The sequence below is a fragment of the Micromonospora sp. NPDC005215 genome, assembly GCF_040607915.1.
GTDB lineage: Bacteria > Actinomycetota > Actinomycetes > Mycobacteriales > Micromonosporaceae > Micromonospora.
The window spans coordinates 109,801-154,841 of record NZ_JBEXHQ010000008.1 but is presented as its reverse complement, the minus strand read 5'-3'; the positions used below and the strand labels follow the sequence as shown (position 1 = coordinate 154,841).

At 72.0% G+C, this 45,041-nt stretch carries 40 protein-coding genes (1 of these 40 running past the window's edge); 19 read left to right on the top strand and 21 right to left on the bottom strand.

The window, feature by feature from the left end:
- Nucleotides 1-354 precede the first annotated feature (354 nt).
- A complete protein-coding gene (locus tag ABZU25_RS09665; RefSeq protein WP_355028899.1) occupies nt 355-2,832 on the bottom strand; it encodes a Tex family protein in 2,478 nt (825 codons plus the stop codon).
- 108 nt (nt 2,833-2,940) lie between these two features.
- Here ABZU25_RS09665 and dgt point away from each other — a divergent pair, with 108 nt between their 5' ends.
- Nucleotides 2,941-4,452: a dGTP triphosphohydrolase gene (dgt, locus tag ABZU25_RS09660; protein WP_355028898.1), complete on the top strand. Its 1,512-nt coding sequence runs from the start codon at nt 2,941-2,943 to the stop codon at nt 4,450-4,452.
- A 12-nt stretch (nt 4,453-4,464) separates the two neighbouring features.
- Here dgt and ABZU25_RS09655 read toward each other — a convergent pair whose 3' ends face one another.
- The 7 genes from ABZU25_RS09655 to ABZU25_RS09625 all read right to left on the bottom strand — a co-directional run bounded on the left by ABZU25_RS09655 (nt 4,465) and on the right by ABZU25_RS09625 (nt 12,650).
- Nucleotides 4,465-5,559 carry an MBL fold metallo-hydrolase gene (locus tag ABZU25_RS09655; RefSeq protein ID WP_355028906.1) on the bottom strand — a complete coding sequence of 365 codons (1,095 nt, stop codon included), beginning with the start codon at nt 5,557-5,559 and terminating at the stop codon, nt 4,465-4,467.
- A 161-nt stretch (nt 5,560-5,720) separates the two neighbouring features.
- Nucleotides 5,721-6,725: a serine hydrolase gene (locus tag ABZU25_RS09650; protein WP_355028905.1), complete on the bottom strand. Its 1,005-nt coding sequence runs from the start codon at nt 6,723-6,725 to the stop codon at nt 5,721-5,723.
- Nucleotides 6,726-6,828: 103 nt separating this feature from the next.
- The gene (locus tag ABZU25_RS09645; RefSeq protein WP_355028897.1) at nt 6,829-7,758 is read right to left on the bottom strand and encodes an SDR family NAD(P)-dependent oxidoreductase; all 930 of its coding nucleotides are present in this window, start codon (nt 7,756-7,758) and stop codon (nt 6,829-6,831) included.
- The gene (locus ABZU25_RS09640; protein WP_355028896.1) at nt 7,755-8,939 is read right to left on the bottom strand and encodes a zinc-dependent alcohol dehydrogenase; all 1,185 of its coding nucleotides are present in this window, start codon (nt 8,937-8,939) and stop codon (nt 7,755-7,757) included. Before ABZU25_RS09640 ends, ABZU25_RS09645 begins: the two co-directional genes overlap by 4 nt.
- Before the next feature lie 327 nt (nt 8,940-9,266).
- On the bottom strand, nt 9,267-10,031 hold the full coding sequence (locus ABZU25_RS09635) for a succinate dehydrogenase/fumarate reductase iron-sulfur subunit (RefSeq protein WP_355028895.1): 765 nt from the start codon (nt 10,029-10,031) through the stop codon (nt 9,267-9,269).
- A complete protein-coding gene (locus ABZU25_RS09630; protein WP_355028894.1) occupies nt 10,028-11,965 on the bottom strand; it encodes a fumarate reductase/succinate dehydrogenase flavoprotein subunit in 1,938 nt (645 codons plus the stop codon). Before ABZU25_RS09630 ends, ABZU25_RS09635 begins: the two co-directional genes overlap by 4 nt.
- Nucleotide 11,966: 1 nt before the next feature.
- Nucleotides 11,967-12,650, bottom strand: coding sequence for a succinate dehydrogenase cytochrome b subunit (locus ABZU25_RS09625; RefSeq protein WP_355028893.1), 684 nt, complete (start codon nt 12,648-12,650; stop codon nt 11,967-11,969).
- A gap of 83 nt (nt 12,651-12,733) precedes the next feature.
- Between ABZU25_RS09625 and ABZU25_RS09620 the strand changes: the two genes are divergently transcribed.
- On the top strand, nt 12,734-13,666 hold the full coding sequence (locus tag ABZU25_RS09620; RefSeq protein WP_355028892.1) for a LysR family transcriptional regulator: 933 nt from the start codon (nt 12,734-12,736) through the stop codon (nt 13,664-13,666).
- Between the two features lie 91 nt (nt 13,667-13,757).
- Here the strand turns inward: ABZU25_RS09620 and hrpA are convergent, their stop codons facing one another.
- On the bottom strand, nt 13,758-17,828 hold the full coding sequence (hrpA, locus tag ABZU25_RS09615; protein ID WP_355028891.1) for an ATP-dependent RNA helicase HrpA: 4,071 nt from the start codon (nt 17,826-17,828) through the stop codon (nt 13,758-13,760).
- A 126-nt stretch (nt 17,829-17,954) separates the two neighbouring features.
- Between hrpA and ABZU25_RS09610 the strand changes: the two genes are divergently transcribed.
- The gene (locus ABZU25_RS09610) at nt 17,955-18,317 is read left to right on the top strand and encodes a cytidine deaminase (RefSeq protein WP_355028890.1); all 363 of its coding nucleotides are present in this window, start codon (nt 17,955-17,957) and stop codon (nt 18,315-18,317) included.
- 1 nt (nt 18,318) lies between these two features.
- Here the strand turns inward: ABZU25_RS09610 and ABZU25_RS09605 are convergent, their stop codons facing one another.
- The gene (locus tag ABZU25_RS09605) at nt 18,319-18,678 is read right to left on the bottom strand and encodes a YciI family protein (protein ID WP_355028889.1); all 360 of its coding nucleotides are present in this window, start codon (nt 18,676-18,678) and stop codon (nt 18,319-18,321) included.
- Between the two features lie 129 nt (nt 18,679-18,807).
- Here ABZU25_RS09605 and ABZU25_RS09600 point away from each other — a divergent pair, with 129 nt between their 5' ends.
- The 5 genes from ABZU25_RS09600 to ABZU25_RS09580 all read left to right on the top strand — a co-directional run bounded on the left by ABZU25_RS09600 (nt 18,808) and on the right by ABZU25_RS09580 (nt 25,090).
- Complete coding sequence (locus ABZU25_RS09600) at nt 18,808-20,793, top strand: multicopper oxidase domain-containing protein (RefSeq protein ID WP_355028888.1); 1,986 nt, start codon at nt 18,808-18,810, stop codon at nt 20,791-20,793.
- Nucleotides 20,794-20,854: 61 nt separating this feature from the next.
- A complete protein-coding gene (locus ABZU25_RS09595) occupies nt 20,855-21,901 on the top strand; it encodes an iron ABC transporter permease (RefSeq protein WP_355028887.1) in 1,047 nt (348 codons plus the stop codon).
- Nucleotides 21,898-23,112, top strand: coding sequence for an iron chelate uptake ABC transporter family permease subunit (locus ABZU25_RS09590; protein WP_355028886.1), 1,215 nt, complete (start codon nt 21,898-21,900; stop codon nt 23,110-23,112). The genes ABZU25_RS09595 and ABZU25_RS09590 overlap by 4 nt, the downstream gene beginning before the upstream one ends.
- 20 nt (nt 23,113-23,132) lie before the next feature.
- The gene (locus ABZU25_RS09585; protein WP_355028885.1) at nt 23,133-24,080 is read left to right on the top strand and encodes an ABC transporter ATP-binding protein; all 948 of its coding nucleotides are present in this window, start codon (nt 23,133-23,135) and stop codon (nt 24,078-24,080) included.
- A 62-nt stretch (nt 24,081-24,142) separates the two neighbouring features.
- On the top strand, nt 24,143-25,090 hold the full coding sequence (locus ABZU25_RS09580) for an iron-siderophore ABC transporter substrate-binding protein (protein ID WP_355028884.1): 948 nt from the start codon (nt 24,143-24,145) through the stop codon (nt 25,088-25,090).
- A 171-nt stretch (nt 25,091-25,261) separates the two neighbouring features.
- On the opposite strand, the gene ABZU25_RS09575 is transcribed toward ABZU25_RS09580, so the two are convergent.
- The 3 genes from ABZU25_RS09575 to ABZU25_RS09565 all read right to left on the bottom strand — a co-directional run bounded on the left by ABZU25_RS09575 (nt 25,262) and on the right by ABZU25_RS09565 (nt 28,041).
- Entirely contained in the window at nt 25,262-26,155 is an 894-nt protein-coding gene (locus ABZU25_RS09575) for a hypothetical protein (protein ID WP_355028883.1), read from the bottom strand.
- Between the two features lie 184 nt (nt 26,156-26,339).
- Nucleotides 26,340-26,984 carry a hypothetical protein gene (locus ABZU25_RS09570; protein ID WP_355028882.1) on the bottom strand — a complete coding sequence of 215 codons (645 nt, stop codon included), beginning with the start codon at nt 26,982-26,984 and terminating at the stop codon, nt 26,340-26,342.
- A gap of 154 nt (nt 26,985-27,138) precedes the next feature.
- Nucleotides 27,139-28,041 carry an NAD-dependent epimerase/dehydratase family protein gene (locus tag ABZU25_RS09565; RefSeq protein WP_355028881.1) on the bottom strand — a complete coding sequence of 301 codons (903 nt, stop codon included), beginning with the start codon at nt 28,039-28,041 and terminating at the stop codon, nt 27,139-27,141.
- On the opposite strand from ABZU25_RS09565, the gene ABZU25_RS09560 reads away from it, so the two are divergent.
- Nucleotides 28,040-28,969 (top strand): phosphotransferase, encoded by a 930-nt coding sequence (locus ABZU25_RS09560; protein ID WP_355028880.1) that lies wholly within the window; start codon nt 28,040-28,042, stop codon nt 28,967-28,969. The two genes, ABZU25_RS09565 and ABZU25_RS09560, sit on opposite strands and share 2 nt — an antisense overlap.
- A gap of 81 nt (nt 28,970-29,050) precedes the next feature.
- On the opposite strand, the gene ABZU25_RS09555 is transcribed toward ABZU25_RS09560, so the two are convergent.
- Both ABZU25_RS09555 and trmB read right to left on the bottom strand, forming a co-directional pair.
- Entirely contained in the window at nt 29,051-31,564 is a 2,514-nt protein-coding gene (locus ABZU25_RS09555; RefSeq protein ID WP_355028879.1) for a DUF3516 domain-containing protein, read from the bottom strand.
- 103 nt (nt 31,565-31,667) lie between these two features.
- Nucleotides 31,668-32,381: a tRNA (guanosine(46)-N7)-methyltransferase TrmB gene (gene trmB / locus ABZU25_RS09550; RefSeq protein ID WP_355028878.1), complete on the bottom strand. Its 714-nt coding sequence runs from the start codon at nt 32,379-32,381 to the stop codon at nt 31,668-31,670.
- 124 nt (nt 32,382-32,505) lie between these two features.
- Between trmB and ABZU25_RS09545 the strand changes: the two genes are divergently transcribed.
- Nucleotides 32,506-33,120 carry a hypothetical protein gene (locus tag ABZU25_RS09545; protein ID WP_355028904.1) on the top strand — a complete coding sequence of 205 codons (615 nt, stop codon included), beginning with the start codon at nt 32,506-32,508 and terminating at the stop codon, nt 33,118-33,120.
- A gap of 184 nt (nt 33,121-33,304) precedes the next feature.
- A complete protein-coding gene (locus ABZU25_RS09540; RefSeq protein WP_355028877.1) occupies nt 33,305-33,946 on the top strand; it encodes a class F sortase in 642 nt (213 codons plus the stop codon).
- 100 nt (nt 33,947-34,046) lie between these two features.
- Here the strand turns inward: ABZU25_RS09540 and ABZU25_RS09535 are convergent, their stop codons facing one another.
- Genes ABZU25_RS09535 through ABZU25_RS09525 form a run of 3 tightly spaced genes read right to left on the bottom strand, consistent with a single transcriptional unit; the run spans nt 34,047 to nt 36,137 of the window.
- Nucleotides 34,047-34,364: an antibiotic biosynthesis monooxygenase gene (locus ABZU25_RS09535; protein ID WP_355028876.1), complete on the bottom strand. Its 318-nt coding sequence runs from the start codon at nt 34,362-34,364 to the stop codon at nt 34,047-34,049.
- A 17-nt stretch (nt 34,365-34,381) separates the two neighbouring features.
- A complete protein-coding gene (locus ABZU25_RS09530) occupies nt 34,382-35,179 on the bottom strand; it encodes an exodeoxyribonuclease III (protein ID WP_355028875.1) in 798 nt (265 codons plus the stop codon).
- A gap of 37 nt (nt 35,180-35,216) precedes the next feature.
- Nucleotides 35,217-36,137: a PAC2 family protein gene (locus tag ABZU25_RS09525; RefSeq protein WP_355028874.1), complete on the bottom strand. Its 921-nt coding sequence runs from the start codon at nt 36,135-36,137 to the stop codon at nt 35,217-35,219.
- Between the two features lie 420 nt (nt 36,138-36,557).
- On the opposite strand from ABZU25_RS09525, the gene ABZU25_RS09520 reads away from it, so the two are divergent.
- From ABZU25_RS09520 to ABZU25_RS09510, 3 genes are all read left to right on the top strand, one after another.
- Nucleotides 36,558-37,406 carry a peptidase M23 gene (locus ABZU25_RS09520; protein ID WP_355028873.1) on the top strand — a complete coding sequence of 283 codons (849 nt, stop codon included), beginning with the start codon at nt 36,558-36,560 and terminating at the stop codon, nt 37,404-37,406.
- Nucleotides 37,407-37,513: 107 nt separating this feature from the next.
- A complete protein-coding gene (locus ABZU25_RS09515) occupies nt 37,514-37,660 on the top strand; it encodes a hypothetical protein (protein WP_355028872.1) in 147 nt (48 codons plus the stop codon).
- 49 nt (nt 37,661-37,709) lie between these two features.
- Entirely contained in the window at nt 37,710-38,465 is a 756-nt protein-coding gene (locus ABZU25_RS09510; RefSeq protein ID WP_355028871.1) for an EcsC family protein, read from the top strand.
- A 17-nt stretch (nt 38,466-38,482) separates the two neighbouring features.
- Here the strand turns inward: ABZU25_RS09510 and ABZU25_RS09505 are convergent, their stop codons facing one another.
- Together ABZU25_RS09505 and ABZU25_RS09500 are read right to left on the bottom strand one after the other, a co-directional pair.
- Nucleotides 38,483-39,334 carry a GDSL-type esterase/lipase family protein gene (locus ABZU25_RS09505; RefSeq protein ID WP_355028870.1) on the bottom strand — a complete coding sequence of 284 codons (852 nt, stop codon included), beginning with the start codon at nt 39,332-39,334 and terminating at the stop codon, nt 38,483-38,485.
- A gap of 121 nt (nt 39,335-39,455) precedes the next feature.
- Nucleotides 39,456-40,046: an antibiotic biosynthesis monooxygenase gene (locus ABZU25_RS09500; RefSeq protein WP_355028869.1), complete on the bottom strand. Its 591-nt coding sequence runs from the start codon at nt 40,044-40,046 to the stop codon at nt 39,456-39,458.
- A gap of 122 nt (nt 40,047-40,168) precedes the next feature.
- Between ABZU25_RS09500 and ABZU25_RS09495 the strand changes: the two genes are divergently transcribed.
- From ABZU25_RS09495 to ABZU25_RS09475, 5 genes are read left to right on the top strand one after another with little or no spacing between them, the layout of a single operon-like run.
- Nucleotides 40,169-40,432 carry a DUF6343 family protein gene (locus ABZU25_RS09495; RefSeq protein ID WP_355028868.1) on the top strand — a complete coding sequence of 88 codons (264 nt, stop codon included), beginning with the start codon at nt 40,169-40,171 and terminating at the stop codon, nt 40,430-40,432.
- A gap of 12 nt (nt 40,433-40,444) precedes the next feature.
- Nucleotides 40,445-41,860 (top strand): NADP-dependent succinic semialdehyde dehydrogenase, encoded by a 1,416-nt coding sequence (locus ABZU25_RS09490; protein WP_355028867.1) that lies wholly within the window; start codon nt 40,445-40,447, stop codon nt 41,858-41,860.
- A 52-nt stretch (nt 41,861-41,912) separates the two neighbouring features.
- Complete coding sequence (locus ABZU25_RS09485) at nt 41,913-42,878, top strand: TIGR03885 family FMN-dependent LLM class oxidoreductase (RefSeq protein WP_355028866.1); 966 nt, start codon at nt 41,913-41,915, stop codon at nt 42,876-42,878.
- 38 nt (nt 42,879-42,916) lie between these two features.
- A complete protein-coding gene (locus ABZU25_RS09480; RefSeq protein ID WP_355028865.1) occupies nt 42,917-44,488 on the top strand; it encodes a Na+/H+ antiporter in 1,572 nt (523 codons plus the stop codon).
- Complete coding sequence (locus tag ABZU25_RS09475) at nt 44,485-44,742, top strand: UBP-type zinc finger domain-containing protein (RefSeq protein ID WP_355028864.1); 258 nt, start codon at nt 44,485-44,487, stop codon at nt 44,740-44,742. Before ABZU25_RS09480 ends, ABZU25_RS09475 begins: the two co-directional genes overlap by 4 nt.
- On the opposite strand, the gene ABZU25_RS09470 is transcribed toward ABZU25_RS09475, so the two are convergent.
- A protein-coding gene (locus ABZU25_RS09470; protein WP_355028863.1) for an MFS transporter crosses the window boundary here: on the bottom strand, nt 44,718-45,041 show its 3' portion. 951 nt of this gene lie beyond the right edge of the window; the window shows 324 of its 1,275 coding nt (coding positions 952-1,275); its start codon lies off the right edge, out of view; the stop codon is at nt 44,718-44,720. The genes ABZU25_RS09475 and ABZU25_RS09470 overlap by 25 nt on opposite strands.

Here is a 45,041-nt window from a genome sequence, read left to right as displayed (position 1 = left end):
ACTCAACGCAAGACCCCGCAAGACCCTCAACATCGACACCCCAGCTGAAAGAATGGCCCAACTCCTCGGCGTTGCAACCACCGACTGAGACCGCCCGCCGAACGGAAAGTGTCCAAGATCTGCGCCGAACCGGGGCGTTGCGGGCGCGTGGCCGGGCCGTGGGTGGGCGGGCGGCGGTTAAGCCGTGTCGGCGGCCGGCCCCGCCCCGCCCCACGGGTGGGGCAGCTCGACAGTGCCCGTCGAGGGCCCGTCGAGGTCCCGCGAGTCGGTCGCTGCGGGTCCGGGACCCGGGAGGCGCCGAGGATGGTAGCCCCTGCGGGGCGTTCCGGGCGCGTCTTCACGCCGGCTAACGGATCAAGCTAATCCAGCGCGACGCAGAGCCTCCGCCATCGCGTCGTTGGCCGGCGCCGGTGCGCCCTGCCGCTGCTGCCCGCCCCGTGCGCCCTGGCCGCCGCGACCGCCGGACCCGCCCTGACCGCCGCGACCGTCGGAGCCGCCGCGACCGGACCCGCCCTGACCGCCGGACCCGCCCTGACCACCAGACCCGCCGCGACCGTCCTGCCCGCCGCGTCCACCCTGCGGTCCGCGCTGCGCCGGGCCGCCGCGCCCCTCCTGACTCGTCCGACCACCACTGCCGGCGGCGGCGGGCTCGTCCTCCAGGCGCAGGGTCAACGAGATCCGCTTACGGGGTACGTCCACGTCGAGCACCCTGACCTTGACCACGTCGCCGGACTTGACCACCTCGCGGGGATCCTTCACGAAGGTCCGGGACATCGCCGACACGTGCACCAGACCGTCCTGGTGCACCCCGACGTCCACGAAGGCGCCGAACGCGGCCACGTTGGTGACCACACCCTCCAGCACCATGCCTGACGTCAGGTCACTGATCTTCTCCACCCCCTCGACGAAGGTGGCGGTGCGGAACTCCGGGCGGGGATCGCGGCCCGGCTTCTCCAACTCGGCGAGGATGTCGGTGACGGTGGGCAGGCCGAACCGGTCGTCGACGAAGTCGGTCGCCCGCAGCCCGCGCAGGATCGCGCTCCTACCGATCACCGAGCGCAGGTCCTGACCGGTGCTGGCGAGGATCCGGCGCACCACCGGGTACGCCTCGGGGTGCACGCTGGAGGAGTCCAACGGGTCGTCGCCGTCGGGGATGCGCAGGAAGCCGGCGCACTGCTCGAACGCCTTCGGCCCGAGCCGTGCCACCTTCTTCAACTCGGTACGCGACCGGAACGGCCCGTTGGCGTCCCGGTGCAGCACGATGTTCTCGGCCAAACCGGCGCCGATCCCGGAGACCCGGGTCAGCAGCGGCGCGGAGGCGGTGTTGACGTCCACCCCGACCGCGTTGACGCAGTCCTCCACCACCGCGTCCAGCGACCGGGACAGCTTCACCTCGGACAGGTCGTGCTGGTACTGGCCGACCCCGATCGACCGTGGGTCGATCTTGACCAGCTCGGCGAGCGGATCCTGGAGCCGGCGGGCGATGGACACCGCCCCGCGCAGCGACACGTCCATCCCCGGCAGCTCCTGCGAGGCGTACGCGGAGGCGGAGTAGACCGACGCGCCAGCCTCGGAGACCATCACCTTGGTGAGGTTGAGGTGCGGGTACCGCGTGATCAGGTCACCGGCCAGCTTGTCGGTCTCCCGCGAGGCGGTGCCGTTGCCGATCGCGATCAGCTCCACCCCGTGCGCGCCGGCCAGCCGGGCGAGGGTCTCGACCGACGCGTCCCACTGCCGGCGCGGCTCGTGCGGGTAGATGGTGTCGGTGGCGAGCACCTTGCCGGTGGCGTCCACCACTGCCACCTTCACACCGGTCCGCAGACCCGGGTCCAGACCCATCGTCGGGCGGGTGCCGGCCGGGGCGGCCAGCAGCAGGTCACGAAGGTTGGTGGCGAAGACGCGTACCGCCTCCTCCTCGGCCGCCTGCCACAGCCGCATCCGCAGGTCCGCGCCGAGGTGGATGAGGATCCGGGTACGCCACGCCCAGCGGACCGTGTCGGCCAGCCAGCGGTCGGCGGGGCGGCCCGCGTCGGACACCCCGAACCGGCCGGCGATGGCCGCCTCGTACCGGCTCGGGCCGGTCGGCGCCGCGTCCGCCGCGCCGGCCTCCTCCGGCTCCATGGTCAGGTCGAGCATGCCCTCCTTCTCGCCCCGGAGCATGGCCAGGATCCGGTGCGAGGGCAGCTTCGGGTACGGCTCGGAGAAGTCGAAGTAGTCGGCGAACTTGGCGCCGGCAGCCTCCTGTCCCTCGCGTACCCGGGACACCAGACGGCCCCGCGACCACATCTGCTCGCGCAGCGTGCCGATCAGGTCGGCGTCCTCGGCGAACGTCTCGATCAGGATGGCGCGGGCGCCCTCCAGAGCGGCGGCGGCGTCAGCGACGCCCTTCTCCGGGTCCACGAAGGCGGCGGCGGTGGCCCGCGGGTCCTGGGTGGGGTCGGCCAGCAGCGACTCGGCCAGCGGCGCGAGCCCGGCCTCCCGGGCGATCTGCGCCCGGGTCCGGCGCTTCGGCTTGTACGGCAGGTAGATGTCCTCCAGCCGGGACTTCGAGTCGGCCGCCATGATCTGCGCTTCCAGCGCCTCGTCCAGCTTGCCCTGGCCGCGGATCGACTCCAGCACCGCCGCCCGCCGCTCGTCCAGCTCGCGCAGATAGCGCAGCCGCTCCTCCAGGGTGCGCAGCTGGGTGTCGTCGAGCAGGCCGGTGGCCTCCTTGCGGTAACGGGCGATGAACGGCACTGTGGCGCCGCCGTCGAGCAGCTCCACGGCCGCCCGCACCTGACGCTCGGCCACGCCGAGCTCGTCGGCGATCCGCTGATGAACAGACTGGGTCACGATCTCGATCCGCCTTCGACTCGATCCGCCTTCAAGAGCGGGTACCGCCCTGCATTGTGCCGGGCGACCCCCGGACGGCCCCGCCGGGCCTGCGCTAGCGTGGCGATCATGGAAACACCTGCGGAGCCGCGCGCCCGTCGACTCTTCGGCGGCAGCGCCCGCGCGCTGGGCGACCTCGCCGCCAACCCGTTCCGCGCCGACCGGGACCGGATCGTGGGCTCACCGTTCTTTGCCCGCCTCGGTGGCGTCACCCAGGTCATCAGCCCGGTCGGCTCCGGCCTGCTGGTGCACAACCGGCTCACCCACAGCCTGAAGGTCGCCCAGGTGGGCCGGTCGATCGCCGAGCGGCTGACGACCGACGAGCGCTCGCGTGACCTGCTGGACAAGCTTGGCGGCTGCGACCCCGACGTGGTGGAGGCCGCCGCGCTCGCCCACGACCTCGGCCACCCACCGTTCGGGCACCTGGGGGAGCGGGTGCTGGACCGGCTGGCCCGTCAGCGCCTCGGCCTCCCCGACGGATTCGAGGGCAACGCCCAGTCGTACCGGATCGTCACCAGCACCGAGATCCGGGGCGCCGCCACCACCGGGTTGGACCTGACCGCCGCGGTCCGCGCCGCGATGCTGAAGTACCCGTGGACCCGGTTGGACCACCCCGATCCGCACCCACGCACGATGGACCCGCCGCCGCGCGGAGCCACCCCGCCGCCGGACGACCCGGAGAGCGGCTCGTCGAAGTTCGGCGCGTACCGCACCGAACTCGACGACCTGCGGCAGGCGCGGGAGCCGTTCGCCGGTCGCATCCCGGACTGGCAGCAGACAGTGGAGGCGTCCGTGATGGACACCGCCGACGACATCGCGTACGCCATCCACGACGTGGAGGACTTCTACCGGGTCGGCGTGCTCCAGCAGGGGTCGGTCTCCGCCGAGTTGATGGCCTGGCAGCGCGAGAGCGGGCAACTGCGGGCGATCACCGACGCGGCGCTGGCCACCGCGGCGCGACGGCCCGGTGCCGCGATCGAGCGGCTACGTCGGCAGTTGCACCGCAAGGACGCCTGGATCGCCGACGACGACGCCTTCGCCGCCGCCGTCGAGCACGTCCGCGAGGAGTTGGTCGACGGGCTGCTGGCGATGCCGTTCGACGGCTCGATCGAGGCCGAGCAGTACGTGGCGCGGTTCTCCGCCCGCTGGTCCACCCGCTTCGTCGAGGCGATCACGGTGACCGAGCAGCCGTCGGTGCGCTCCGGGCACGTGCTGCTGGGTTGCGCGCAGTGGCACGAGGTCCAGGTGCTCAAGTTCGTCCACCACCGCTTCGTGCTGGCCCGCCCGGATCTCGCCCTGCACCAGCGCGGCCAGGCCCGACTGCTGGGCACCCTGGTCGAGGCGCTCTGGGAGTGGCTGCTCGACCCGGAGGAGGAGTCGCGGTTGCCCCGCCGGCTGCACGACCTGGTCGAGCTGGCCGAGGCGGAGCTGCACCCGCGTACCCCGGACCGGATCGGTCGGGCCCGGGGCCGGGCCATCGTGGATTTCGTCGCGCAGCTCACCGACGGTCAGGCGGTGGCCATGCTGGACGCGCTCTCCGGCCGGTCCGGTGCGCTCTGGACCGACGCGTTCGTGCTCTGAGCGGCCTGCCTCTCAGGCGACGGCCTGCCACCAGCCGTCCACGGCGGGCGGCTCGTCGACCACCACCCGTTCACCCGGGCGGGGCACGGCGAGCCGGACGTCGCGGGCCTTCGCCTCGGCCCACAGCCGGTTGACCGGCTCGGACCAGTCGTGCAGGGCCAGGTTGAACGTCGCCCAGTGCACCGGGACGAACAGGCCGCCGCGCAGGTCGAGGTGGGCGGTGACGGCCTCCTCGGGGAACATGTGGATCGTCGGCCAGGCGCGGTCGTACGCGCCGATCTGCATCAGCGTCACGTCGAACGGTCCGTGTTCGGCGCCGATCTCCGCGTACCCGTCGAAGTAGCCGGAGTCGCCGGTGTAGAAGACCTTGCGGCGCGCTCCGGCCACCACCCAGGAGCTCCAGAGCGTGCCGTCGCGGCGCAGCCCGCGACCGGAGAAGTGCTGGGCGGCGGTGGCGGTGATCTCCAGCCCGGCGACCTGGTGCGACTCGGACCAGTCCAGCTCGATGATCCGCTCGGCGGGTACGCCCCAGCGGTCCAGGTGCGCGCCCACGCCGAGCGGCACCAGGAACGGCGCGGACTGCCCGGCCAGCAGCGCTCGCACGGTGGCCATGTCGAGGTGGTCGTAGTGGTCGTGCGAGATGAGGATGGCGTCCAGTGGGGGCAGCTCGTCGAGGCGTACCGGTGGCTCGTGCAGCCGGCGCGGGCCGACCAGGCCGGACGGCGAGCAGCGGTCGCTCCAGACTGGATCGAGCAGCACCCGCCGGCCCTCGATCTCGATCAGCGTCGAGGCGTGGCCGTACCAGACGATGTTGAGCTCGTCGGCGGTGTCGGCGGCCTCCGGCGCGCTGGGCCGCAGCAGCGGCACGGGCGCGGTGGGACGCCGCTTCTGCTTGCCGAAGATCAGCTCGCGGAGCAGGTTGCGCCCCGGCTCGCCGACCATGGTGCGGGTGCCGGCCCGGTTGTGGAAGGTGCCCTCGCGGAACTGGGGCGAGTGGGCTGCCCGTTCGGCCCGCGCCCCGCTGAGCCGGCCACCGAGGGCCGCCGGCACATCCCGGGCGACCCAGGCCAGGCCGGCCAGCGCGGCCAGGCCGGTCGCTCCCCGCATCCGCCGCCCGAGCGACCGTTCGACGTCCGTGCTCCGCGCTCGTGCCATTGGCGTCCCTCCGACGTGTCCGCCCTACACGGTAGTCACCCGCGCCGAACCGTGCCTCGGCGGTCGGCACGCCGGGTCGGCCGCCGGCAGCGGCGACCGGCCCGGGACGGTGCCTAGCCGCCGTTGCTGGGACGGCGGGCGGTGATCCGGAACGTGGTGCCCGTGCCCGCGATCCGATCCACCGCGGCCAGGAACTTGGGGCCCATGGCGGCGCGGGCCCGCAGCGCCGGGTGGGTGGCGCCGAAGTTGTCCGGGTCGGCCTGCCCGTCGGCGAAGAGCGCGTAGGTGAGCACCGCCGCGCCGGAGCGGTCGAAGATCACGCCGGCCTCGTGCCGGGCGTCGGCGTACCAGCCGGCCTTGGTGGCGATGCGCGCCCGTTCGTCGGAGGACATGGTGCGCCGGATGCCGTCGGTGAACGCCACCGGGGAGCGCAGGATGCCCAGCAGGTACGTCGTCGAGGCGGGGGAGAGCAGCGTGCCGCCGACCAGGGCGCGCAGCAGGTCGTGGGTCTCCCGGGGGGTGCTGGTGCCGAGGAAGAACCGGTTCGGGTTGGCCACCGGCTCGACCTGGGTGTTCGGGAAACCCTTGGCGACCAGGATGGAATTGATCTCGGCCGCCGGGGCGACCAGCCCGCACAGCCGCACCGCTGTGTCGTCCGAGACGGTCAGCAGGTTGGCCAGCACGTGCCCGAGGGTCACTCGGCTGGGGTACGCGCCGTCCAGGCTGAAGATGCCGTCACCGCCCGGCACGACGATCGCCGCGCTCACCTCGACCTGCTGGTCCAGGGTGAGCAGCCCCCGGTCGACCTTGTCGAGCACCGCGGTGGCAACCGCGATCTTGTTGACGCTGTACGCCTCGATCCGCCGGTCGGCGTCGGCCGCCACCGCGACCACCGGCGCACCGGCCGGTCCGGCCATGCCGATGTACGCCTGCCAGTTGCCACCGGCCTCGGTGCTGTGCTTGGTGAACACGGATGCGACCCGCCGGGCGGCCGGGGCGGGCGTGGTCGGTGTGGCCTCGGTGCTCGGGGCGGCGCTCGCCGGGGCGGCGACGCCCAGCACCGTCCCGGCGGTGGCGACCGTGCCCAACCCAAGTGCCGTTCTGCGGTTCAGTCGCATGGTCAAGCGTCTCCCCCATCGTGGTGCGCCGGAGCGCGTGTCAGCCCACCACACTAGGCGAGTTGATCGATCCACAATGTCCTCCCGAACAGTCGCGAACAGTTCAGCCGAGCCGTCGGCGCAGTGCGGCACCGACCGCGCCGGCCGGCCCGGACACGAGTTGCCGCAGGTCGGGCAGGTGGCCGCCACGGACCGCCTCGCCGGCCGGGTTCGGGGCGAAAACACTGCCGTTGTTCGCGGCGACCGATCGTCCACTCAGGCCGACCCGCCGCATCAGCGGCCCGACCAGGACGTCGTAGACGCCCGGCAGCACTGTGAAGCCGGCTCGTAGCAGCACGTTGAGCCGGCCCACGGAGACCTCGCGTCGGGGCCGGTCCGCACAGTCCACGATGGCGCGGGCCACCCGTTGCGGGCTGGCGATCGGCGGTGGGGGTCGGCCGATCCGACCCAGATAGTTGGCCGCCTGCTGGTACACGGGGGTGTCCACGCTGCCCGGGTTGACCAGGCACAGTCGGATCCGCGGGGTGTCGCGCAGCTCCTGCTGCACCGTGCGGATCAGGCCCTGCACGCCCCATTTGCTGGCCACGTACGCGCTCATGTACGGCGCGGTGATGTGCCCGAGCACCGAACCGGTGAGGATGACAGTGCCGGCCCCGGCGGCCCGGAAGTGCCGCAGCGCCACCCGTACCGAGCCGGCGGTGCCGAGCAGATCGGTCCGTACCACCTGGTCGAAGACCCGTTCGGGTAGCTCGTCGAAGCGCCCGTAGGCCATCACGGCCGCCGTGTGCACCCAGACGTCGATCCGGCCGAACCGATCGATCGCCGCGTCCGCGAGCGCCTCCAACGCGCCCGGCTCCGTGACGTCGGTCGGCACGGTCAGCACGTCGACGTCGGCGCACTCCGCGCGTACCTCGGCCAGGGTGGTGGTGGCACGGGCGGCGAGGACGAGGCGGTCGCCGCGCTCGGCGAACGTCCGGGCTGTGGCCCGGCCGATCCCGCTGCTCGCGCCGACGACCACCACCACCCGACTCACGGTTCGAGCACGACCTTGATGCAGCCGTCCTCCTTCTTCTGGAACATCTCGTACGCCTGTGGAGCGCGGGCCAGCGGCACCCGGTGGGTACGCAGGTCCTCCACACCCAGCGGGTCGTCGTCACCGGCGAGCAGCGGCAGGATCTCGTCGGTCCACCGGCGCACGTGGCACTGCCCCATCCGCAGTTGGATGCCCCGATCGAACATCTCCATCAGCGGCATCGGGTCCGCCTCGCCGCCGTACACGCCGGAGACCGACACGGTGCCGCCACGGCGCACCGCCTTGACCGCGGCGTGCAGGACGGACAGCCGGTCCATGCCGACCCGGTCGGTCATCGTCTGAGCCAGCTTGTCCGGCAGCAGCCCGACGGCGGCGTGGGCCAGCTTGCCCCCCGGGGAACCGTGCGCCTCCATCCCGACCGCGTCGATCACCGCGTCCGGGCCGCGCCCGTCGACCAGGTCGATCAGCGCGCCCGGCACGTCGGACAGTTCACGGACGTCGAGCACCTCGATGCCGTGCCGGCGGGCCAGTTCCAGCCGCTCGGGCACCAGATCCAGCCCGATCACCCGGCCGGCTCCGAGGTGGCGGCCGATCCGGGCGCAGAACTGCCCGACCGGGCCCAGCCCGAAGACGGCCAGGGTGCCACCGGGCGGGGTGTCCGCGTACTTCACGGCCTGCCAGGCGGTGGGCAGAACGTCGGACAGGTAGAGGTACCGCTCGTCGGCGCCGGTCTGCGGGACGACGATCGGGCCGAAGTGGGCCTGCGGGACGCGCAGGTACTCGGCCTGTCCCCCGGGCACCGAACCGTAGAGCGAGGTGTAACCGAACAGCGCGGCGCCCTTGCCCTCGCTGGTGACCTGGGTGGTCTCGCACTGGGCGTAGAGCTGGCGTTGGCACATCCAGCAACTCCCGCAGGAGATGTTGAACGGCACCACCACCCGGTCGCCCGGCTTGAGCCCGGTCACCTCCGACCCGACCTCCTGGACGATGCCCATCGGTTCGTGGCCCAGGACGTCACCGGGCTTCAGGTACGGCCCGAGCACCTCGTACAGGTGCAGGTCGGAACCGCAGATCGCGGTCGAAGTGATCTTCACGATCGCATCGGTCGGCTCCTCGATCCGAGGGTCCGGCACCTCCTCGACCCGTACGTCCCGCTTGCCCTGCCAGGTCAGTGCCTTCATGTCCCTCGTCCCCTCTCAACGCTGCCTGAAGGGACTGCTACCCGGCGTCGGGCACTTGAACCGGCCACGCTCCCTCGGCTCGTCGTCCGCCTCGTCTGACGCCCCGCGCCCCGCACCCCCTGCAAGATCCGCGCAACATCACCGAAAGTGCTGCCTCCGAACGCCCGGAGGCAGCACTTTCCCCGTTGTTGCGCGGATCTTGCGGGTGGCCCGTGGCGGCCCATTCGGCAGGTTCGGGGATCGGGTCGCAACACCCCGAGGCCGAACAGCGGACCGCCGTACCCCGGGAACGAGTCCGGGATACGGCGGTCTGGCGTGGAGCGGGCCTCAGGAGCCGGGGGTGTTGCCGGCGCCCTTCGCGGTGGCCGCGAGGTAGTCGCGGTTGAGGCGGCCGATGGTGTTCAGCGGGATGCCCTTCGGGCAGGCCGGGGTGCATTCGCCGGCGTTGGTGCAGCCGCCGAAGCCGGCCTCGTCGTGCGCGTCGACCATGCCGATGACCCGGGTGTAGCGCTCCGGCTGGCCCTGGGGCAGCAGGGAGAGTTGGGTGAGCTTCGCGGCGGTGAAGAGCATGCCGGAGCCGTTGGGGCAGGCTGCCACGCACGCGCCGCAGCCGATGCAGGCCGCCGACTCGAAGGCGGCGTCGGCGTTGGCCTTGGCGACCGCTGTGGAGTGTGCCTCGGGTGCGCTGCCGGTTGGGGCGGTGATGTAACCACCCGCAGCGATGATCTTGTCGAAGGCGCCCCGGTTGACCACCAGGTCCTTGATGACCGGGAAGGCGCTGGCCCGCCACGGCTCGATGTCGATCGTCTCGCCGTCGGTGAACTGTCGCATGTGCAGCTGGCAGGCGGTGGTGCCGCGCTGCGGCCCGTGCGCGTCGCCATTGATCATCAGGCCGCACATGCCGCAGATGCCCTCACGGCAGTCGTGGTCGAATGCGACCGGGTCCTCGCCGGCGAGGATGAGCCGCTCGTTGAGCACGTCGAGCATCTCCAGGAACGACATGTCCGGGGACACGTCGTCGACCGGGTAGGTCACCATCCGACCCTTGTCCTCAGGGCCCGTCTGGCGCCAGATGCGCAGGGTCAGGTTCACTTGTAGCTCCGCTGCGTGGGGTGGACGTATTCGAACTTCAGGTCTTCCTTGTGCAGCACCGAGGGCTCACCGGTGGCGGTGAACTCCCAGGCCGCCACGTACGCGAACCGGTCGTCGTCGCGCTGCGCCTCACCGTCGGGGGTCTGGTACTCGGCCCGGAAGTGGCCGCCGCAGGACTCCTCGCGGTGCAGGGCGTCGATGCACATCAGCTCGGCCAGTTCGAAGAAGTCGGCCACCCGGCCGGCCTTCTCCAGTGACTGGTTGAGTTCCTCGCCGGTGCCGGACACCTTGACCCGCTGCCAGAACTGCTCGCGCAGGGCGCGGATCTCGTCGATCGCCTTGCGCAGCCCGGCCTCGCTGCGCTCCATGCCGCAGTGTTCCCACATGATCTGGCCGAGTTCCCGGTGGAACGAGTCCACGGTCCGGTCGCCGTCGACAGCGAGCAGCCGCTGGACGCGGTTCTCGACGTCGGTGCGGGCCTCGACCGCCGCCGGGTGGCTGGCGTCGACCTTCTCCAGCGGGCCCGAGGCCAGGTAGTTCGCGATGGTGGTGGGCAGCACGAAGTAGCCGTCGGCGAGGCCCTGCATGAGCGCCGAGGCGCCGAGCCGGTTCGCGCCGTGGTCGGAGAAGTTCGCCTCGCCGATCACGAACAGGCCGGGGATGTTCGACTGGAGGTCGTAGTCCACCCACAGGCCGCCCATCGTGTAGTGCACGGCGGGGTAGATCCGCATCGGCACCTCGTACGGGTCCTCGCCGGTGATCCGCTCGTACATCTCGAAGAGGTTGCCGTACTTGGCCTCGATGGCCTTGCGGCCGAGCCGGCCGATGGCGTCGGCGAAGTCGAGGTAGACGCCGAGCTTGGTCGGGCCGACGCCCCGGCCCTCGTCGCAGACGTTCTTCGCGGCGCGGGAGGCGATGTCGCGGGGGACCAGGTTGCCGAAGGAGGGGTAGATCCGCTCCAGGTAGTAGTCCCGCTCGTCCTCCGGAATGTCGCGCGGGTTGCGGTCGTCGCCCTTGGTCTTCGGCACCCAGACCCGGCCGTCGTTGCGCAGCGACTCGCTCATCAGGGTCAGCTTCGACTGGTGGTCGCCGGAGACGGGGATGCAGGTCGGGTGGATCTGGGTGTAGCAGGGGTTGGCGAAGTACGCGCCCTTGCGGTGCGCGCGCCAGGTGGCGGTGACGTTGCAGCCCTTGGCGTTCGTGGAGAGGTAGAAGACGTTGCCGTAGCCGCCGGAGGCGAGCACCACGGCGTCGGCCATCTCGGTGCTGATCTCGCCGGTGACCAGGTCCCGGACGACGATGCCGCGGGCCTTGCCGTCGACGAGGACCAGTTCGAGCATCTCGTGCCGGGCGTTCATCTCCACGGTGCCCAGGCCGATCTGCCGTTCCAGGGCCTGGTACGCGCCGAGCAGCAGCTGCTGGCCCGTCTGGCCCCGGGCGTAGAAGGTGCGCTGCACCTGGGCGCCGCCGAAGGAGCGGGTGTCCAGCAGGCCGCCGTACTCGCGGGCGAACGGCACCCCCTGGGCGACGCACTGGTCGATGATGTTGACGGAGACCTCGGCCAGCCGGTGCACGTTCGACTCCCGGGAGCGGAAGTCGCCGCCCTTGACGGTGTCGTAGAAGAGCCGGTGTACGGAGTCGCCGTCGTTGCGGTAGTTCTTCGCCGCGTTGATGCCGCCCTGTGCCGCGATGGAGTGCGCCCGCCGGGGGCTGTCCTGGTAGCAGTAGGACTTGACGTGGTAGCCCTGTTCGGCCAGGGTCGCCGCGGCCGAGCCGCCGGCCAGGCCGGTGCCCACCACGATCACCGTCATCTTGCGGCGGTTGGCGGGGTTGACCAGCTTGGCCTCGAAGCGGCGGGTCTCCCACCGCTTCTCGACGGGGCCGGCGGGAGCCCTGGTGTCGGCGATCGGGTCGCCCTCGGTGAAGAGTTCCATGTCAGGACACCAATCCGGTGAGTACGGCGAACGGGACCACCAGGTATCCGGCGCAGAGCAGCACGGCGAAGACCAGCGCCGCGGTGCGCGCCCGGCGCTCGCCGCGGGGCGTCTGCTGGCCGAGACTGCGGAACGCGCTGAACGCGCCGTGGCGCAGGTGGAAGCCGACCGCGAGGATGGCGAGGGTGTAGAAGAGCGTGACGTACCAGCGTTCCGGTGCGAAGTCGGCGACGACGTTGCCGTACGGCTTGCTGGCGTTGCCGACCGGGTTCAGCGTGCCGGTGGTGAGGTCCAGCAGGTGGTAGATCACGAAGAGCAGGATGATCACGCCACCCCAGCGCATGGTGCGGGCCGCGTAGCTGCCGTTGACCTTCTTGCGGTGGGCGTACTTCACCGGGCGGGCCGCGCGGGCGCGCCGGGCCAGCACGGTGGCGGCGACGATGTGGGCGACGACCGCCACCGTGAGCACGGTGCGCAGGATCCACAGGAACCAGACGCCGGGCAGCAGCGGCTTGCCGATGTCGCGCAGCCAGTGCGCGTAGTGGTCGAACGAGGTCTCCCCCGTGAACACCTTCAGGTTCCCGAGCATGTGCGCGATCAGGAACAGCGCCAGCAGGATGCCCGTCACCGCCATGACGGCCTTGAGGCCGACGTTCGAGCGGATGGGCGACCGAGTTCTCGTCATTACCACGCAACCGACGCTAGGAGCACTTCGATCAGTCGTCCAATGCATCAAACTCGTAGTGTTGATAGCCGTAGGCTATGTAGATGCAGCTCCATCAGCTCAGGTACTTCGTCGCGGTGGCCGAAGTACGACATTTCACCCATGCGGCCGACATCGTCGGCATAACTCAGCCCTCGCTCAGTAAGCAAATTCACGCTCTGGAGGCCGACCTCGGGGCGCCACTGTTCGAACGGGTAAGGGGCAACATCGCCCTCACCGCGGCGGGTGAGGTGCTGCTGCCGTTTGCCACCCGGATCCTCGCCGACGTGGAGACCGCGACCCGGGAGGTGCAGGAGTTGGTCGGGCTGCGCCGGGGCCGGGTCCGGCTCGGTGCCACCCCGAGCCTGGCCACCTCGCTCGCCCCGCCGGTGCTGCGCCGGTTCCGCGACGCCCACCCCACCATCGACCTGCGCGTCGAGGAGAGCGGCTCCCAGGATCTCGTCCGCGACCTGCTCCGCGGAGACCTCGACCTGGCGCTGATCATCATGCCGGCCCAGGGCGCCAACCCGGGCCTGCGCGTCGACCCGATCCTGCGGGAGAGCCTGGTGGTGGCCTCGGTGGGGGAGGTGCCGACCGCCTCGGTGACCGGCGAGCTACGCATCACCGACCTGCGCGACCTGCCGATGGTGATGTTCCGGGAGGGGTACGACCTGCGCGACGCCACCATCCAGGCGTGTCGGGAGGCGGGCTTCGAACCCACCTTCGCAGTCGACGGCGGCGAGATGGACGCGGTGCTCAGCTTCGTCGAGGCGGGGCTCGGCATCGCGCTCGTGCCCGGCATCGTGCTGGCGCGCCGACCGGGAGTGCGGATCACCCCCCTCGCCCCGCCCGGCGTGCGGCGGACCATCGCGGTGGCCCGTCGGCGCGACGTCGTACCCACCCACGCCGGCCGGGAGCTTCGGCGGATCCTGCTCGACTACATCCAGTCGGCGATCGACCTCGGCCAACTGCCCCCCGGCGTGGAGCCACTGACCTGACCCGGCGACGACCCGACCGACCACGACCGGGCCGGCCTGCTGCCACGGCCCCCCGGGCCGGCCGCCGTCGCGACCGGCCAGGCCGCCGGGCTCAGCGGCCCTCGGCGTCGTCCATCGCCCGGTAGATCCGCTGTTCCGAGACGGGGTACGGGGTGCCCAGCGCCTGGGCGAAGACGTTCACCCGCAACTCCTCGATCATCCAGCGGATCTGCCGCACGGCGGTCCCCTGTCGGCGGGCCGGTGGCAGCGCGGCGAGCAGGTCGTCGTACTCCTTCTGCACCACCGCCACGCGGTCCTGCTGCTGGCGGTCCCGCTGCGGATTGCCGCCGAGGCGGTCCAGTCGGCGTTCGATGGCGGTGAGGTAGCGCAGCAGGTCGGGCAGCCGGGCGTACCCCGCCTCGGTGATGAAACCGGCGTGCACCAGACCGGCGAGCTGCTTGCGGATGTCGGCAAGCGCGGCCACCACGGCGAGGTTGCGGGTGGCCCCGAGCCGCTGTTCCACGGCGTACGCGGCGGCGAGCACCCGGCGGACCCGGTCCATCACCTCGACCACTGTGTCGACAAGATCGGCCCGGACCTTCTCGCGCAGCGCCGCGAACCCCTCGGCGTCCCAGGCCGGCCCGCCGGCGTCGCCGATCAGCCGGTCGATGGCCGCGCCCGCCGCGTCCTCGATCAGCTCCTGCACGCCACCGTGGGGGTTGCGGCTCAACGCCAGCTTCGCCTCGTTGTTCAGCCGCCCCTGTAGGAACCGGGCCGGCGACGGCACTGTGAGTCGCAACAGGCGGCGGGTGCCGGCCCAGTGCGCCGCCTCCGCCTCGGCGGGGGAGTCGAACACCCGCACCCCGACCGTGGCGCCCTCGTCGACAAGCGCCGGGTACGCGGTCACCCGGTAACCGGCCCGGACCTGCTCGATGGTCCGTGGCAGGGTGCCGAGGCTCCACTCGCGCAGCCCGGTACGGGCCACCTCCGGCGCGGCGGCCGCCACCACCTGGCGTACCTCCTGGCGGAGTTGACGTTGCAGGGCCGGCAGGTCCTTGCCCTCGGCGACCGGCTTGTCGTCGTCGCCCAGGACCCGGAAGGTCACCCGGAGGTGGGCGGGCAGCTTGTCCGGCTCCCAGGCGTCCCGGGGCACGGTGACCCCGGTCATCCGGCGCAGTTCACGGGTGAGCGCGTCCAGCAGCGACGCCTCGCCGGGGGTGATCGCCGCGAGGGCGGCGCGGGCGTAGTCCGGCACCGGCACGAAGTTGCGGCGGATCGCCTTGGGCAGCGAGCGGATCAGCGCGATGACCGTCTCCTCGCGCAGGCCCGGCACCTGCCAGCCGAAGCTCTCCGCCGGCACCTGGTTGAGCAGTGGCAGTGGGATGTCGACGGTGACGCCGTCGGTCGGTGTGCCCGGCTCGAACCGGTACGTCAGCGGCAGGCGCACCCCGTCGGCCTGCCACTCGTCCGGGTAGTCGTCCTCGTCCACCCCCGGCCGGCCGTCGTTGACAAGCAGGTCGCGGGTGAAGGTGAGCAGGTCGGGCCGTTCCCGACGGGTCGTCTTCCACCAGCTGTCGAAGTGCCGGCCGGAGGACACGTCGGCGGGGATCCGCTGGTCGTAGAAGCCGAAGATGGTTTCGTCGTCGACCAGGATGTCCCGGCGTCGCGCCCGGCTCTCCAACTCCTCGATCTCGGCGAGCAGCCGCTTGTTGTCCGCCCAGAACTGGTGGTGGGTCTGCCAGTCGCCCTCGACGAGAGCGTGCCGGATGAACAGCTCCCGGCTCAACGCCGGGTCGATCCGACCGAAGTTGACCTTGCGGGAGGTGACAAGCGGGACGCCGTACAGGGTGACCTTCTCGTAGGCCATCACCGCGGCCTGCTTCTTCTCCCAGTGCGGCTCGCTGTAGCTGCGCTTGACCAGGTGCTGCGCCAGCGGCTCCACCCACTCCGGCTCGACCCGGCCGGCGATGCGGCCCCACAGCCGGGACGTCTCCACCAGCTCGGCGGCCATCACCCAGCGCGGCGGCTTCTTGAACAACGCCGAGCCGGGGAAGACCGCGAACTTCGCGCCCCGCGCCCCCAGATACTCGTGTTTCTGGGCGTCCTTGAGGCCGATGTGCGACAGCAGGCCGGGCAGCAGCGACTGGTGCACCTTCGGGGTGTCGATCTCCTCCGGCAGGTCCGCGCCGCCGCGCCGGCTCTCCCCCCGGCCGGCGTCCGCGCCGTCGGCGGTGTCGCGCGCCGGGCGCTCGCCGCGCCGGTCACCCTCCGCCGGGGTACGCAGCACCTGCCGCAACTGGCCGACGATGTCCTGCCACTCGCGGATCCGCAGGTAGTTGAGGTATTCGGCCTTGCACATCCGGCGGAACGCGCTGGAGGACAGCTCCCGCTGCTGCTCCCGCAGGTAGCGCCAGAGGTTGAGGTAGGCGACGAAGTCCGACTCCTTGTCGGCGAACCGGGCGTGCGCCTGGTCGGCCTGGGCCTGCTTCTCCGCCGGCCGCTCGCGCGGGTCCTGGATGGAGAGCGCGGCGGCGATCACCAACACCTCGGTGGCGCAGCCGTTGCGTTCGCCCTCGACGACCATCCGGGCCAGCCGCGGGTCGACCGGCAACTGGGCCAGGCGACGGCCCAGCGCGGTGAGCCGCTTCGCCGGGTCGGCCTCGGTCGGGTCCAACGCGCCCAGCTCGTGCAGCAGGTTGACGCCGTCGGTGATGTTGCGCTTGTCCGGTGGGTCGATGAACGGGAACGCGGCCAGGTCGCCGAGCCCGATCGCGGTCATCTGGAGGATGACCGACGCCAGGTTGGTGCGCAGGATCTCCGGGTCGGTGAACTCGGGCCGGGATCCGAAGTCCTGCTCGTCGTAGAGGCGGATGCAGATACCGTCCGAGGTACGCCCACAGCGGCCCTTGCGCTGGTTGGCCGACGCCTGGGAGACCGGCTCGATCGGCAGCCGCTGCACCTTCAGCCGGCTGGAGTAGCGGGAGATGCGGGCGGTGCCCGGGTCCACCACGTACTTGATGCCGGGCACGGTCAGCGAGGTCTCCGCCACGTTGGTGGCGAGCACCACCCGGCGCGAGGTGTGCGCGGCGAAGACCCGGTGCTGCTCGGCGCTGGAGAGCCGCGCGTACAGCGGCAGGATCTCGGTGCCGAGCAGGGAGCGCTTGGTCTGCACCAGTTTGGCGAGCGCGTCCGCGGTGTCCCGGATCTCCCGTTCGCCGCTGAGGAAGACCAGGACGTCGCCAGGACCTTCGGCGGCCAGTTCCTCGACGGCGTCGCCGATCGCCTGGATCTGGTCGCGGACGTTCTCCTCGTCGCCCTCGCCGTCCTCCTCGCCCTCGGCGAGTTCGAGCAGCGGCCGGTAGCGCACCTCCACCGGGTAGGTGCGGCCGGAGACCTCGACCACCGGCGCGGGCACGCCGTCGGGCTCGTCGGCAGTGGGCGGCCCGGCGAAGTGCCGGGCGAACCGGTCGGTCTCGATGGTCGCCGAGGTGATGATCACCTTGAGGTCGGGCCGCCGGGGCAGCAGCTCCCGCAGGTACCCGAGGATGAAGTCGATGTTGAGGCTGCGCTCGTGCGCCTCGTCGATGATCAACGTGTCGTACTGGCGCAGCATCCGGTCGGTCTGCAACTCGGCAAGCAGGATGCCGTCGGTCATCAGCTTGACCAGGCTGCGCTCGCTGACCTGGTCGGTGAAGCGCACCTTGTAGCCGACCACGTCACCCAACTCGGTGCCCAGCTCGTCGGCGATCCGGTCGGCCACCGTGCGGGCGGCCAACCGCCGGGGCTGCGTGTGCCCGATCAGCCCGTGCACCCCGCGCCCCAGCTCCAGGCAGATCTTGGGGATCTGGGTGGTCTTGCCGGAGCCGGTCTCGCCGGCCACGATCACCACCTGGTGATCGCGGATGGCGGCGGCGATGTCGTCCTTGCGCTCGCTGACCGGCAACCCCGCCGGGTACGTGATCACCGGCACCGCCGCTCGGCGGGTGGCGAGTCGCTGCTCGGCCCGGACCAGGTCGGCGGTGATCTCGGCCAGCGCCGCCTCCCGGCGCTGCGGGTCGCGCAGCTTGCGGGCACCGTCGAGCCGCCGCTGGAGCCGGCGCTGGTCGCGGAACATCAGAGGGGTCAGGCGGCGGTGCAGCTCGCGAACCGGGTCGGTCGCGACGGAGGCGGTTGGATTCTGCATGTCGTGCCCAAGGATAGGCAGCCCGACGGCGTACCGCCCGCGGGTTATCGCGCGGCCGATCCGTCGACGGCCGGGTCCGGGACCTAGAGTGGGCGGCCGACGTCGAGTGCGGGGGCCGGAATGACGATGCGGGACACCGATCGGGCGCTGGTGCAGGCCGCCACCGCGGTTGCCAAACTGCGGTGCCGCAGCCAGCGCCACACTGTCGCGTCGGCCGCCCGGACCGCCGACGGGCGGGTCTTCACGGGCGTGAACGTCCAGCACGCCACCGGCGGAACCTGCGCCGAGCTGGTGGTGGTCGGCACGGCCGCCACGCAGGGCGTCACCGAGTTGGAGACGATCGTCACGGTCGCCGACCGGGGTCGCGACGTCAGCGCGCCGTGCGGCGACTGCCGGCAGGTGCTGGCCGACCACTTTCCGGCGCTGCGCGTGATCATCGGCGAGGTGGACGCGTTGCGGGTGGTCGAGATCGGTTCGCTGTCCGGCTGAGTCAGTCGCCCGCCGCCGCCTCCAGCATCGACCGGGGAACCGGCACGCCCTCGAACCGCACGTTGCCCTCCGGGACCAGCCAGCTCGTCACCTGCGCGACCAGGCGTCCGGCCCGCACCGCCGGGTCGTTGGCGTAGAGCGCGCGCGCCTCGTCCGGGGCGATGGAGAGCACGACGAAGCCCCGCAGCAGGTCGTCGTCGGGGTGCAGGAACGGCCCGGTCGCGAGCACCAGCCCCTGCTCGACGAGCCCCGCCTGGTGGGCCAGGTGCGTGTCCCGCAACCTGTCGATCGCGTCCTGCGGCAGCTCCGGCGGGTCCGCGGCTCGGACCAGCAGGACGACCGTGTGCTGGTCGAATCGCATACCCACACCCTAGGGCGCGACTGCAGCGGTATGTCCCTCTTATGGGTGTGATCCGCCTTCTGCCCTCCTTGTTCCCGTCCGCGAAACTCATTCTTCTATTGGGACTCGGAAACAACTGGGAGGTGCGGCATGGTCACCAGACGACGGCTGCTCGCGGCGGGTGCCGCCGGCAGCGCTGCGGTTCTGGTCCCGGCAGGCTGGACGGCGTCGGGCCGGGCGCTCGCCGCCGCGGCGGCGGCACCGCTGGACGCCGGCGACATTCCGAAGTACGTCACGCCGCTGCGGATCCCGCCGGCCATGCCGGCGGTGACGACGGATCCGGAACGGGACACGTACGAGATCGCGGTGCGACAGTTCCGCCAGCAGATCCTGCCGCCGTCGTGGCCGCGCACCACCGTGTGGGGTTACGGCTCCACCGCCCACCCCGGCAGCTTCGGGTACCCGGCGCCCACCATCGTGGCGCGGGTGGGGCGACCGGTTCGGGTGACCTGGTTGAACCAGCTCGTCGACGACCGGGGCGACTACCTGCCGCACCTGTTGCCGGTGGACCCCACCCTGCACTGGGCCAACCCGGCCGGCGGCATTGAGCATCGGGACCACCACGGGCAGTGGGACGGCAGCCCGCAGGGGTATCGCGGGCCGGTTCCCCAGGTGGTGCATCTGCACGGCGCGCACAGCGCCCAGGAGAGCGATGGGCACTCCGAGGCGTGGTACCTGCCGGTGGCTCGCGACCTGCCGCCCGACTTCGCCGTGGCCGGCAGCGCGTACCGCGAGTTCCGGTCCCGCTTCGCCGAACACTGCGGCCGGCGCTGGGCGCCGGGTTCGGCCACCTTCGAGTACGCCAACGACCAGCGGCCCTGCACCCTCTGGTACCACGACCACACCCTCGGGCTGACCCGGGAGAACATCTACGCCGGGCCGGCCGGGTTCTACCTGCTCGGCGGCGGTGACGACCTGCCGGACGGGGTGCTGCCCGGCCCGGCGCCGGCCCGCGACGATCCGACCGACGCCCGCTACCACGACATTCCGCTGCTGATCCAGGACCGCAGTTTCACCGCCGACGGCGAGCTGCGCTACCCGCGGCGGTACTCCGGTGGCGGCGACGGGCCGCCGACCTGGGTGCCCGGGTTCTCCGCCTCCACCATGGTGGTCAACGGTCGTACCTGGCCCACGCTCACCGTGCGGCGTCGGCGTTACCGGTTCCGGTTGCTCAACGGCTGCAACAGCCGCTTCCTGCTGCTCAGCGTGGTCGCCAACGCCACAGCGCGGCCGGCCCGCCCGGTGCTTCCGGTCTGGCAGATCGGCAGCGACGGCGGTTTCCTGCCCGAGCCGGTGCCGCACGAGCGGGTGGCGCTCGGCCCCGCCCAGCGGGTCGACGTGATCGTCGACTTCACCGACGTGCCGGCCGGCACCGAGCTGTACCTCGTCAACGAGGGACCCGACGGGATGTACGACGGCGGCCGGCCGGGTGTGGACTTCGCGCCGGCCGACCCGCACACCACCGGGCAGGTGCTGCGTTTCGTGGTCACCGACGCGGCCGGCGTCGACCCGAGCGTCCCACCGGAGCAGCTGCGGCTGCCGTCGCAGCCGCGGCTCGGAACGGCCCAGCGGGTACGCCGGCTGTCGCTCAACGAGCGGATGTCCGGCGGCTCGATGATCATGCTGCTCGGCGTCCTCGACGAGCGTGGCCGGGGTCTGCCGCTGCGCTGGAGCGACCCGGTGACCGAGCAACCCACCCTCGGCGACACCGAAGAGTGGGAGGTGCGCAACTTCACCCGGCACGTGCACCCGGTCCACCTGCACCAGGTCCAGTTCGAGCTGCTCGGGCGCGGGCACTCGGGCCAGCTGCGGCCGGACCCGGGGGAGCGCGGCCGGATGGACACGGTGCTCGCGTACCCGTGGGAGGTGACCCGGATCAAGGCGCGCTTCGACCTGCCCGGTCGCTACGCCTGGCACTGTCACCTGCTGGAGCACGAGGACAGGGAGATGATGCGACCGCTGAACGTGCTGCCGCGCGGTGGTGCGGCGACCGGGGACGGTGGCGCGTTGGCCGGCTCGGTCTCACCGCTGGACGGGCCGGAGGTGCCCTCGACGGCATCGACCGACGCCGGTTAGGTCACTTTTCGCAGGTCGGCTAAGGTTAGGCGAACCTAAGCCCGATCGTGCAGGGAGATTCGTGACCGCGCTCGCCAGCCGGCCGACCCAGGTCCGCAGCCGGTCCGGCACCCGCACCCGCCGGCGGGTGGCCGTCACCGTCGGGGCCGCCCTGGTGTTGCTGCTCGCCGTGCTGGCCAGCTTCGCGCTCGGCAGCCGGCACCTCGGCGTCGACCAGGTCTGGCACGCTCTCGTCGCACCCGACGGCGGCGAGGCCAGCACCATCGTGCGCGAGCTGCGCACGCCCCGTACCGCGCTCGGCCTCGCCGTCGGTCTCGCGCTCGCCGTGGCCGGTGTGCTGTTCCAGGCGCTCACCCGCAACCCCCTCGCCGAGCCGCGCATCCTCGGCATCAGCGCGGGCGCGTCCTTCGGTGTGGTGCTCGCCATCTCCGTCTTCGGCGTCGGCACCCTCGCCGGGTACGTCTGGTTCGGCATCGCCGGCGCGCTGATCGCCGGGCTGCTGGTGTTCGCCATCGCCACCCGGGCCCAGGAGGGCGCCAGCCCGGTCACCCTCGCGCTGGTCGGCGCGGCACTCGACGCCAGCCTGGCCTCCGGCGTGTACGCGCTGCTCAGCATCGACGCCCGCACCTTCGAGGAGTACCGGTTCTGGGTGGTCGGCGGGCTGGCCGGCCGCGACCTGACGGTCACCGCGCAGGTGCTGCCGTTCGTCCTCGCCGGTCTGGTCCTCGCCGCCCTGGTGGCCCGGGGCCTGGACGCGTTGGCCCTCGGCGACGACGTGGCCCGCGGCCTCGGCCACCGCATCGGCCTGGTCCGACTCGGCGGTGGCCTCGCCGCGGTGCTGCTGACCGGCGCGGCGGTGGCGGCGGCCGGACCGATCGCCTTCGTCGGGCTGGCCGTGCCGCACCTGGCGCGTGCCCTGGTCGGCGCGGACCACCGCTGGACTCTCGCCGTCTCCGCCCTGCTCGGCCCGGCGCTGCTGCTCGGCGCCGACGTCGTCGGCCGGCTCGTCGCCCCACCCGGCGAGATACCGGCCGGGATCGTCACCGCGCTGATCGGAGCGCCGCTGCTGGCCGTCCTGGTCCGCCGCGCCCGGGTGGTGACCGCGTGACCACAGCGCGACCCTCCGACCCGGCTGGCGTGACCAACCCGTCCGGCCTGTCCGGCGCGGTTGGCCCCGCCGACCCGGCTGGCGTGACCAACCCGTCCGGCCTGTCCGGCGCGGTTGGCCCCGCCGGTCCGGCTGGCGTGTCGGTCGCCGCGACCGCCGCCTCGACCGGTGCCGGCGATGCCCGGCTGGCCGGCCGCTCGCTGCTGCGGATCGGCCCGGTCAGCCTCCTGATCCGCCGCCGCGCGGTGCTGGTGGCCGCCGTGCTGACCGTGCTGCTCCTGTCGGCCGTCGTGCTGAGCCTCTCGCTGGGCACCCCGTACGTCGCCCCGGCCGACGTGTTGCGCGCCCTCTCCGGCGCCGACACCCCGTACGACCTGGTTGTCTTTGATCTTCGGCTGCCCCGGGTCGTGCTGGCGGCGGTGGCCGGCGCGGCGTTCGGCGTGGCCGGCACCCTGATCCAGAGCGTGGCCCGCAACCCGCTCGCCAGCCCGGACGTCATCGGCATCACCCAGGGCGCGGGCCTCGCCGCCACCGTGGCCCTGACCAGCGGAATGGCCGCGGTGCTGGTGGCGCCCACCGCGCTGGTCGGCGGGCTGCTCGCGGCGGTGCTGCTGTTCGCCCTCGGTGCTCGGCACGGGCTGGCCGCGCAGCGGTTCGTCCTCGCTGGCGTGGCGGTGGCGTTCGCCTTCCGGGCACTGACCGAGGTGGTCATGCTCACGGCCGACCCGATCGACGGGCTGCGCGCGCAGATCTGGCTGATCGGCACCCTCGCCGGCAAGGGCTGGACCGAGGCCGCCTGGATCGCCGGCACCCTGCTGGTGCTCCTGCCGGTGCTGGCCTGGGCCGGTTGGGCGCTGAACAGCACCGCCCTGGACGACGACACCGCCCGGGGCGTCGGGCTGCGCCCGGTGGCCCGCCGGATCGGCCTGGCCGGCACCGGCGTGCTCGTCGCCGCGATGGTCACCGCCCAGGTCGGCGCCGTCGACTTCGTCGCGCTTGTCGCCCCGCAGGTGGCCCGCCGCCTGGTACGCGCCGAACGGCCACCGCTGGTCTGCGCGGCGCTGCTCGGCGCGTTGCTGCTGGTGCTGGCGGACCTGGCCGGCCGGCGGCTGTTCGCGCCCACACAACTGCCCGCCGGGGTGCTGACCGCGGCGATCGGTGGCCCGTACCTGATCTTCCTGCTGCTGCGCGGACGGCGGCGGTCGTCGTGACGCCCCCAAGGAGTCGTGTGATGCTCTCCACCCGCGACCTGGTCGCCGGCTACGACGAGCGGACCGTGCTCGACGGCCTCGACCTGGACCTGCCCAGCGACGCGTTCACCGTGATCGTCGGGCCGAACGCGTGTGGCAAGTCCACACTGCTGCGCACGATGGCCCGGTTGCTCAGCCCGCGTCGGGGCACTGTGCTGTTGGACGGCACCGCGATCCGCGAGCTGCCCACCCGGGAGGTCGCCCGCCGGCTCGGCGTCCTGCCGCAGAGCCCGCTGGTGCCCGAGGGCGTCACCGTGGCAGACCTGGTCGGCCGCGGCCGGCAGCCCTACCAGCGCTGGTGGCGGCAGTGGTCGTCGGAGGACGGCGCTGCGGTGGATGAGGCGATGGCCCTGGCCGACGTGACCGACCTGGCGGACCGGCCGGTGGACAGCCTCTCCGGTGGTCAGCGGCAGCGGGTGTGGATCGCCATGACGCTCGCCCAGGACACCGACGCCCTGCTGCTGGACGAGCCGACCACCTTCCTCGACCTGGCCCACCAGGTGGAGGTGCTGGACCTCCTGCACCGGCTGCGCGTCGAGCGGGGCCGCACCGTGGTCGCCGTGCTGCACGACCTGAACCAGGCTGCCCGGTACGCCGACCACCTGGTCGCGATGCGCGACGGTGCCGTGGTGGCCGCCGGACCGCCCCGGGAGATCCTCACCGCCGACCTGGTCCGCGACGTCTTCGGGCTGGCCTGCGTGGTCGTGCCCTGCCCGGTGACCGGCGCGCCGCTGGTGGTGCCCGCGTACACGGGAGGTAACTCCATCCCGGTCCGGCCGTCCACCGACGCGCCCGCTCCGGCCGGCGCGTCTCGCGGTGCGGGCAACCCGGTCGCCGGTCCGCGCCGGGCGTCCCACTCCGGGCCGCCCACCGCGCCCGCCGCCGCGGACGACCTCCATTCCTCGAAAGCGTCAGTACCGGACGCCTGACCCGTCACCACCGGCGACGCGGCCACCCCGCTCGCCGGCTCGTACCCCTCGAAAGGACTCTGATGCGTCGTCTCGTCGCCGCTCTCGCCGCGGCCGCCGCCCTCGGCATCGGTCTCACCGCCTGCGGTGAGAGCGACCCGGTCGCCGGCTCCACCACCGGGGAGACCCGGGAGATCACCCACGCCATGGGCACCACCAAGGTCCCGGCCGAGCCCAAGCGTGTCGTCGTGCTCGACACCGACAAGATCGACACGGCGCTCTCGCTGGGCGTCACGCCGGTCGGCGCCGCCACCGCCGGTGAGGCCAGGAGCTGGCCGACGTACTTCGGCGCGGACAAGCTCGCCGGCATCAAGGAGGTCGGGGTCCTCACCGAGCCCGACCTGGAGGCGATCAACGCGCTCAAGCCGGACCTCATCCTCGGCAGCAAGTTCCGCCAGGAGAAGTTCTACGACGAACTGTCCGCCATCGCGCCGACAGTGTTCACCGACAAGGTGGGCATCACCTGGAAGGACAACTTCCTCCTCGACGGCAGGGCACTCGGGCGCGAGCAGCAGGCCAAGAACCTGCTCGGCGCATACGAGAAGCGGGCCAAGGACTTCGGCGCGACGCTCGGCGACGCCGCCGCCCGCAAGGTGTCGATCGTGCGGTTCCTGCCGGGCAACATCCGGGTGTACGGCCCGGACTCCTTCTCCGGCATCGTCCTCGGCGACACCGGGCTGGGCCGCCCCGAGCGGCAGATGCTCGCCAACAAGGAGGACAAGCGCTTCGACCTGGTCAGCCCCGAGCGGGTCAACGAGGTCGACGGTGACGTCATCTTCGTGACCGCGTACGGCGACAAGGCCGCCGCCGAGCAGGCCAAGGTGGCCGGCGGGACCCTCTGGAAGGGCCTCAGCGCCGTCCAGGCCGGCAAGACGTACTCCGTCTCCGACGAGGTCTGGATGACCGGCATCGGCGTCGGCGCCGCCAACAAGATCCTCGACGATCTCACCAAGTACCTCCCCGCCGCCTGACAAGCCCCCCGCCGCGCCCGCGCGCCGCGCCGCGCCCCCGCCCTCAAGATCCGCGCAAGTTCGGTGAAAGTGCTGCCTCACCAGCTCGTGAGGCAGCAGGATCCCTGATGTTGCGCGGATCTTGGGGCGTCTGGGTCTGCGTCTGGGTTTGGGTTTGGGTTTGCGGCGGAGTCAGCGGGAGCGGGACCGGAGGGCTTGGCGGAGTTCGGCGAGGAAGCCGTCGAAGTCCTCGCGGAACCGTTTCGCTGTGACGTGCAGAACGATCCAGTCCTCACCGAGCAGTCGGTTGAGGCGGCGTCGGTCTCGGTGGAACTGCTCGGGATCGTCGTGCCACAACCCGTCGTACTCGACGGCGACCTTGAGGTGCGGCCACGCCAGATCGAGGCGCGCCACGAACCTTCCGTCCCGCTCGACCACGAACTGCGTCACGGGCTCCGGCACCCCGGCGAGCACTATCCGCACGCGGAGCCGGGACTCCGGGAGCGACTCCGCGCCCGCGTCGGCCAGCTCGGCCACCCGCACCATCCGTTTCCAACCCCGGTTGCCGATCCATGCTCGGGAGTCCGCGCGCAGTCGGGGGAGCACCACCAGTCGTTGGCTGGCGAGGCAATCCACGATGGCGACGGCGTCCTCCGTCGGCAACCACTGGGCCAGGTCCCAACATGTGCGCGTCGGCGTGGTCAGCGGGATGCCCTGACGTACCGACACGTCGGTCGCGGCGATCGCACCGGTGTGCACAACGAGACCCGAGATCGGACCGAACCGCTGGCCGGCGGGCACGAGCACGTCGATGGGCTCGTGGTCGGCGACCGACGCCGCGCCGTAGAGCGCTGCGGCACTGCGACCGGCGATCGCTACGCCCGGAGGCAGCACCCAGCGCGCCGCGGCGGCACAACGCGTGCGGTGGGTGACCGCGAGCCGAGCATCGGCGTAGACATCCCGGAACAGCGGGCGCCATGCTGTGCTGCGCAGCTCCGTTCGGGTGAGCAGGCCTTTGGCAACGACACGGGAGCCGCGAAACACGCGTCCCTGCAAACTCGCCGGCCGTCGTGGGGAAACAGGCATGAGAAACACCTTGGCCGGCGAAGGTGTTCGTCTGCAGCCCCTGTGGATAACCCCGTAACAGGGCCTCAACGCCAAGATCCGCGCAACTTCACTGTTCCTGCTGCCTCCTCGCGACGCGAGACAGCAGCATCCCCGAAGTTGCGCGGATCTTGGCTTGTGTGGGGGGCGTCGGGGGTGGGTGGGATTAGGCGGCGGTGGACCAGATGGCGCGGAAGGCGGCGGCTTCGCCGGACAGCCAGCGTTCGATCTGGTCGGGCTTGGCGTCGGTGGGCATGCGGTGGGCCTGGCCACGGCGGACGTCGACCAGGACCGGCTCGGCGTGCGGGAGCACCGCGTCCATGTGTCGGGCCATCAGGTGCAGGGTGGCGAGCACCGACTCCGCACTCGGTGGGGCCTCGTCGAAGTGCAGGCGGACCGCTTCGACGCGGCCGTCGGCGTGGCGTACCCCGAAGTGGGGGTTGATCTTGACGGGCAGGTCACCCAGCATGGCCAGGGCGTCGCGGGTCTGGGCGAGGTCGACGGTGGCCGGCTCGCCGAGGGAGTGCAGCCAGGCCGTGGCCCCGGGGACGAGCGCCTGGTAGAGCGGGCGCCAGCGTGGCTTGACCACGTCGACCACCCCGGTCAGGTGGGTGCCACCGGTGTGGAAGGCGATGTCGGCCTTGAGTGCCTTGACGAACTGGCCGTGCGGGTTGAAGCCGGACCGACTGGCGCGCTGCTTGCGCAGCCCGCCCACGAAGGTCGCCTTGGTGGGGCCGGTGCGGTCGACGTAGCGGGTGAAACCGAGCAGTGTGGCGTAGGGGGTGAGGGGCGTGGAGGTGGGCGCGGTCACGGGCGTCCTCCCAGGTCAGGATCTTTATTAGTACATACATTCTAATCGACAGGTCTGACATTGCCCAGTGAAAGTCGGGGGTGCGGAGGGGCCGCGTCCGGGCCGATCCGGTGAGTGTCCGGGCCGCCCCGCGAGTGCCTGAGGCCGATGCGCGTCAGTGCGGGTTGGTGAAGGTCGCCGTCGTTCGCAGCGCCCACTCGATCGTGTCCCGAGCCGTCTCCGCGAAGGGCCGGGGGCGGTAACCCGCCAGCCGCGCGCGCTCGCCGGAGAGCTGGAACGCGCCGTCTGCGCTACCGTCCCGGGGCTGCACGATGAATCCGCCGAGGTCGTCGACGTTCTCGTCCCGCGTCCAGGTGACGGTCGCCGTTCCGCCACCGGCCCGGCGACAGGTTTCGAGCATCTGGGCGAAGGTGATCGGCGGCGGCACCACGTTGAACGGGCCGGGCCCGACCCGCAGCAGAAATGCGGCAAGGTCACGGACGTCGGTCACCTGCACCGGCTGCGAGGCCCGAGCCGCGCAGGGAACCACCTTGGCGCCGGCCATGCCGAGGGCCCAGCTGGTGAACGCGCCGAACGGGTCACCGGGACCGCTGATCAATCCGGCGCGAACCGACGTCGCCCGGCCGGGCATGGCCGCCTCGGCCGCCTCCTCGCAGGCGACCTTCAGGTTGCCGTACTCGCCGTCGTCGGGCTCCGCCCGCAGCAGTGGGGAATCCTCCGTCCGGCCCGCCTCGGCCGAGGGGGGATAGACCGCGATCGAGGACATGAAGACGTACCGCCCGATGCGCGGCGCCAGCAACCCGGCGGTGGCGGTGACCTGGCGCGGGTGGAAGCCGCTGAAGTCGAAGACCGTGTCCCAGGTGCCGGTGCCGAGCGCGGTCAGGCCGGCCGGGTCGCCGTCCGCGGTCCGGTCGCCGATCAGGCGCGGCACCCCGGGAAACAATTCTTTTCCGGTACGCCCGCGGTTGAACAACGTGACCTCGTGCCCCGCTCGCAGGGCGTGCTCGGCGAGGTGGCGGCCCAGGTACGTGGTGCCGCCGAGAATCAACAGGCGCATGACGGAACTCCCGGGGCAGAATGCCGTGGTGATCGAGACCACGTTGCCCGGCTGGCTTCCCGAGCTCGACGGCACGATCGTCGGCGGTGATCTCCTACGCGGCTGGGCGCTGTCGGAAGTCTGGCGGATCCGCCTGGACGGTGTCACCCGGAAATCGGTGATCGCCAAGCGGGGCATCGGCGAGCTGGCCGGCGAAGCGCGGCGCTATCAGGAGTTGGTCGTCCCCCTCGGGATTGCCGCACCGCGGGTGCTCGCCGAGGACGGCTCGGGGGTGATCGTTCTGGAGGACCTCGGCGGTGACAACCTCGAAGATCGACCGACCGCCGAAGGATACGAGCAGGCCGTCCGCGTCCTGGCTCGGATGCGTGCCGAGTCGGCGCTGCGCCTCGCCGCCGACCCGGCGTTGGCCGTCGGTCTGCGTCGGTCCACCGCCGATCTCGTGGCGTCGGCGGCACGGGCCGCCACGGCCATGGTGGCCCTACGCCCCGATCTGGCCGGCGCACTCGACGATCCGATCCGGGCGATGACCCGCCGCCTGGAGCAGCTCTCCAGCGAGCCCGCGACCATCGTGCACGGAGACTTCCAGGCCAAGAACCTGCTGCACATCCCCGGTGGCGGGATCGTCGCCATCGACTGGTCGGACGCCTACGTGCACCCGCATCTCGGCGACCTCTACCTCCTGCTGCGCGAGGGCCGCAAACAGGGCCGGATCGAGGGCGTCCGGATGGACGCCTTGGCGGAGATCTTCGCGCACGACGCCGGCACCGACCTGGTGACGGTGGCCGACCAGTTGGTGACCGGCGGCCTGTGCTGGACCATGAACGCGTTGCGCTGGGTCGTGGAGACCGGCGTTCACGCGGTCCCGGTGTCCCGGCAATGGATCGACGAACTGGTCACCGATCTCCGCGAGCTGGCCGAGCGTCATTGATCCACGCCGGATCTCGGCGCGATCACCCGCTCTTCCGCCCCGGGCCGGTGCGCCCCCGACGGTCCGTCGGGGGCAGGCACCTCAGAGTTGGCCGACGTCGGTGATCCGGACGACCGCCGCGCCGACCTCGTCCGAGGCGACCAGGTCGATTTCCGCGCTGATGCCCCAGTCGTTGTCGCCGTCCGGGTCGTCGAAGATCTGCCGCACGGTCCACCGCTCCCGGCCCTGCTCGATCATCAGCAGCGCCGGCCCGCGGGCGTTCGGACCGACACCGATCGAGTCGTACGCCTCGAAGTACGGCGCCAACGCCTCGGCCCACGCGTCGTAGTCCCAGCCGTCGCCGGCGTCCAACTCGGCGAGCAGGTCCCAGCGGCGCAGCGCGGCCAGCTCCACCCGGCGGAACAGCGCGTTGCGCACCAGCACCCGGAACGCCCGCGCGTTGCGGGTCACCGCGGGTGGCCGGTCGGTCAGGGCGGCGTGTGCCTGGGCCACCTCGGCCACGTCCGACGGGTTGCGCAGCCGCTCCCACTCGTCGATCAGGCTGGAGTCGACCTGGCGGACCAGCTCACCCAACCACTCGATGAGGTCGATCAGCTCCTCGGTCTTGGCGTCCTCGGGCACGGTCTGGCGCAGCGTCTTGTACGCGTCGGCCAGGTAGCGCAGGACGAGGCCCTCCGAGCGGGTCAGCCCGTAGAACGCCACGTACTCGGTGAAGGTCATGGCCCGCTCGAACATGTCGCGGACGATGGCCTTGGGGGAGAGTTGGTGGTCGGCGACCCAGGGGTGGCCCTGCCGGTACATCTCGTACGCGGCTTCCAGCAGCTCCGCGAGGGGCTTCGGGTGGGTCACCTCGTCGAGCAGTTCGAGGCGGGCCTCGTACTCGATGCCTTCGGCCTTCATCGCGGCGACCGCCTCGCCGCGCGCCTTGAACTGCTGCGCGGACAGGATCTGCCGGGGATCGTCGAGGATCGACTCGATCACGCTCAGCACGTCGAGCGCGTACGACGGGGACTCGGCGTCGAGCAGCTCGATGGTGGCCAGCGCGAGGGGGGAAAGCGGCTGGTTGAGCGCGAAGTCGAGCTGGAGGTCGACGGTGAGCCGGATTCGCCGGCCGGTCTCGTCCGGCTCGGGCAGCTCCTCGACGACCCCACCGGCGCGCAACGCCCGGTAGATGGCGATCGCCCGGCGGATGTGCCGGCGCTGGGCGGCGGGCTCCTCGTGGTTGTCGGTGAGCAGGTGCCGCATCGCGGTGAACGCGTCCCCGGGTCGGCCGATGACGTTGAGCAGCATCGAGTGACTGACCTGGAAGCTGGAGGTCAGCGGCTCCGGCTCGGCGTCGACCAGCCGGTCGAAGGTGGGCTGGCCCCACCCGATCGAGCCCTCCGGTGGCTTCTTGCGGACCACCTTGCGCCGCTTCTTCGGGTCGTCGCCGGCCTTCGCGAGGGCCTTCTCATTGTCGATGACGTGCTCGGGTGCCTGCACCACGACCCGGCCGATGGTGTCGTAACCGGCCCGACCGGCCCGCCCGGCGATCTGGTGGAACTCCCGGTTCTTGAGCAGCCGGGTGCGGACGCCGTCGTACTTGGACAGGCCGGTGAACAGCACCGTCCGGATCGGCACGTTGATGCCGACGCCGAGGGTGTCGGTGCCGCAGATGACCTTGAGCAGGCCGGCCTGGGCGAGGGTCTCCACCAGGCGGCGGTACTTGGGCAGCATGCCGGCGTGGTGCACGCCGATGCCGTGCCGGACCAGCCGGGTCAACGTCTTGCCGAAGCCGGAGGTGAACCGGAAACCACCGATCGCCTCGGCGATCATGTCCTTCTCGGCCCGGGAGCAGACGTTGACGCTCATCAGCGCCTGGGCGCGTTCCAGCGCGGCGGCCTGGGTGAAGTGCACCACGTACACCGGGGCCTGCTTGGTTTCCAGCAGTTCCTCAAGCGTCTCGTGCAGCGGCGTCATGGCGTAGGAGAAGATCAGCGGGACCGGCCGCTCCGCCGTGCGCACGACGGCGGTCGGTCGTCCGGTACGCCGGGTCAGGTCGTCGACGAACCGGGTGGTGTCCCCGAGGGTGGCGGACATCAGGATGAACTGGGCCTGCGGCAGCTCGATGATCGGCACCTGCCAGGCCCAACCCCGGTCGGGCTCGGCGTAGAAGTGGAACTCGTCCATGACCACCTGGCCGACGTCGGCCTTCGTGCCCTCGCGCAGCGCCAGGTTGGCCAGGATCTCCGCTGTGCAGCAGATGATCGGGGCATCGGCGTTGACGCTGGCGTCGCCGGTGAGCATGCCGACGTTCTCGGCGCCGAAGACCTCGCAGAGGGCGAAGAACTTCTCCGACACCAACGCCTTGATCGGCGCGGTGTAGAACGTCGTCCGGCTGTCGGCGAGGGCCGCGAAGTGTGCGGCGATCGCCACCAGGCTCTTACCCGAGCCGGTGGGCGTGTTCATGATCAGGTTGGCGCCGGAGACGATCTCGATGACCGCCTCCTCCTGATGGGGGTAGAGGTCGAGACCGCGCTCCTTCGCCCAGCCGGCGAACGCGTCGAAGAGGGTGTCGGGGTCGGCGCTTGTCGGCAGCGCGGCGGTGAGCGTCATATCCCGTCCATGGTGCCTGGATCATGCCCCGCTATGCCAACCCGGCGTCCAGCGGACCCCCGTCCGGGGAGGCGGGTCCGGGTCGGCGGGCCGGGCCAGCGCGTCACCGTCGGCGGTAGAGCAGGTCGGCGACCGGCCGGCCGGCCGTGATCGCCCGCCGCTCGAACTTCGTCACCGGCCGGTGCGCCGGACGCGGCGCGAAGCCGCCGTACGCGTCCACCAACTCCGGGTCCGCCTCCAGGGTCTCCCGCATCGCCTCGGCGTACTCGGCCCAGTCGGTCGCGCAGTGCAGCGTGCCGCCGGGCCGCAGCCGGGACCGCAGCAGCGCCACGTGCGCCGGCTGGATGATCCGCCGCTTGTGGTGGCGGACCTTCGGCCACGGGTCCGGAAAGAAGACGTGCACGGCGTCCAACACATCCGTAGGCAGGCCGTTGACCAGGGACAACGCGTCGCCGCGGGCCACCCGCACGTTTTTCAGGCAGTGCCGGTCCACCAGGTCGAGCAGGTTCGCGATTCCCGGCGTGTGCACCTCGACCGCCAGATAATCTCGATCCGGGTCGGCGGCAGCCATCGCGGCGGTGCTGTCGCCCATGCCCGAACCGATCTCCAACACCACCGGCGCCCGGCGACCGAACAGGTCGGCCAGGTCGACGGGTACGACGGGGCCGTCCGGCACGTCCAGGCCGTAGGCGGGCCAGAGCCGGCCCAGCGCATCGGTCTGCCGGTCGCTCATCCGACCCCGGCGGGGATGGAACGTCCGGATCGTCCGGCTCACGGGCGGGACGGCGGGGTCATGTTCGGTGGCGGTCACAGCCATCCGAGCGTACGCGACGCCGCCGGCGAATCGGATGTGATGTGCGACCGGAAATGAGAGGATCCAACTGGTACGGCAGGTCGGGTGCTCCGCTGCCCGACTCAGCCGCGCGGCGTCGAGAGGGGGCATCGTGACAGTGACCCGCGGCGGCGTGACCCTGTCGGTGCTGACCGCGCTCACCGGCCCCCTGCTCACCGCCCTCCTGCTCACCGCGCCCGCGCTTGCCGCGCCCGCGGCTCGTGGGACTCAGTTCGTCGCAGCCGCGCCGCAACCCGAGGGCCCGCCGGGTGGCGCGCCCCAGCCGACGCCGGCGGTGGACATCTTCGTCGAGGTGAGCCCCAGCACGGTGCAGCCCGGCTATCTGGTCGGGATCCGGGCCAGTTGCCGGGACAACTCGGTGGGCGCCACTGTCGTCTCCGACGCCTTCGGCGCGGTCGGCGTACAGCCGCAGCATGGCCTGCTCACCGCCGCGCCGATGGTGCGCGAGCGCACCCGCCCCGGCAACTACCGGGTCAAGCTGGAGTGCCGCGACGGTGAGACCGCCTCGACAATGCTCCAGGTGGTCAAGAAGGTCCCGCCCCAGCCCAGTCGCGGTCCGGCCACCGGCTTCGGCGGGAGTGCGAACGGAATGACCGGCAAGCTGCTGCTGCCCGGCGGCGCGGCGCTGACCGTCACCGGGTTGGTCCTCGCCGTCGTGGCGCTACGCCGGCCACGTCCGGTCCGTGGCGCTGCGCGTCGCTGAGGCCGCCATGGAGATCTTCCGACCCGCGTCGCCGCCGCCCGGTCCTCGCCCGGCCCCCGGCTCTCGCCCCGAGCGGAATGACCGCTTGCCGGCGGACGACCGCTTCGACGCCCGTCGCCTACCGCTTGACGACAGTCCGCTGGTCCCTGATCGCCCCAGTGTGGCTGCTCGCCCGCCGACCGCAGTGACCCCTCGGCGTAGCCGTCAGCCCGGCCGCAGCCCCTGGTCGGTGCCGCTGGCCGTGGTGCTGGTGCTGGCCGGGGTCTTCGCCACCGGGGCGGGGCTGGGCCGCTCGGTCGGTCCGCTCGACTGGGCCCCGGCGGGCGGGGACCGCCCGGCCCGCAGCGAGTCGGTCGGGTTGTCGGCCAGCCGCCCGGTGCGCCTCACCGTGCCCGCCATCAAGGTGGCCGCGCCGGTGGCGCCCGTCGGGCAGGCCCGGGACGGCTCGATCGCCGTACCGCCGCTGGAGCGGCACAACGAGACCGGCTGGTACGACCGTGGTCCCACGCCCGGCGAACCCGGTCCGGCGGTGATCGTCGGGCACGTGGACACCAAGAGCGGGCCATCGGTCTTCTACGACCTGGGCAAGCTGAAGCCGGGCGACCTCATCGAGGTGGCCCGCGCGGACCGGTCGACGGTGGTCTTCAAAGTCGACACCGTGGAGCACTTCCCGAAGGACCAGTTGCCCGCCGAGCGCATCTACGGCCACGACGGCCCCGCCGGGCTGCGGCTGATCACCTGCGGCGGCCAGTTCATCGGCGGTCGCACCGGCTACGCCGACAACGTGATCGCCTTCGCCACCCTCCAGTCCTCCCGCAAACCCTGACCGTGCGCATCCACTCGCCTGCAAGGAAATCGGGGTGACCAGGTCGCCCGAACACCCCGACATCAATGAACCCGAGTGGATCAAGCGCGGCGAGGGCTTGCTAGGGCTGGGGGACGTGCAGCGCCACCTCGAACTCCAGCAGGCTGGCCCTGCTGGAGACCGGCGGCCGGGGCTTCTCGCCGGGCGCGGCAGCGTGGGCGGCCCGCGACGGGCCGGCGGCCCACGCCTGGTACGCCTCCTCGTCCTCCCACTTGGTGTAGACGAAGTAGCGGGTCTCGCCGGCCACCGGTCGGAGCAGCTCGAAGCCGAGGAAGCCGGGCGAGTTTTCCACTGCGCCGGCCCGGGCGGCGAACCGCTTCTCCAACTCCGCGCCGGCGCCGGGCGGGACCTCGATTGCGTTGATCTTCACGACTGCCATCTGCCCACCCTAGCCACTCAGAACCCCTCGACCGCGGGCACCAACTCCGCGTCCACCACGATCGGGGCGTGGTCGGAGGGGCCCTTGCCCTTGCGGGCCTCCCGGTCCACGTAGGCCGCACCGACAGCGCGGGCGAACGGCGCGGACGCGTACACCAGGTCGATTCTCATGCCCTTGTTCTGGTGGAACATCCCGGCCCGGTAGTCCCAGTAGGTGAAGGGGTGCGGCCCCTTCATCGGGGTCGGCACCACGTCGACGAGGCCCAGGTCGCGCAGCGCCGCGAGGGCCGCCCGCTCCGCCGGGGTGACGTGGGTGGAGTGGGTGAAGACCGCCGGGTCCCAGACGTCGGCGTCGGTCGGGGCGACGTTGAAGTCGCCGCAGACGGCCAGCGGGAGCCCACCGGACAGCTCGGCCTCCAACGCGTCGCGCAGCGCCGCGAACCAGGCCAGCTTGTACGCGTAGTGCGGGTCGTCGGGCGTCCGGCCGTTGGGCACGTACACCGACCAGACCCGCACCCCGCCGCAGGTGGCGGAGATGGCGCGGGCCTCCGGGTCGGGAAAGCCGGGCTCACCGGCGAACCCGACCCGGACGTCGTCCAGCCCGACCCGGGACAGGATGGCGACCCCGTTCCACCGGCCGTCGCTGTGGCTGGCCACGGTGTAGCCCAACGCGCCCACCTCGGTCACCGGGAAGGCGCCGTCCGGGCACTTGGTCTCCTGCAGGCAGACGACGTCCGGCCCGGTGTCGGCCAACCACTGCAGCAGCCGGGGGAGACGGGCCTTCACCGAGTTGACGTTCCAGGTCGCCAGGCGCATGCCCCCAGCCTGCCGCATCCGCCCCGGGTACGCCGGGTCAGCTGCCCGGGGTGTCGCCGGGACGGGTCTGTTCGGCCAGGAACCGTTCCAGTTCCGCGCCGAGTTCGTCAGCCGTGGGCAGCGGCCCGGCGTCCGGGGCGAGCAGGCTCTTCTCGCCCCGACCACGGGCGAACGCGTCGTACTGCTCCTCCAGGGCCTGGACCAGGGCGGCGGCGTCCTCGGTCTGGGCGACCTGGCGGTCGATCTCCACCCGGACCACCTCGGCGGCCGAGCGGAGCCCGTCACCGGGCAGCAGCAGCCCGGTGCTGCGCGACACCGAGGTGAGCAGCACCTCGGCGGCGGCCGGGTATTCGGTCTGCGCCACGTAGTGCGGCACGTGGGCGGCGAAGCCCAACGCGTCGCGGCCCTGCTTGCCGAGGCGGAACTCCAGCAGGTGGCCGACGCTGCCGGGCACCTGGACGCGTTGCAGCCAGGGCTCGTATCCGGCGATCAGCTCGGGGCGGGTGGCGTGCGCCGTCACGCCGGTCGGTCGGGTGTGCGGCACCGCCATCGGGATCGAGTTGAGCCCCACTGTGAGCCGGACGTCCAGGCGGGCTGCCAACCCGGCCACGGCGGCCACGAACCGCTCCCACTGCAGGTCCGGCTCGGGGCCGGTGAGCAGCAGGAACGGGGTTTCGTCGTCGTCGTGCAGCAGGTGCAGCTCCAGCTCGGGCGCGTCGACGCTCTCCCAGTGGTCCTCGACGAAGGTCATCACCGGTCGTCGCGACCGGTAGTCGAAGAGCTGGTCGACGTCGAAGGTGGCGATCGGTCGACCTTCCAGCGAGGTGAGCAGCTGCTCGCGCGCCAGCCGGCTGGCGTTGCCGGCGTCCACGAACCCGGTGAGGGCCTGGATCAGGACCGGTTGCCCGAGGTCGGGCAGATCGTCGGTGAGCTGGTAGAGCTCGTGTGGGTCGAGCACCGGTGCGGACCTCCCTGAAATGTGCCTGCGGGGTGCCGACGCGACGGAGGGCACCCGTTCGGGCAACGTACCCGCCATCCTGGCGCATTCCTGCGCCGGGCGATTCGTCGCCCGGGGGATGGGCGTGACCGGACTATTCGCCTGATTACGCCGCCGGGCGGCTGCTGCCGGCCGTTCGGCCGAGGGTCGGTTCGGCCCAACGGCCCAGTTTGTCGATCATGTCAGGCCCGAGGGTCCGATGTCGGGGCCTGTCACCGGTCGTGCCGGCCCGCGTGCGGCGCCGGGTTCATCCGGTACGCGAGGAACGTTCCCCGGGCGGGTCGACCCGACCCGGTCGTCCGCCAGTACCACCCCGATCTGTGGCGATCACCACGTGATCACCGTGCGTGATCGGGGTTTCTCCCTGCCTAGCCTCGGTTGATGCGTGACGACGGCACCCTCGACGACCCGTACGCCCCGAGCAGCGCTACTGCCGATACGGAGGATGGCACCTCAGCCGAACGGACAACCGCCGTGAGTCGGCTCCGGGCGCACGTCCGGGACCTGACCGGTCGACGCCGGACCCAACTGGCGCTGGCCACCGGGGTGGTCTGCTGCCTCGGCCTGACCGTCGTCGCCCAGGTCTGCGACGAGAAGCCCGGCGCGGCGACCCGATCCGGCCCACCCGCCAGCGCGGAGCTGGCGCAGCGCGCCGAGCAGCAGGGCGCAGCCTCCCGTGGTCTCGACCGTGCCGCTGGCCCGGCGCCGTCCGCCACGGCGACCCCCGGTGACCCGGACACCGCGGCCCCCGCCCGCACTGTCGCCCCGGCCCGCCCGACCAAACCGGCGCCCGTCGCCGGGCTGGACGAGGACCAGATGGAGAACGCCGAGGCGATCGTGCGCGCCGGCCGCAAGATGGGGGTGCCCCGCCGGGGTCTGGTGATCGCGGTCGCCACCGCCATGCAGGAGAGCAACCTCTACAACGTGGCCAGCGGTGTGCTGCCCGAGTCGCAGGACTACCCGCACCAGGGTGTCGGCTGGGACCACGACTCGGTCGGGTTGTTCCAGCAGCGCTCCAGCAGCGGCTGGGGCCCGGTGGGCCGGCTGATGGATCCCGAGTTCGCCACCCGGCAGTTCCTTTCCGCGCTGGAGCAGGTGCCCGGCTGGGAGCGGATGCGACTCACCGACGCGGCCCAGGCGGTGCAGGTCTCCGCGTACCCCGACTACTACCAGCAGCACGAGTGGCGGGCCACCCGGGTCGTCGACGCCATCGCGCCGGCGGGGCGGTAGTCTTCCGCCCACTGTGGACGGTCAGGGTTGAGCCTGTCGCATCCCGGGTACATGTGTTGCGGGTTCGGGGTACACATGTACAGAGGGATCATCGACAGGAGGACGCCATGTCACTGATGCAGCGGATCACCATGTTCCTGAAATCGCCGAAGGGGCAGCAGATGGTCGAGCGGGGTCGTCGCGAGATGGCCAAGCCCGGCAACCAGCAGAAGCTCAAGGGTCTGGCGGCCCGGTTCTCCAACCGCCGCCGCTGACCGCTCCATCGGCCGCCCTGTCCGTCGTTCCCATCCCAGGGGAGACCCGGTGACCGACACCCCGCCCACCGGCGGCCAGCCCGCCGCCCCCACTCCCCAGCCGCCCGTCGATCTGCCCGCCGGGTCGGCGGACGCCCCCGAGGGTCCGCCGGCCCGTCTCTGGGACCGCATGCGCGACGACCCGCAGTACGCCCCGGAGCACCTCGCCCTGGAGGCGGTGCGCCGACTCGGGCCGGAAGCCGAGCAGTGGGCCGACCGGGCCCGAGCCGAGCAGCCCGGGATATCGTCCGACGCCCTGGCCGACCAGGCAGCCCGCAAGTTCGTCAACCTGGCCCGGCTGTCCGGCGCGGTCTCCGGCGCGGCCGGACTACCCGGCGCCGTGATCGACGTGGGCGTGCTGGCCTGGACCCAGGCCCGGATGGTGTTGCACATCGCCGCCGCGTACGACGTCGATCCGCTGCACAGCGACCGGGCCACCGACCTGCTGGTGTTGCAGCGCGTGCACAAGGTCGCCGAGAGCGCCCGACTGGCGCTCGGCGTGGCCGCCGGCCGGGAACGCGCCGACGCGCTCTTCGGTCTGGGCGGCCAGCGCCCGCTCGGTCGGGTGATGCTGCAACTCGGCGTCCGGCTGGCCCAGATGGCCGGCGTCCGGGCCGCCAAGCGGATCGTCGCCAAGATCGTCCCAGGAGCGGCCATCGTGCTCGGCACCTGGGCCAACTCGTCGGCCACGAAGGATCTCGCGCTGCGCTCCCGGGCCCTCTACGGCCCGCGCGGCACCGCCCTCCCGGGGCCCCGCCAACACTGACCGCCCGTCCGGGACTGTCAACTGGCCATCCCGGAGGGTCGCCAGGTCGCCTCGGCGAGCCGGCCCTGGCCGGTGGCGTTGGGGTGGAACCAGTCCAGCGGGTTGAGCAGGTCCAGGCTGAACCGGACCTTGTGCGCCGCGCCGCCGTCGTGGCGACAGCGTGAGCCGTACGCCCGGCAGGCCGCGACCAACTCGGCGTTGTACGCGTCGACCCGATCTCGGACGGCGGCCCGGCGTGCCCGGTCGGCGGGCGCTGTCGAGGTCGCCTCGGCCAGCAGGGCCGGGCAGACGCCCCGCCGCCACGCGCGGACCGCCCGTGGATCGTCGTGCCCGACCTCCCAGAGCCGGTACAGGTCGGGGATGCTCACCACCAGCACCCGGGCCTTCGGCCGGCCGGTCCGCAGCACCCGCAGCCCCCGGTCCACGTCGGCCCGGAACTGCGCCACCGGCGTCATCGCGTCCACCCCGCCCCGGCAGATGTCGTTGGCGCCGATGAGCACAGTGACGTAGTCGGGGCGGTCGCGTACCGCTGCCTCGGCCTGACCCTCGAGAGCGTCCGCGCGGGCGCCGGCTCGGGCGTGGTTGTACGCCCGATCGCGGATCGCCGAATTCTGGTCGAGCAGCCGCCGGTAGTGGCTCTGCACCCGCAGGCCGTCGCCGGTGGACCAGGAGTTGCGCTCGCAGGAGGTGAGCACCAGGCAGGAGGCGAAACCGGTGCTTATCGAGTCGCCGAGGGCGGCGATCCCGCCCGGCCCGCTCGACGGCGGGCCGCTCCTGGTGGGGCGGGGCGCCGCGGAGGTGCCGCCCTCACAGGCCAACGCGACGAGCGCGACGAGACAGGCCAGCGCGGCGACCCACCGTCGAGGCATGACGTCCCCCGTTCCGCAGCGCAGAGCGACAGCGCGGTAACTCTATGCGTAGGACGTGGCTCACCGGGAAGTTGTTGTCGGGTATGCGGCAGAGTGTCGGTGGCCGGAGCGGCGGGGTGCTTTAATCCCGCCGCGGCGCCGGCTGGCCGTGCAGCCACCCGTGCAGGGCCCGGGTGATCCGGGGCAGCACCAGGTAGGTCATCAGCGGGGTCAGGCAGAGCGTCATCAGCAGCACCCGCGCCGCCAACGGCACGGCGGCGAGGAAGTGACTGGTCAGCAGGGTGGCGCTGAGGCTCAGCGGAAAGAACGCCAACCAGATGGTCACGGCCTGCTTCCACCTTGGCGGCGACGCCGGTCCGACCGGCTCGACCGGATCAACCGAGTGCTCAAGCGGCGGGTCGAACCAGCCCTCGATGCCGGTACGCCGCTCGACCCGGGTGTGCTCGACGATGCCCTGGGCCGAGCTGAGCCACCAGTGCCGCTGCGGCGACTCCTCCCACCGGCGCAGCGTCTCGGCGTCGGCGAAGCGATAGAGCATGTGCCACTCCGCCGAACCGGGGCCACTCTGCACCCAACCGGCCCCGAGGAAACCGGGGAACGCCTCGGCCAGCGCGGTGCCGGCCCGCATCCAGGCCACCATCTCGCTGGACCGGGTCGGGTCGACACGGCGGGCGATGGCGACGGTCACCGGCACGGCGAGGGTCATTGACATGCGCCCATCCTGCGGGCAGCGGGGCCACGACGCGGTCGGATGTGCCGGAGCACACCGGCACACCCGGCGGTGCGAGCGCGCCGTACCGGTTAACCCGGCCGATCGGGGGTAGGTCGGGAGGTATGACGAGATCGCAGCCCCGGCGCGCCCGTGGCACGGTGGGTCACGCGAACAGCGCCCTCAACCTCCGGCTCACTCTCGCCGGCTTCGGGTTGGTGATCATGGTGCTCTTCGCGGTGCTGGCGTTCTGGGCCGGCCTCGCCTGGCTCGGCGTACTCTGCGCGATCTTCGCCGTGGTCGCCGTGATCGACCTGGTCGTGATCCAGCGCCGCCGCGCCGCCCGCCACCGCGAGGAGCCGGGCGTACGACACTCGCTGTTCGAGTGACAGGAGGACGAGATGCCCCACATCGCCACCACCAACCCCGCAACCGGACAGGTGCTCAAGACCTACGAGGCGATGTCCACCGAGCAACTCGACGGTGCCATCGAGCGCACCGACCTCGCGTACCAGCAGCTCCGGGCGACAGGCGTCGACCAGCGCGCCCGGTGGATGAACGCCGCCGCCGACCTGCTGGACGCCGAGCGCGACGAGATCGCCCGGATCATGACAACGGAGATGGGCAAGACGTACGCCTCCGCGCAGGCCGAGGTGACCAAGTGCGCCACGGCGGCCCGCTTCTACGCCGACCGGGCGCCGGGGTTCCTCGCCGACGAGCCGGCCGACGCCGACGCCGTGAAGGCGACCAGGGCGTTCATCCGCTACCAGCCGATCGGTGTGGTGCTCGCGGTGATGCCGTGGAACTTCCCACTCTGGCAGGTGATGCGCTTCGCCGCGCCGGCGCTGATGGCCGGTAACACCGGCCTGCTCAAGCACGCCTCGAACGTGCCGCAGACCGCGCTGCTGCTGGAGGACGTGTTTCGCCGGGCCGGCTTCCCCGAGGGGGCCTTCACCACAGTGCTTGTCGGGTCGGACGCGGTCGAGGCGATCCTCGGCGACCCCCGGGTCCGCGCCGCCACGCTCACCGGCAGTGAGCCGGCCGGTCGGTCCATCGCCCAGATCGCCGGGCGGGAACTGAAGAAGACAGTCCTCGAACTCGGCGGCAGCGACCCGTTCGTGGTGATGCCCTCGGCCGACGTGGACCGGGCCGCCGAGGTGGCCACCACCGCCCGCTGTCAGAACAACGGCCAGTCCTGCATCGCCGCGAAGCGGTTCATCGTGCACACCGACGTCTTCGACGCCTTCGCCGAGAAGTTCGCCGCGAACATGGCCGCGCTGCGGGTCGGCGACCCGATGGACCCGAACACCGACGTGGGGCCGCTGGCCAGCGAGCGTGGCCGCGACCAGGTGCACGCCCAGGTCCGCGACGCGGCGGACCACGGGGCGACAGTGCTCTGCGGTGGCGAGCTGCCAACCGGCGACGGCTGGTTCTACCCGCCGACAGTGGTCACCGACCTCACGCCGCAGATGCGGATGTGGTCCGAGGAGGTCTTCGGCCCGGTCGCCGGACTGTTCCGGGTGTCGTCGTACGAGGAGGCGATCGCTGTCGCCAACGGCACCAGCTTCGGGCTCGGCTCGAACGCCTGGACCCGGGACCCGGCCGAGCAGGAGCGCTTCGCCACCGACCTGGACGCGGGCAACGTCTTCATCAACGGCATGACCACCTCCTATCCGGAGTTGCCGTTCGGCGGTGTGAAGAACTCCGGCTACGGGCGCGAGCTGTCGGCGCTGGGCATGCGCGAGTTTTGCAACACCAAGACCGTCTGGGTGGGTGCGGGCGCCGCCTCGGCCGGAGCCGGCGCGCACGCCGAGTAGGTCGCGGCGCGGCACGCATCAGCGGGGGCGTGCGTGGGTAGGAAGTGCGCCCATGACGCTGTTCGGATTTCACGCCTCGCATGAGCAGATCGGTCCCCGCGCCCTGTTGGAGGCGGTGAGACACGCCGAGCGGGCCGGCTTCGACGCCGCCATGTGCTCCGACCACTTCTCCCCGTGGAGCGCGCGGCAGGGCGAGTCCGGCTTCGCCTGGTCCTGGCTGGGCGCCGCCCTACAGGCCACCGGTATGCCGTTCGGCGTCGTGAACGCGCCCGGCCAGCGGTACCACCCGGCGATCATCGCGCAGGCGATCGGCACCCTCGGCGCGATGTACCCGGGCCGGTTCTGGGCGGCGCTGGGCACCGGCGAGGCCAGCAACGAGCACATCACCGGCGACCCGTGGCCGCGCAAGGACGTCCGTACCGCGCGCCTGCGGGAGTGCGTGGACGTCATCCGGGCGTTGCTGGCCGGCGAGGAGGTCAGCCACGACGGCCTGGTTCGGGTGGACCGGGCCCGGCTGTGGACCCGACCCGAGGAACCGCCGGCGCTTGTCGGCGCCGCCGTCAGCGTGGCCACCGCCCGCTGGTGCGCCGAGTGGGCGGACGGCCTGATCACCGTGAACGCCCCCGTGGCGCACCTGCGCGAGATGATCGACGCGTACCGGGACGCGGGTGGGCGCGGTCCGCTGCACCTGCAGGTGCACGTCTCCTGGGCGCCGGAGCAGGAGCAGGCCGAGGCGCTCGCGTACGACCAGTGGCGCAGCAACGTGTTTGCCCCGCCGGTCTGCTGGGACCTGGAGACGGTCGAGCACTTCGACGCGGTCTCCGCCGACGTGCCGGCGCAGCGGGTCGCCGAGGTGGTGAACGTCTCGGCCGACCTGGGCCGGCACGTCGGCTGGCTGGAGGAGTACGCGCAGCTCGGCTTCGACCAGATCGCACTGCACCACGTCGGGCAGGAGCAGCGCGCTTTCATCGACGCGTTCGGCGCCGAGGTGCTGCCGAAGTTGCGGCCGACCGGCTGATCGAGGCTCAGATCAGCGGACCCCTAGGCTCGTACCCCATGGAAAGCCTGTTTCCGGTCGTCGTCTTCCTGGCGATCGCCACCTTTGGTGCTGCGCTGGCCCGCCGGCTCGGCCTGCTCGCGCCGATCGTGCTGGTCGTGCTCGGCCTGGCGCTCTCCTTCGTGCCAGGCGTCCCGCACGTCGAACTCGACCCGGAGCTGGTGCTGGTCGGCATCCTGCCGCCGCTGCTGTACGTCGCGGCGCTGGAAACCTCGGTGCCGGCGTTCAAGAACAACATTCGGCCGATCCTGTTGCTCGCTGTCGGCCTGGTGCTGTTCACCGCGTTCGTTGTCGGGTTCGTGCTGCACCTGCTGCTGCCGCAGGTGCCGTTCGCGATCTGCCTGGCGCTCGGCGCGGTGGTCGCCCCGCCGGACGCGGTGGCCGCCACCGCTGTCGCGCGCCGGGTCGGGCTGCCCCGTCGGGTGGTCACCATCCTGGAGGGGGAGAGCCTGGTCAACGACGCCACCGCACTGGTGCTGCTGCGGGTCGCCACCATGGCCGCCGCCGGCTCGGCGGTCGGCGCCGCCGACGTCACAGTCGAGGTGCTGCGGGCCACCGGCGGCGGCATCCTGATCGGCGCGCTCGGCGCGGTGGTCTTCGGCTTCCTGCACCGGCGGATCACCGACCCGCTGCTGGACAACGCGCTGTCGTTGATCATTCCGTTCGCTGTGGTGTTCGCCGCCGAGGCGGTGCACTCCTCCGGCGTGGTCGCCGTGGTGGTCACCGGGCTGGCGCTCGGCCACAAGCTGTCCCAGCTGCTCTCTGCGGCGTCCCGGTTGCAGACCGCCGCGTTCTGGCGGCTGGTCCGGTTCCTGCTGGAGGGGCTGGTCTTCCTGCTTGTCGGCCTGCAACTGCGGGAGGTGCTGCGCGACCTCGACGAGCCGGCCGGCTCGCTCGCGCTGATCACCGTCGCGGTGCTCGCCACCGTCCTCCTGACCCGCTTCGTCTGGCTCTTCCCGGCCACCTACCTGGCCCGGCTGGTTCCCCGGGTGCGCCGCCGGGACTCGGCACCGTCGCCCAGGTTCCCGATCGTCATCGGCTGGGCCGGAATGCGGGGCGTGGTGACGCTGGCCGCCGCCTTGGCCCTGCCGCTGACCCTGGCCGGCGACGAGCCGTACCCCCGGGCCCTGTTCATCTGGCTGGCCTTCGCGGTGATCGTGGTGACCCTGGTCGGCCAGGGCGCCACGCTGCCGGTGGTCGCCCGCCGGTTGAAGCTGCCCCAGGACGACCCGGTGCAGGACGCGTTGTCGGCTGCCGGGGTGCAGCAACAGGCCAGCCGGGCCGCCCAGGACCGTCTCGACGAACTGGCCGACAGTGCCCCCGAGGCGGTGGTGGACCGGTTGCGCCGCGCGCTTGACGATCGCAACAACCTGGCCTGGGAACGGCTCGGTGGCGCCGAGCGGGAAACGCCGTCGCAGGCGTACGGTCGGCTACGACAGAAGATGATCGACGCCGAGCGGGATGTCTTCCGGGCTGCCCGGGACTCCGGTCGGATCCCGGAGGAGGTGTTGGTGCGGGCCTATCGTGACTTGGACCTGGAAGAGTCGTTGCTGCGGGAGGTCGAGAAGTGAGCTGTCAGCACCTGGTCGAGGCGGATGCGGCGGAGCCGCGCACCACCGAGGAGTGCCCCGACTGCGTCGCCATCGGCAACGCCGACTGGGTGCACCTGCGGGGCTGCCTGAGCTGCGGGCACGTCGGTTGCTGCGACTCGTCGCCGTACCAGCACGCGACGAAACACTTCGAGTCCACCGCCCACCCGGTGATCCGGTCGGTGCAGCCGGGCGAGACCTGGCGGTGGTGCTACGTCGACGAGGAGATCGGCTGATCGCTGGCCGGGGACGGCTCGGAGCGGTTTGCCAGAGCCCGCCGGGTGAGCGGTGGCACGGCCAGGCCGGTGCCGGCGAGGAGCCCGGCCAGGGCGAGCCAGCCGATCGGGCCGCCGCCGAGGATCAGCCAGGTCAGCAACGCCGGACCCGCCGCGCGGGCCAGCCCGGCGAGCAGCGTGTCGACCCCCTGGTAGGCGCCGATGGCGTCCGGGTCGGCCAGGTCGTAGGCCAGTGCCGCCCCGGCCCCGGCGTGCCACAGGTCGCCGAGGGTGTAGATCACTGTCGCGCACAGCAGCAG

What these genes read in the sequence shown, in the direction of transcription:
- dgt (WP_355028898.1), top strand. Translation starts at nt 2,941, where the DNA reads ATGGAAACACCTGCGGAGCCGCGCGCCCGTCGACTCTTCGGCGGCAGC.
- ABZU25_RS09655 (WP_355028906.1), bottom strand. Translation starts at nt 5,559, where the DNA reads ATGCGGGGAGCGACCGGCCTGGCCGCGCTGGCCGGCCTGGCCTGGGTC.
- ABZU25_RS09650 (WP_355028905.1), bottom strand. Translation starts at nt 6,725, where the DNA reads ATGCGACTGAACCGCAGAACGGCACTTGGGTTGGGCACGGTCGCCACC.
- ABZU25_RS09640 (WP_355028896.1), bottom strand. Translation starts at nt 8,939, where the DNA reads ATGAAGGCACTGACCTGGCAGGGCAAGCGGGACGTACGGGTCGAGGAG.
- ABZU25_RS09630 (WP_355028894.1), bottom strand. Translation starts at nt 11,965, where the DNA reads ATGGAACTCTTCACCGAGGGCGACCCGATCGCCGACACCAGGGCTCCC.
- ABZU25_RS09625 (WP_355028893.1), bottom strand. Translation starts at nt 12,650, where the DNA reads ATGACGAGAACTCGGTCGCCCATCCGCTCGAACGTCGGCCTCAAGGCC.
- ABZU25_RS09620 (WP_355028892.1), top strand. Translation starts at nt 12,734, where the DNA reads ATGCAGCTCCATCAGCTCAGGTACTTCGTCGCGGTGGCCGAAGTACGA.
- hrpA (WP_355028891.1), bottom strand. Translation starts at nt 17,828, where the DNA reads ATGCAGAATCCAACCGCCTCCGTCGCGACCGACCCGGTTCGCGAGCTG.
- ABZU25_RS09610 (WP_355028890.1), top strand. Translation starts at nt 17,955, where the DNA reads ATGCGGGACACCGATCGGGCGCTGGTGCAGGCCGCCACCGCGGTTGCC.
- ABZU25_RS09605 (WP_355028889.1), bottom strand. Translation starts at nt 18,678, where the DNA reads ATGCGATTCGACCAGCACACGGTCGTCCTGCTGGTCCGAGCCGCGGAC.
- ABZU25_RS09600 (WP_355028888.1), top strand. Translation starts at nt 18,808, where the DNA reads ATGGTCACCAGACGACGGCTGCTCGCGGCGGGTGCCGCCGGCAGCGCT.
- ABZU25_RS09585 (WP_355028885.1), top strand. Translation starts at nt 23,133, where the DNA reads ATGCTCTCCACCCGCGACCTGGTCGCCGGCTACGACGAGCGGACCGTG.
- ABZU25_RS09580 (WP_355028884.1), top strand. Translation starts at nt 24,143, where the DNA reads ATGCGTCGTCTCGTCGCCGCTCTCGCCGCGGCCGCCGCCCTCGGCATC.
- ABZU25_RS09575 (WP_355028883.1), bottom strand. Translation starts at nt 26,155, where the DNA reads ATGCCTGTTTCCCCACGACGGCCGGCGAGTTTGCAGGGACGCGTGTTT.
- ABZU25_RS09560 (WP_355028880.1), top strand. Translation starts at nt 28,040, where the DNA reads ATGACGGAACTCCCGGGGCAGAATGCCGTGGTGATCGAGACCACGTTG.
- ABZU25_RS09565 (WP_355028881.1), bottom strand. Translation starts at nt 28,041, where the DNA reads ATGCGCCTGTTGATTCTCGGCGGCACCACGTACCTGGGCCGCCACCTC.
- ABZU25_RS09555 (WP_355028879.1), bottom strand. Translation starts at nt 31,564, where the DNA reads ATGACGCTCACCGCCGCGCTGCCGACAAGCGCCGACCCCGACACCCTC.
- trmB (WP_355028878.1), bottom strand. Translation starts at nt 32,381, where the DNA reads ATGGCTGTGACCGCCACCGAACATGACCCCGCCGTCCCGCCCGTGAGC.
- ABZU25_RS09535 (WP_355028876.1), bottom strand. Translation starts at nt 34,364, where the DNA reads ATGGCAGTCGTGAAGATCAACGCAATCGAGGTCCCGCCCGGCGCCGGC.
- ABZU25_RS09530 (WP_355028875.1), bottom strand. Translation starts at nt 35,179, where the DNA reads ATGCGCCTGGCGACCTGGAACGTCAACTCGGTGAAGGCCCGTCTCCCC.
- ABZU25_RS09520 (WP_355028873.1), top strand. Translation starts at nt 36,558, where the DNA reads ATGCGTGACGACGGCACCCTCGACGACCCGTACGCCCCGAGCAGCGCT.
- ABZU25_RS09515 (WP_355028872.1), top strand. Translation starts at nt 37,514, where the DNA reads ATGTCACTGATGCAGCGGATCACCATGTTCCTGAAATCGCCGAAGGGG.
- ABZU25_RS09505 (WP_355028870.1), bottom strand. Translation starts at nt 39,334, where the DNA reads ATGCCTCGACGGTGGGTCGCCGCGCTGGCCTGTCTCGTCGCGCTCGTC.
- ABZU25_RS09500 (WP_355028869.1), bottom strand. Translation starts at nt 40,046, where the DNA reads ATGTCAATGACCCTCGCCGTGCCGGTGACCGTCGCCATCGCCCGCCGT.
- ABZU25_RS09495 (WP_355028868.1), top strand. Translation starts at nt 40,169, where the DNA reads ATGACGAGATCGCAGCCCCGGCGCGCCCGTGGCACGGTGGGTCACGCG.
- ABZU25_RS09490 (WP_355028867.1), top strand. Translation starts at nt 40,445, where the DNA reads ATGCCCCACATCGCCACCACCAACCCCGCAACCGGACAGGTGCTCAAG.
- ABZU25_RS09485 (WP_355028866.1), top strand. Translation starts at nt 41,913, where the DNA reads ATGACGCTGTTCGGATTTCACGCCTCGCATGAGCAGATCGGTCCCCGC.
- ABZU25_RS09480 (WP_355028865.1), top strand. Translation starts at nt 42,917, where the DNA reads ATGGAAAGCCTGTTTCCGGTCGTCGTCTTCCTGGCGATCGCCACCTTT.